General features: G+C 42.9%; 42 protein-coding genes (2 of these 42 cut by a window edge). 36 read left to right on the top strand and 6 right to left on the bottom strand.

Going from position 1 to position 57,671, the window contains the following annotated elements; translation table 11 throughout:
• Window positions 1-115, bottom strand: the start of a protein-coding gene (locus SNE26_RS09550; protein ID WP_321559131.1) for an AraC family transcriptional regulator. Its footprint begins 749 nt before the window's first position; the window shows 115 of its 864 coding nt (coding positions 1-115); the start codon lies at window positions 113-115; its stop codon lies beyond the left edge, outside the window.
• Window positions 116-512: 397 nt separating this feature from the next.
• On the opposite strand from SNE26_RS09550, the gene SNE26_RS09545 reads away from it, so the two are divergent.
• The 19 genes from SNE26_RS09545 to SNE26_RS09455 all read left to right on the top strand — a co-directional run bounded on the left by SNE26_RS09545 (window position 513) and on the right by SNE26_RS09455 (window position 25,736).
• A complete protein-coding gene (locus SNE26_RS09545) occupies window positions 513-3,728 on the top strand; it encodes a TonB-dependent receptor (RefSeq protein ID WP_321559130.1) in 3,216 nt (1,071 codons plus the stop codon).
• Window positions 3,729-3,755: 27 nt separating this feature from the next.
• Entirely contained in the window at window positions 3,756-5,312 is a 1,557-nt protein-coding gene (locus SNE26_RS09540; protein ID WP_321559129.1) for a RagB/SusD family nutrient uptake outer membrane protein, read from the top strand.
• Window positions 5,313-5,396: 84 nt separating this feature from the next.
• On the top strand, window positions 5,397-7,112 hold the full coding sequence (locus tag SNE26_RS09535) for an IlvD/Edd family dehydratase (RefSeq protein ID WP_321559128.1): 1,716 nt from the start codon (window positions 5,397-5,399) through the stop codon (window positions 7,110-7,112).
• A 60-nt stretch (window positions 7,113-7,172) separates the two neighbouring features.
• Window positions 7,173-8,072: an SMP-30/gluconolactonase/LRE family protein gene (locus SNE26_RS09530; RefSeq protein WP_321559127.1), complete on the top strand. Its 900-nt coding sequence runs from the start codon at window positions 7,173-7,175 to the stop codon at window positions 8,070-8,072.
• Between the two features lie 5 nt (window positions 8,073-8,077).
• Window positions 8,078-8,926, top strand: coding sequence for a fumarylacetoacetate hydrolase family protein (locus tag SNE26_RS09525; RefSeq protein WP_321559126.1), 849 nt, complete (start codon window positions 8,078-8,080; stop codon window positions 8,924-8,926).
• A gap of 118 nt (window positions 8,927-9,044) precedes the next feature.
• Window positions 9,045-9,797, top strand: coding sequence for an SDR family NAD(P)-dependent oxidoreductase (locus tag SNE26_RS09520; RefSeq protein WP_321559125.1), 753 nt, complete (start codon window positions 9,045-9,047; stop codon window positions 9,795-9,797).
• Between the two features lie 17 nt (window positions 9,798-9,814).
• Entirely contained in the window at window positions 9,815-10,567 is a 753-nt protein-coding gene (locus SNE26_RS09515) for an SDR family oxidoreductase (RefSeq protein WP_321559124.1), read from the top strand.
• A gap of 344 nt (window positions 10,568-10,911) precedes the next feature.
• The gene (locus tag SNE26_RS09510; RefSeq protein ID WP_321559123.1) at window positions 10,912-11,517 is read left to right on the top strand and encodes a TetR/AcrR family transcriptional regulator; all 606 of its coding nucleotides are present in this window, start codon (window positions 10,912-10,914) and stop codon (window positions 11,515-11,517) included.
• On the top strand, window positions 11,514-13,667 hold the full coding sequence (locus SNE26_RS09505; RefSeq protein ID WP_321559122.1) for a family 20 glycosylhydrolase: 2,154 nt from the start codon (window positions 11,514-11,516) through the stop codon (window positions 13,665-13,667). The genes SNE26_RS09510 and SNE26_RS09505 overlap by 4 nt, the downstream gene beginning before the upstream one ends.
• Before the next feature lie 30 nt (window positions 13,668-13,697).
• Complete coding sequence (locus tag SNE26_RS09500) at window positions 13,698-14,507, top strand: SDR family NAD(P)-dependent oxidoreductase (RefSeq protein WP_321559121.1); 810 nt, start codon at window positions 13,698-13,700, stop codon at window positions 14,505-14,507.
• Between the two features lie 108 nt (window positions 14,508-14,615).
• Complete coding sequence (locus tag SNE26_RS09495; RefSeq protein ID WP_321559120.1) at window positions 14,616-14,987, top strand: hypothetical protein; 372 nt, start codon at window positions 14,616-14,618, stop codon at window positions 14,985-14,987.
• A 75-nt stretch (window positions 14,988-15,062) separates the two neighbouring features.
• Window positions 15,063-16,016, top strand: coding sequence for an alpha/beta hydrolase (locus SNE26_RS09490; RefSeq protein WP_321559119.1), 954 nt, complete (start codon window positions 15,063-15,065; stop codon window positions 16,014-16,016).
• A 46-nt stretch (window positions 16,017-16,062) separates the two neighbouring features.
• Window positions 16,063-18,249 (top strand): hypothetical protein, encoded by a 2,187-nt coding sequence (locus tag SNE26_RS09485; protein WP_321559118.1) that lies wholly within the window; start codon window positions 16,063-16,065, stop codon window positions 18,247-18,249.
• A gap of 123 nt (window positions 18,250-18,372) precedes the next feature.
• A complete protein-coding gene (locus SNE26_RS09480) occupies window positions 18,373-19,434 on the top strand; it encodes a DUF5009 domain-containing protein (protein WP_321559117.1) in 1,062 nt (353 codons plus the stop codon).
• 36 nt (window positions 19,435-19,470) lie between these two features.
• The gene (locus SNE26_RS09475; protein WP_321559116.1) at window positions 19,471-21,963 is read left to right on the top strand and encodes a sugar-binding domain-containing protein; all 2,493 of its coding nucleotides are present in this window, start codon (window positions 19,471-19,473) and stop codon (window positions 21,961-21,963) included.
• A 25-nt stretch (window positions 21,964-21,988) separates the two neighbouring features.
• A complete protein-coding gene (locus tag SNE26_RS09470; RefSeq protein ID WP_321559115.1) occupies window positions 21,989-23,704 on the top strand; it encodes a family 43 glycosylhydrolase in 1,716 nt (571 codons plus the stop codon).
• A gap of 152 nt (window positions 23,705-23,856) precedes the next feature.
• Window positions 23,857-24,324, top strand: a complete 468-nt coding sequence (locus SNE26_RS09465) for an alpha-ketoglutarate-dependent dioxygenase AlkB (RefSeq protein ID WP_321559114.1) — start codon at window positions 23,857-23,859, stop codon at window positions 24,322-24,324.
• 276 nt (window positions 24,325-24,600) lie between these two features.
• Window positions 24,601-25,518 carry an NADP-dependent oxidoreductase gene (locus SNE26_RS09460; protein WP_321559113.1) on the top strand — a complete coding sequence of 306 codons (918 nt, stop codon included), beginning with the start codon at window positions 24,601-24,603 and terminating at the stop codon, window positions 25,516-25,518.
• Between the two features lie 86 nt (window positions 25,519-25,604).
• Complete coding sequence (locus SNE26_RS09455) at window positions 25,605-25,736, top strand: hypothetical protein (RefSeq protein ID WP_321559112.1); 132 nt, start codon at window positions 25,605-25,607, stop codon at window positions 25,734-25,736.
• A gap of 230 nt (window positions 25,737-25,966) precedes the next feature.
• Here the strand turns inward: SNE26_RS09455 and SNE26_RS09450 are convergent, their stop codons facing one another.
• Window positions 25,967-26,329: a helix-turn-helix domain-containing protein gene (locus SNE26_RS09450; RefSeq protein WP_321559111.1), complete on the bottom strand. Its 363-nt coding sequence runs from the start codon at window positions 26,327-26,329 to the stop codon at window positions 25,967-25,969.
• 107 nt (window positions 26,330-26,436) lie between these two features.
• Here SNE26_RS09450 and SNE26_RS09445 point away from each other — a divergent pair, with 107 nt between their 5' ends.
• The 3 genes from SNE26_RS09445 to SNE26_RS09435 are packed head-to-tail and all read left to right on the top strand — an operon-like array spanning window position 26,437 to window position 28,605.
• Window positions 26,437-27,189 carry a glucose 1-dehydrogenase gene (locus SNE26_RS09445; RefSeq protein ID WP_321559110.1) on the top strand — a complete coding sequence of 251 codons (753 nt, stop codon included), beginning with the start codon at window positions 26,437-26,439 and terminating at the stop codon, window positions 27,187-27,189.
• Window positions 27,190-27,204: 15 nt separating this feature from the next.
• A complete protein-coding gene (locus SNE26_RS09440) occupies window positions 27,205-27,828 on the top strand; it encodes an NADPH-dependent F420 reductase (protein ID WP_321559109.1) in 624 nt (207 codons plus the stop codon).
• A gap of 18 nt (window positions 27,829-27,846) precedes the next feature.
• Entirely contained in the window at window positions 27,847-28,605 is a 759-nt protein-coding gene (locus tag SNE26_RS09435) for a glucose 1-dehydrogenase (protein WP_321559108.1), read from the top strand.
• Window positions 28,606-28,877: 272 nt separating this feature from the next.
• Here the strand turns inward: SNE26_RS09435 and SNE26_RS09430 are convergent, their stop codons facing one another.
• On the bottom strand, window positions 28,878-30,773 hold the full coding sequence (locus tag SNE26_RS09430; protein WP_321559107.1) for a hypothetical protein: 1,896 nt from the start codon (window positions 30,771-30,773) through the stop codon (window positions 28,878-28,880).
• Between the two features lie 736 nt (window positions 30,774-31,509).
• Here SNE26_RS09430 and SNE26_RS09425 point away from each other — a divergent pair.
• From SNE26_RS09425 to SNE26_RS09360, 14 genes are all read left to right on the top strand, one after another.
• Window positions 31,510-33,528 carry a hypothetical protein gene (locus SNE26_RS09425; protein WP_321559106.1) on the top strand — a complete coding sequence of 673 codons (2,019 nt, stop codon included), beginning with the start codon at window positions 31,510-31,512 and terminating at the stop codon, window positions 33,526-33,528.
• A 111-nt stretch (window positions 33,529-33,639) separates the two neighbouring features.
• Complete coding sequence (locus SNE26_RS09420; protein ID WP_321559105.1) at window positions 33,640-35,409, top strand: SGNH/GDSL hydrolase family protein; 1,770 nt, start codon at window positions 33,640-33,642, stop codon at window positions 35,407-35,409.
• 160 nt (window positions 35,410-35,569) lie between these two features.
• A complete protein-coding gene (locus SNE26_RS09415; protein WP_321559104.1) occupies window positions 35,570-36,655 on the top strand; it encodes a substrate-binding domain-containing protein in 1,086 nt (361 codons plus the stop codon).
• A 468-nt stretch (window positions 36,656-37,123) separates the two neighbouring features.
• A complete protein-coding gene (locus SNE26_RS09410; protein ID WP_321559103.1) occupies window positions 37,124-38,266 on the top strand; it encodes an aminoglycoside phosphotransferase family protein in 1,143 nt (380 codons plus the stop codon).
• Window positions 38,251-38,898 (top strand): carbohydrate-binding family 9-like protein, encoded by a 648-nt coding sequence (locus SNE26_RS09405; protein WP_321559102.1) that lies wholly within the window; start codon window positions 38,251-38,253, stop codon window positions 38,896-38,898. The genes SNE26_RS09410 and SNE26_RS09405 overlap by 16 nt, the downstream gene beginning before the upstream one ends.
• A 112-nt stretch (window positions 38,899-39,010) precedes the next feature.
• Window positions 39,011-40,753 (top strand): glycoside hydrolase domain-containing protein, encoded by a 1,743-nt coding sequence (locus tag SNE26_RS09400; RefSeq protein WP_321559101.1) that lies wholly within the window; start codon window positions 39,011-39,013, stop codon window positions 40,751-40,753.
• Window positions 40,754-41,089: 336 nt separating this feature from the next.
• Entirely contained in the window at window positions 41,090-41,677 is a 588-nt protein-coding gene (locus tag SNE26_RS09395; RefSeq protein ID WP_321559100.1) for an RNA polymerase sigma-70 factor, read from the top strand.
• Window positions 41,678-42,010: 333 nt separating this feature from the next.
• On the top strand, window positions 42,011-43,192 hold the full coding sequence (locus SNE26_RS09390; protein WP_321559099.1) for a FecR domain-containing protein: 1,182 nt from the start codon (window positions 42,011-42,013) through the stop codon (window positions 43,190-43,192).
• Window positions 43,193-43,388: 196 nt separating this feature from the next.
• Window positions 43,389-46,745: a TonB-dependent receptor gene (locus SNE26_RS09385; RefSeq protein ID WP_321559098.1), complete on the top strand. Its 3,357-nt coding sequence runs from the start codon at window positions 43,389-43,391 to the stop codon at window positions 46,743-46,745.
• A 46-nt stretch (window positions 46,746-46,791) separates the two neighbouring features.
• A complete protein-coding gene (locus SNE26_RS09380; RefSeq protein ID WP_321559097.1) occupies window positions 46,792-48,627 on the top strand; it encodes a RagB/SusD family nutrient uptake outer membrane protein in 1,836 nt (611 codons plus the stop codon).
• Window positions 48,628-48,696: 69 nt separating this feature from the next.
• A complete protein-coding gene (locus SNE26_RS09375) occupies window positions 48,697-50,031 on the top strand; it encodes an IPT/TIG domain-containing protein (protein ID WP_321559096.1) in 1,335 nt (444 codons plus the stop codon).
• A 225-nt stretch (window positions 50,032-50,256) separates the two neighbouring features.
• Window positions 50,257-51,810 (top strand): hypothetical protein, encoded by a 1,554-nt coding sequence (locus tag SNE26_RS09370; RefSeq protein ID WP_321559095.1) that lies wholly within the window; start codon window positions 50,257-50,259, stop codon window positions 51,808-51,810.
• A gap of 25 nt (window positions 51,811-51,835) precedes the next feature.
• Window positions 51,836-53,353 carry a right-handed parallel beta-helix repeat-containing protein gene (locus tag SNE26_RS09365; RefSeq protein WP_321559094.1) on the top strand — a complete coding sequence of 506 codons (1,518 nt, stop codon included), beginning with the start codon at window positions 51,836-51,838 and terminating at the stop codon, window positions 53,351-53,353.
• Window positions 53,354-53,386: 33 nt separating this feature from the next.
• Entirely contained in the window at window positions 53,387-54,424 is a 1,038-nt protein-coding gene (locus tag SNE26_RS09360) for a LacI family DNA-binding transcriptional regulator (protein WP_321559093.1), read from the top strand.
• 11 nt (window positions 54,425-54,435) lie between these two features.
• Here the strand turns inward: SNE26_RS09360 and SNE26_RS09355 are convergent, their stop codons facing one another.
• The 3 genes in view from SNE26_RS09355 to SNE26_RS09345 are tightly spaced (at most 59 nt apart) and all read right to left on the bottom strand, a layout consistent with a single transcriptional unit that may run on beyond the window.
• Window positions 54,436-55,848 carry an alpha-L-fucosidase gene (locus SNE26_RS09355; RefSeq protein ID WP_321559092.1) on the bottom strand — a complete coding sequence of 471 codons (1,413 nt, stop codon included), beginning with the start codon at window positions 55,846-55,848 and terminating at the stop codon, window positions 54,436-54,438.
• Between the two features lie 31 nt (window positions 55,849-55,879).
• A complete protein-coding gene (locus SNE26_RS09350) occupies window positions 55,880-57,241 on the bottom strand; it encodes an alpha-L-fucosidase (protein WP_321559091.1) in 1,362 nt (453 codons plus the stop codon).
• Between the two features lie 59 nt (window positions 57,242-57,300).
• Window positions 57,301-57,671, bottom strand: the 3' portion of a protein-coding gene (locus SNE26_RS09345) for an alpha-N-acetylglucosaminidase (RefSeq protein ID WP_321559090.1). 1,762 nt of this gene lie beyond the right edge of the window; the window shows 371 of its 2,133 coding nt (coding positions 1,763-2,133); its start codon lies beyond the right edge, outside the window — the gene reads right to left on this strand; the stop codon is at window positions 57,301-57,303.

Genomic DNA, 57,671 nt, shown 5'->3' with positions numbered 1-57,671 from the left:
TGACCTCAAAACCATCATGAAAATGGAAAGTGTTGACAAATTTCGTCGTGATTTCCTGCTTTACAATAATACTGGAATCAACGGGATGGGGAAGTTCGCTGAAGATCTTTTTCATTAAAAATGGAACAAAAGTGTTGAGAATGGCTGTGAAAAATTCAGTACCGGGTAAATATAGGTAAATAGTGTATCGGAAATGGCAAGCGGAGTGTTTTTTTTAAGCCTGTTTTGATCACAATTTTGTAATACACAACCAATTAAGCGAGTAACCCAACTTCATACTGATAAGGATTTCATTTCGAAAAGTAGCGATTAAGAACAGAGCGGGGGAGGGTTACCAAAACATAAAGAGTGTCTGAATTTTAAACCATTTGGACATCAAAAAATTCGTGTTACAGCTTTATAAAAGGATAAATACAACAAAACTCCAATCATAAACCTGTGCCGTATTATCTGAATAAATAAATTTTCACCTCTTCAAAAAGAGATTTCACCACCTTAATTATAAACTATTTATGTATAGAAACCTCATCCAAACAACAAAATTGCCCGATAAGTTGGAACAAGAACCAATAAATTATCGGCTATGCCGGGCGTTTGCAAAGAAGACGCTTATTCAAATTATGTTCTTTTTGTTATTAAGTTTTTCTGCACTTGCACAGGTTAGCATTCGCGGGAGAATAGCAGATGAAAAAGGAAGCCCCTTGCCCAATGCAAGTGTTCAGATCAAGGGGACCAGGACCGGAGCACAAACAGATCAACAAGGAAATTTTACAATTAATGCACCTTCCTCTTCCTCCGTATTGGTCATATCCTTTGTAGGATATGAAAAAAAAGAGGTAACTATTGGCGGGCAAAATAACTTAAATATTTCACTTTCTCCGGTGAGCGGAAACATGGCAGAAGTCGTTGTGGTTGGTTATGGCACCCAGCGGAAGTCTGACTTAACTGGAGCAATATCCTCCGTAAGTGCAAAGGACCTTCAAAAGGCTGCACCGATTAACGCAACAGAAGCAATCCAGGGAAGGGCATCCGGCGTCCTGGTAACTACTAATTCCGGGGCTCCCGGCAGTGAGGGCACTATCCGAATCAGGGGTATAGGCACTGTCAATAATAATGATCCACTATACGTGGTGGACGGTATGTTTGTAAACAGTATCAATTTCCTGAACCCTTCAGACATTTCAAGGATTGAGGTGTTGAAGGATGCATCCGCCACGGCGATATATGGTTCAAGAGGCGCTAACGGAGTGGTGTTAATTACTACCCTAAAAGGAGCAAGCGGTAAGCCTGCAATTTCATTAAACGCAAATACTGCTATAAGCAATGTAAGTAATCTTCCGGTGACCTTAAACCGTGATCAGTATCTTGATTATAAAAAGACTGCATATTTAAATGGTTACCTGCGTTCTATCGCTAATCCCAATCCCAATATTGATCCATTTACCACAAGCGACCCTTTTTTTACCTATGTTAAAACTGTTAAAGAGCAGTACGACAAAGGCTACAATACCAATTGGGCAAAGGAACTACTAAAAACGGCCGTCGTTCAGAATTATGGTGTTGCCATACGCGGGGGAACCGATAATGTCCGCTATTCTGCCAGTGCCGGATACTTCGATCAAAAAGGGATAATTGAAAATAGTGGCTATAAGAGATACACGGTTCGCCTGAATACCGACTATACAATTAACAATCGCCTGGTAATAGGGGAAAATTTAAATATCACCCACTCCATTACATCGGGCAGGTACGGCGAAAATGCGCCGGGAGGCATTGTGAATGAAATTTTGAATGACGACCCTTTATCACCGATTCTTAAGCCCAATGCTGACCCAAACGATCTTAATTATCGCTATAACAAATACGCCTACTCGGCTGTTACCGGCAATTTCAATCCGGCGGGCATAATTTCCAGGATGAATGACCGGACCTTTCTGGTACAGCTTGTCGGCAATGTTTATGGTGAGTTAGAAGTTTTAAAGGGATTGAAATTAAGATCAAGTATGGGGTATGATTACAACAACAACAGGAGGTCTGCTTATACTCCTCAATACTATATTGATGCGCTCGAAAAAAACGATTTAAGCACTGTAACGGAGGAAAATGCCAATTTTTTTGGCCAGGTATGGGAAAATACTTTGACTTATAACAACAAATTTGGCGAACATTCTATTACCGGTCTTCTGGGCTATACAGAAGAATTGTATAAAGGCAATTTTGTAAACGTGAGCCGGCAGGGTACTGCTAACAATGACCCCTCGTTACAAGTACTGAACGCAGCAACGGGGGATATTTCATTAACTGGAAATAAGACCAATTATGCACTCAGATCATATTTTGCAAGGGTTAACTATGCCTATGCCGACAAGTACCTGTTGACGGCCACCGTGCGGCGGGATGGATCCTCGAAATTTGCTTCTGATAAACAATGGGGAACATTTCCCTCTGTGTCGGCAGGATGGAAAATAAGCAGTGAAAAATTCTTTCAAAACCTAAATACCCTGTCATTCATTAATATGCTAAAATTAAGGGCCGGCTGGGGACAGATAGGAAACCAAAGCATGCCTGGCGGAACTAATAATCCATATTTATCATTAATTGAGGGTGCTAATGGTTATCGTTATGTTTTTGGCGATGCTGTTACCAACGGATATTATTTAAGCTCCCTGGGTAACCCAAGCATTACCTGGGAAACATCTGAACAAACCAATATCGGATTGGATCTCGGATTATTGAATAATAAATTAACGGTTTCTGCGGATTATTTCATAAAGCATACGAAAAACATGTTATTACAGGTCCAGTTACCTTCGTATGCGGGATTCCCGGGAACTCCTTATACCAACGCCGGGGAGATACAAAACAAGGGGTTTGAAATAGCAGCTGCTTACCAGGGGGCGGTTGGCAAGTTTTCATATGGAATTTCAGCAAACGTATCCAGATTTATCAATAAGGTACAAAGCCTGGGCACCGGCAACAATCCTATTGTTTCCAGTGATTATATAAGCACCCTGACAATTAACCGTACGGCCGTCGGAAGATCTGTAGGCGAGTTTTACGGTTACGTAACCGATGGTATTTTTCAGAATACGGCGGAAGTGAGTGCTTATAGTAAAAATGGTACGAAGATTCAGCCAAACGCTTTGCCGGGCGATTTCCGGTTTAAGGATTTGAATGGTGATGGCGTAATCGATGCAAACGATCAAACCTATATCGGAAACCCTCTGCCAAAGTTTCTTTATGGCTTTAACCTGAACCTTGCTTATAAAAATTTCGACTTGGCTGCACTCTTCCAGGGTTCTTATGGCAATAAACTTTTTAACCTTAATAAATACTACAGAGGTACACTGAACGGGGCCTATACCGGTGATTTAGCAAACTATGAAGCAGCGTGGAGGGGAGAAGGCACGTCAAACTCCCAGCCAATTATATCAACCGTTGACCAGAACCAAAATTTCAGGGTTTCAAACTGGTACGTTGAAGATGGTTCCTATCTGCGATTGAAAAGCATTCAAATTGGCTACAATATTCCTTCTGGCTGGCTAAAAAGAGCGGGTATCAGCAGCAGCCGGATTTATTTGGGTGGTACAGATCTTTTTACCATTACAAAGTATACAGGGATTGATCCTGAGGCTGGTTTAGCAGCAAGCCCAATTCAGGCAGGCTGGGAATTATCAAGTTATCCGAAAATGAAGAGATACATCCTGGGCTTAAATGTGACTTTTTAGTGTTTACAAAAAATATTCAGTAGCGATATGAAAAAGAATTTACTTACAAAAGTGTTCCTGGCGGCACTTGTACTATCCACTATTTCCTGTAAAAAGGATTTACTTAATCAACCGCCATATGGCGTGCAAACTGACGCAAGCTATTTCAGGACATCGGATGATCTGAACAAGACATTAACTGCAGCTTATAATTATTTGCAGCAGCCGGTTTTTCCTCCTTATGAATCAGGCAGATGGGTTTTTGGCGATGTAGGCTCGGATGATGCGCTGAAAGGTGCCGGCGGATCAACCTTCCCGATTGCAGGTATTTCCGAACTTTCTTTAAATCAACAAACATCCGGTAATTACATCATCTCAATATATTGGACAAACCTGTACAATATGATTGCCATTTGCAACCTTGTTTTGGACAAACAATCGATAGTATCAGGTGATGCCGACGAAATTAAAAAAATTGCCAACCAGGCCAGGTTTCTCCGGGCTTATGGTTATTACGAATTGGTGAAATATTTTGGTGATGTCCCGATGCCCTTAACATATTTAGATCCTGCCAAAGTAAACCTGGCAAGAACGCCCAAAGCTGGGGTATGGGCACAGATCGAAAAGGATTTAACAGACGCTTCCGCTCTGCCGACAAAAGCGCAATGGGGAAGTGCCAATGACGGAAGAGCGGCATCTGGTGCAGCGTTTGCGCTATTAGGAAAGGCGTATATGTTCCAGAAAAAATTTGCAGATGCGGAAGCCACCTTAAAAAAGGTTATTGATCAGGGTTCATATTCTTTATTGCCGGATTACGGTGCCATCTTCAGGAAGACCGGTGACAATGACAACGCGGAATCTGTTTTCGATATTAAGCACAAGGCTAATACAGGCACATTTCCTGGTGAAGGTTCGTTCAATTATGCGTTTCTGCAACCATCGGACGCCCCAATTGCAGGATTTGGACAGGACGAACCCAGCCAGGACCTCCAAAACGAATTTGAGCGGGGAGATCCACGGGCTATTTATACGATCCTGTTCAGCGGAGACAGCGTCCCCAATGGTGCATCCCCTTACGTTGTAGCTAATTCGGGAACTGCCGCTGGAAAAGCAAACAGGAAGTTCTTTATCCCTCCAAGTGAGAAAGTAGCTTATATCGGGTCTCTCGATGAAGCTAAAAGCAATCATATTATTCGGTATGCGGAGATATTGCTTTTGTATGCTGAAGCATTGAATGAAAATGGCAAATCTTCAGAAGCGCTTACCTGGATAAACAAGGTGCGGCAGAGGGCCCGGACGACACCTGCAAAAGACCCCCAGCGTATCTCGACCGTATATGATTTAAGTTATACGGGTCCTTTGCTTCCTGACATAACTACTACTGACCAGTCAGCACTAAGAACTGCAATTTGGCATGAGCAAAGAGTAGAACTTGCCATGGAAGGACTTCGCCGCGAATATCTTTCCCGAACCGGGCGTCTATCGCAGAGAATGGCGGCGGCCAAGGGCATCGCAGCGTTTAATGATAAGTACGTTTTATTGCCAATCCCGCAATTAGAAGTTTCTTTATCTAATAATCAAATAACACAAAACCCCGGCTATTAACGGACTGCCCCTTGCCGCCGCAGGGGCAGTCGCTGCCTCTGTTAGCTGATAGAGTTCATTAATACAATGACGTACTAATAAAATATGAAAGAACAAAATTTTCGAAGTAGTGGATGGTTTGGCCGCACAGGAAAGGACGGATTTATTTATCGCGCATGGATGAAGAAAAGTGGCATTCCGGAACATGCATTTGACGGGCGCCCTGTTATTGGCATTTGCAATACATGGTCTGAACTTACACCGTGCAATTCGCATTTTCGGGAATTGGCAGAACACGTGAAGAGGGGTGTATATGAGGCAGGGGGACTGCCGGTTGAATTCCCCGTTCTTTCCCTGGGCGAAACTTTAATGAAACCGACGGCCATGCTTTTTCGCAATCTTGCAAGCATGGATGTGGAAGAGGCTATTCGGGCCAATCCATTAGATGGGGTAGTGTTACTTTGCGGCTGCGACAAGACTACTCCTTCCCTCGTCATGGGGGCCTGTAGTGTGAACCTGCCCACGATTGTTGTTTCTGGCGGGCCTATGCTAACAGGAAAGCACAAAGGGAAAAGTATAAGCACTTCTGATCTCTGGCGTTTTTCTGAAGCTAACCGGGCAGGCCAGATGGACGATATGGAATTGAGCGTGGCGGAAGCAGGTATGTGCAGAAGTGACGGTCACTGTGCAGTAATGGGTACTGCTTCGACGATGGCATGTATGGTAGAATCACTTGGTTTATCTCTTCCGGGGAATGCGGCTATACCTGCGCCCGATGCGGCAAGGAAGGTTCTGGCACAAATGTCGGGACACGAAATAGTCCGGATGGTGAAAGAAGATATAAAGCTTTCTGATATTCTGACAAGAGCTGCCTTTGAGAACGCAATTATGGTCAATGCGGGCATAGGGGGATCCACAAATTTTGTTATTCACCTTTTAGCCATCGCAGGGCGTATGGGGATTGATCTGTCTATAGATGATTTCGATACATTCTCTGCCAATATCCCACTCATTGCGAACCTGCAACCCTCGGGGGATTACTTCATGGAGGACCTTTATTATTCCGGCGGGTTGCCCGTCGTTATAAAAGAATTATTACCTTACTTAAACCAGAATTGTATTGCCGTAAACGGAAAGTCTGTCGCTGAAAACGTGAAGCATGCGGAATGTTACGATGAAAACATTATCACCACGATGGCTAACCCGTTTAATCGCTCGTCTGGATTTATTGTTTTAAAGGGTAACTTATGTGAAAGTGGGGCAATAATTAAGCCCTCTGCTGCTTCTGCGCCGTTGATGAAGCATACAGGTAAAGCAGTGGTGTTCGAAAATATTGATGATTATAAAAAAAGGATAGACGCCCCCGATCTTGATGTGGACGAAAATAGTGTGCTGGTATTGAAGAATGTTGGGCCCAGAGGTTATCCCGGAATGCCTGAAGTGGGTAATATGGGGCTTCCGGCAAAGCTACTGGCCAAAGGTGTCACTGACATGGTTCGGATTTCTGACGGCAGAATGAGCGGTACCGGATTTGGTACAGTTGTGTTGCATGTTTCCCCGGAAACTGCGGACGGCGGTACTTTGGGGGTAGTTCAAAATGGAGATTTGATCACGCTTGACGTTTATGAACGCTCATTGCATCTGCACCTTTCAAACGATGAGATTGCAGAAAGGAAAAAAAACCGGAAGACCGAAATTAAAATTGAAGCACGCGGCTACGTCAGGTTATATCAACAGCACGTGCAGGGGGCCCATTTAGGGGCAGATTTGGATTTTTTGCGCGGTAGTTCGGGTAGTAAAGTAGCTAAAGATTCACATTGATGTTCCCTATATCACAATATAATTTTAACTAACTAAATATATCCAATAGCTGTAATAATAATGACCGGAGATTTAGCATATGAGGTTGTCGTCCCGCATCGATGCCTGCTTGGTGAAGGCCCCGTTTGGGATGCGCAAATGAACACGGTGTGCTGGGTAGACATACCGAACGGCGAGATTCATGAATTTTCGTTAACTGATAATGGCTTTCGGACAATGGCTATTAAAGATAAGATCGGTGCTATCGCCCTCTGTACTGACGGCCGCTTTCTTGCTGCTCTTAAATCCGGGTTCGCTTTTATCGATAGGCAAAACGGGAAAATTAAGCTCATCGATCATCCTGAGGCCCATTTGCCGGGAAACCGGTTTAACGATGGAAAATGTGATGCAGTCGGACGGTTTTGGGCTGGTACAATGGCACTTTCTGAGGAAACCGGGGCCGGCAGTCTTTACATGATTGAGAATGACCTGTCAGCCACTGTCAAGATCAAAGGTGTTAGCATCTCTAATGGCCTGGCCTGGAGCCCGGATAATAAGATAATGTATTACATTGATACCCCGACTTTTGAGGTGGTGGCATACGACTACGATATTCAAACAGGAAATATCGCCAACAAAAGGGTTGCGATACAAATTCCGGAGAAAGAAGGCTTTCCGGATGGTATGACGATAGATATGGACGGTATGCTTTGGATTGCACATTGGGGCGGCTCGCAGGTTGCCCGCTGGGACCCGGATACAGGAGCAAAATTGCTGACAGTTCAATTGCCGGTGGCCCATGTTACATCTTGCACTTTTGGCGGAACGCACTTGAATGATTTATATATCACATCTGCAAGGGTTGGCCTGTCAGAAAAGCAACTCATTGAACAGCCGTTGGCCGGTTCATTATTTGTTGTCAGGAATTGTGGATTCCGGGGAATGGAAACCGCAGCTTTTCATTATAAAAACAATATTTAGATTGTATGAAATTAATACGTTACGGAAATAAAGGATCTGAAAAGCCAGGAGTATTTGTTAACGGAAAGCGATTGGACCTGTCATTATTTTTTAATGATTGGGACAGTGCGTTTTTCAATAAAGACGGGCTTGTGCACCTCCGGGAAATCTTATCTGGTCGTACCGATCTGCTTGAGATAGCGGAAGACGTCCGCTGGGGTGCCCCTGTAGCACGGCCTGGCAAGGTACTTTGTATCGGACTGAATTATTCAGACCATGCCAGGGAGAGCGGGATGGCTATTCCGGATGAGCCCATATTATTTCAAAAAGGATCGAACACTGTAGTCGGGCCATATGACGATATCATTATTCCCAAAAATAGCCGGAAAACAGACTGGGAAGTAGAACTTGGAATCGTAATCGGGAAGGATGCGCGCTATCTTTCTTCGGTAGCTGATGCCGAAGCATATGTTGCAGGTTTTTGCATTTCGCACGATGTGTCAGAGCGGGAGTTTCAGTTGGAAAGGGGAGGACAATGGACTAAAGGAAAGTCCTGTGATAACTTCAATCCTTTAGGGCCTTTTCTGGTTACCAGGGACGAAGTGGAGAATGTCCATAATATAGCAATGTCCCTTAAGGTAAACGGCATGGAAAAGCAACGGGGTAATACGAATACAATGATTTTTGACTGTTATTATTTGGTACACTATTTATCACAGTTTATGACGCTGGAAGCCGGAGACCTCATCAATACCGGGACTCCGCCGGGAGTAGGTCTCGGAATGAAGCCCCAACAATTTTTACTGGCCGGAGATGTTGCGGAGCTTTTCATTGAAGGCCTGGGTACCCAGAAACAACATTGTGTAAATGCCTGATTTCCTGCTTTATCGTGCGGGAAGTTGAAAACGGATAGATTGTTAACTGGGAAAATCCCGGAGATATTGAACTTATACAGTTTGACTGTGAAAAATTCTTAGGTTTAAATAAATACAAATGAAAAGATTTGAAAATCAGGTTGCTGTAATTTCCGGTGGGGCTGAGGGATTGGGTTTTGCAATTGCCGAACGCATAGGATCGGAAGGAGGGAGCCTTGCCTTGTTTGATATCAATGGTACACTATTAAAAAAAGCATTGATGCTGCTTAAAGACAAAGGCTACATTGCAGAGGGCTACCAGGTTGATATATCATTGGAACCAGCTGTTGAACACGCCATTGAACTTGTTAAGGCTACTTTTGGCAAGATCGATATTATGATAAATTCTGCTGGTATTGTTGGCCCCACCAGTACCAGGATCACCGATTATCCGGTTGAGGAATATGACCGGATCTATGCGATAAACCTCAGAGGAGCATTTCTTATGACTAAGTATACCTTGAAGGTGATGGAACAGAATAATTACGGTCGTATATTATTACTGGCTTCAATTGCAGGTAAAGAAGGCAATCCGTTTATGACCGGATATTCGTCTATGAAAGCTGGTGTCATTGGCCTTGTAAAGGGCGTAGGAAAAGAATATGCTCAAACCGGGATCACGGTGAACGGCCTGGCACCAGCTGTAATTAAAACTGCAATGAACGAACATACGGCACCCGAACAATTGGCTTATATGACTTCTAAAATACCGATGAACCGCCTCGGTACGGTTGAAGAAGTCGCATCCATTTCTGCCTGGATCGTATCCAATGAAGCGAGCTTTAATACGGGTTTTGTGTTTGATATCTCAGGTGGCAGGGCTACATATTAAAAAAACTGTCTTTTGCTATGGTCAAAAAAATTATTGTACTGGGTGGATCTTCGGGTATAGGAAAGGCCACTTCACAACGCTTTGCCCGGGAAGGCTGGCGTGTTCTTGTAGCTTCTCATGATTTACAGGAGTGTGTCGAAACTGTAAACGGGCTGGAGGGTAAAGGTCATATAGCTTGTAAGGTAGATGTACGGGACGAAAAGGACCTGATCAGGTTGCAGCAACTCGTTAAAGCAGAGTTTCTGACCTTTGATACCTTAGTGAACACTGTGGGTATTTCTCAAAGTTATCCGGCTATAGATTCTGATTTTTCTGCCTGGGACGAATCTCTGCAAGTCATGCTTTATGGTTCGGTAAAATCCTGCCGCTTATTGATTCCCTTGATTAATGACGGGGGGAGGATCATTCACGTTACCTCCATTCATTTTGAAAGGGTTGCTTTTGGGAGCTCTGCATATGGGATGGCAAAAGCAGCCATCACCCAGTTTACCCGTTCATTGGCAATGGAACTGGCTCCGCGAAATATATTGGCAAATACCATAGCCCCCGGATTTGTAAACACCCCGATGTCTGTTAAAAAAGATGGTAAAAATGAGGTTGAAACGGAATGGTTCAAAGATAATTACATCAAATATGATCACCTGCCACTCAAAAGGGTAGGCAGACCGGAGGAAGTTGCAGGGGTTGCCTGGTTCCTATCAGGGCCAGATGCTTCTTATATGACGGGTTCAGTTGTTGTTGTTGATGGCGGCCTTACAATCACCTTTTAAAAGGTAAATACCCATGAGAAAATGCATATACCTATTTTCATGGTTTACTTCCGCTTTGTCATCACTGATGTTAGTTCGTGTGCCTGTTATGATAAGATACTTTCGCTTTACGGAAAAAAATAAGCCTGGAAAAGTTTTCCATAATGACATGGAACCGCTTACCTAAAGTTGTTTTTTAAAAGCATTTTTTTTGACTGATAATTATTTTTTAAAACAATGTAACAAACTGATATAGAATTATTCTAAAGGAAAAAATAACGTTAATAAAATTTTCCTTGGAAAATTTTTATATTTAATTTTTTTCCAATATGTTTGAATAATATACACAGGAAAATTTCCAGAATATGAAAGAGAAGATAGTAAAAACAGCTTTGAAACAATTCCTGAAAAAGGGCATCCGTGACATAACCGTTCCGAAGTTGATCGCGTCACTAAAAATATCTTCGAAAACGTTGTATAAATATTTTGAGAACAAAGAGCAATTATTACAGGAATGCGTTGACCTTTTATATCGTAAGCTTTTTCAGGATTTCCGTGAGGTTCTCAGTACAAATGCCGATCCTGTGAGCAAAATCAAATCGATATTCACAATTGCGCTGGAAAGGGATTTTGGCGTAAGCAGTAAATTTTATCACGATCTCAATTACTATTACCCCGAAGTACAGAATAATGCAATAAAACATATCGCAAAAGAATCAGGCCTGTTGCTTGTCCCGGTGGTTGTTGAGGGCATAAGGGAAGGATATTTTCTAAACGGCCTGGACCCTGATACGTCCTTGCGGGCCATCAATATCCTATATACATACATCACCCGAAATAAGGAGGAATCCGGAGCTAACCATGATCCGCACCTCATGTTCAAGCAAATGGTAATGATCCATATCCGCGGGATGTGCACCGAAAAGGGATTAAAACATCTTGAATTAGACTTAACGCCAAAATCATTATGAAACGGTTATTGATCATAATTCTCGCTTGTGTTTCATTGAAATCAATAGCGCAGGGCACAGGCGAAAAGCTGAATGTAATGCCCTATCCCATGAACCTTCGGCAAACTGAAGGAAAATTTCGTATTGCAGGCAAATTTACCATAGCGGTTAAAGCTACAGCCGGCGACTCTTTACTTTACCGGGTGGTGAACCGTGCATACCAGGCGCTAAACCGTGAAACCGGATTGGTTTTCCCTCAGCAATATATTTTGCCAAATGACACAATCAGCCAGTATGCTGTTAAGGTTACAGTTTTAAATAAAGCAAAAATGTTTATCGGGGCCGATGAAAGTTATAAGTTACTCATCGAACCTTCTCATATCAAACTTGACGCTAATAATACGATTGGCGCATTGCGGGGACTTCAAACGATGATCCAATTGTGTATGAGGGACCGGGAAGGATACTATTTTCCATGTGTATCAATTAGTGATGCTCCTCGTTTTCAGTGGCGTGGGCTAATGATAGATGTCGCCAGGCATTTCGTTTCTGCTGATGGGATCAAAAGGAACATCGATGCTATGGCAGCAGTCAAAATGAATGTTTTGCACTGGCATCTTTCGGATGATGAAGGCTTTCGCGTAGAATCAAAATTGTTTCCAATGCTCCAGGAAAAAGGCTCGAATGGAGATTTCTATACACAGACACAGCTTAAGGAGATAGTTGCCTATGCTGCCGACCGTGGTATTATCATTATTCCGGAGTTCGATATGCCCGGACATTCTCAAAGCTGGTTCGCGGGATATCCGGAGTTGGCCAGTCAGCCCGGCCCTTACCGGCCTGGTCCACGGCCTCAATGGCAAAATGAACATCCCGATCCGAACCGGCCACACACAGGTGGAATGGCAGATATGGTGGTTAACCTGGAAGCGTCAACATTTGATGCGACCAATGAAAAGGTGTATAAATTTCTCGACAATTTTTTGGGTGAAATGACGACAGTTTTTCCATCACCTTATGTTCATATCGGAGCCGATGAAAATAATGGATTAGCCTGGAAGCTTAATCCGGCAATCGTAAAATGGATGGTAGCTCATAATATGCAAAGTACCGAAGAATTGCAGCGTTACTTCGTAAACCGCGTTCATAAAATCCTTACAAAGCATCATCGGGAAACTATAGGATGGGAGGAACTCTTCAATGAAAACATACCCAAAGATGTGATTGTGCAGAAATGGATACCTGCCACAATGGGTGGTATTATCAAATCGCACGGCAGCCCTGCGGACTTTGCCGCACATGGTAATAAATCTTTGATCTCTGAAGGCTTCTACCTCGATACCTTCATGCCTGCTGTCTATCATTATAACAATCCTGAATTTGAAAATGTGGATTTAACTGGCGTTCTCGGTGGAGAGGCGGCACAATGGACCGAATTAGCTGATAATGCAAATATTGATGCAAGGATTTGGCCGCGTGCGGGAGCAATAGCAGAACGCTTATGGTCGCCAGCTTCTGTTAAGGATGTTGATGATATGTACAGGCGCTTATCCACTTTAAATCTTCAGCTTGATCTGCAAGGCCTATTGCAAATAAGTAACTATGAACGTGCTCTTCGCCGCCTTGCCGGCACGGAAGATATCGCACAGGTAAAAACATTAACTGATGTGCTTAGCCCTGTTCGTGGATACCAGAAAATGATCGCCGGATTTTCAAAAGGACCCGCTGCAGCCTATCAAACCACGCCATTCACTTCTGTGTCGGATATCTTGTTTGTGGACTCCGATACCAAACGCAAATTTCGGGAATCAGTTAAAGCATTTCTCAAAAATCACGACAAAAAAGCAGAGGGAGAGATACGCAATTACCTTGCTGCCTGGCAAATCAATGACAGTCAATTACAACAGCTGTTCCTGGGAAATAAGCGATTGGCGGATGTAAAGGACCAGTCAAAAAATTTGTCTTTAGCTGCTGCTATTGGCCTTCAGGCATTAGACCGGCTTGCTGAGAATACCGCTGCTGATAAGGACTGGGCTGGAAAGCAATTTAACGCCCTCGAATCCTATAGCCGGCCGCGTGCCGAAACCCAGATTGCGGTTTTGCCGGAAATAACAGTTTTAGTAAGTGCAACATTAGGGACCAGCAGTGAGGTTTCATTCGGCGGGTATTAAAAAAAGATCAAACACATAGTTGAAATGTCAATGAATTTTGAAAATAAAACATTTGTAGTGACAGGCGGCGGTGGCGGTCTTGGAAGGGAACTGGTATTAAATTTACTTTCAAAAGGCAGTACAGTTATCGCATTAGACAGGAATGCTGCCGGGCTTGAAGAAACTAAAAAATGCGCAGGTCAGTTATCGAAATTTTTATTCATCCACCAGGTCGATATTACGGATAGGGAAGCCGTGATATCACTAATCCATCAGGTGATTGCCGGGCATGAGCGGATTGACGGTCTTTTTAACAATGCGGGAATTATCCAGCCATTTATTCCGCTAAAGGATTTGGATGAGGGCATAATAGAAAAAATCTTTAATGTCAATTTTTTTGGAACACTTAATCTGACTAAGGTCTTGTTGCCGCATCTGCTTACCCGGCCTGAGGCAGTTATAGTCAATATCGCAAGTATGGGTGGTTTCCTGCCGGTTCCAGGTCAATCTATCTACTGCGCATCCAAGGCGGCTGTCAAATTAATGACGGAAGGACTACAAGCTGAATTGAAAAAAAGTACAGTACAGGCTTCTGTTGTTTTTCCAGGCGCTATGAAAACGGACATCATGACTAATTCGGGTTTGGCAACCGGCAAAGGAGAAGAAAAGGCAAAACAAGCCGGGAAGATATTGTCGCCAAAGGATGCAGCAGCGCAAATATTAAATGGGGTAGCTGCCGGCAAACCAAGAATATTTATAGGCACTGATTCGAAATTGATGGACTTTTTGTATCGGCTGAGCCCAGCGTTGGCAACGAACATGCTTTACAAGAAATTACAAAGCAAGTTGCCGCAAAATTAACATCGATAGTTCAGGAAGATAACCTATACCCCGGGCATGATCGGAGTTAAGAGGTTGACATAAAATAAGTAAATAATTGATAGTAAATAATTAAAAATTTAAAACAACGTGAAAAAATTTAAGATAATTCTCCTGGCCTTTTTTTGCATGGGCGCTGCAATGTGCGTAAGGGCTCAAACAAAAGACTACTACCCCGGCAAATGGAACGTCATAGTATTGGGTACTCCTAACGGTGATGCAAAAATGATATTAGTTATCGATCGGAAAGACGGCAAATTAAGTGGAACTGTTCAGGATTCGACAGGCAAAGAAACCGCGAAGATCACACGGATGGACGAAAAAGATAAAACCGTAGCCATCGCCTTCATATCACAGGGGTATGATGTAAGCCTAACGCTGGAGCCAGTTGACGAAGATCATGTAAAGGGTGCCCTGATGGGGATGTTTGAAGCAAAGGGCATTCGCAAAAAAGAGAATTAGGGGTCGAATGAATAAATCTGCAACTACAAAAATTTAAAAGCAAGAAAGTCTCAAAGCATTATTAAAAGTATTGACATGAAAAGAGTTTTATTAATCATTATCGTCTGCCTGATGGCTATTACGAGTGTATTAGCCCAGTCTTCGATTAAAAAGCAAACCATAGCATATTCTGTAAAAGATACCATTCATTTACGTTTGGATAAATATGTGGACAACAGTGTTCCTTATCAAGGTAAACGCCCGGTATTGGTGTATGTACATGGCGGCGGGTTTGCTACAGGGAGCAGGATTAATGCCCTCCAAATAAAATACCTTAAACATTTCACGGCCCAGGGATTTGTTGCAATTTCAATCGACTACCGTTTGGGACTTGCGAACAATAAGCAGCCGGATCAGGAAACCATAATGAAGGCTGTTTCTTTAGGATATGGTGACCTTATTGATGCTACGGCATTTATACTTTCAAAGGCGAATGAGTGGAACATCGACACAAGCAAAATAATTATTTCTGGTGGCAGTGCGGGAGCGATAGCCTGTTTAACCGCGGAATACGATATCTGCTCGAATGGCGAATTTTCAGCCCGCCTTCCGAAAGGATTTAACTATGCCGGCGTAATATCGCAGGCTGGTAATGTTATAATTCACCAGGATACACTTACATGGAAAAGACAGCCCTGCCCGATGCTCCTGATGCATGGCTCTAAAGATCAGCTTGTGACATTTAATTCAGCCTCTTTTGAAGGAAACCTCTATGCCGGTTCAAATTATATTCATAACCAGTTGGTTAAATTAAATTATCCGCATTGGCTGTATGAAGAGCAGGGTGCAGACCATATTGTCGCGTTAAAACCCCTGCAATACAATTTTGGCGAGATCGACACCTTTATTGACAAGTTTGTAATGAAAGGCTATCAGTCTATTGTACATACCGTTTGGGCAGATTTTAAGCCTGACTCCATGCAAGATATGATGAAAGTAGTACCACTCTATATACAAGGTTGGGACAAGACCGATGTCGAAATAAAGTAAACGAATGCTATCCACACAAAAATTTGTAACAGAAAAATTTAACCCCATGTCAATTCATCGATTCAATTTAATTTTGGCTTGCCTAATTTTCGGCTTGTCAATAAGCCTGCAGGCTCAAAGCAATCTGGTAAAATACAGCGAAGAATTAGCCAATAAATTTGTAGTAAAAGACACGCTATTTAAAAAGCCGTATATCGATATTGACGAGTGGCGGAACGTTCCGGTTAGGCATCGTTACGTGCACGGCGGATTCAAAGGAACCAGCGCACGCTTTTCTTTTTATTTTCCGTCAAAGGAACAGTATCAGGGACACTTTTTCCAATATATCACACCATTTCCGGATAGTGAAAATGGTTCGCAGGGAAGAACCGGCGAGGAAGACAAAATAGGGTTTTGCGTTAGTCACGGTGCTTATTTCGTAGAGACAAACGAAGGTGGAAATTTCAGCTTCACCAATCCAAACCAATCAGATCCATCATTGGCAGCTTACCGTGTAAATGCAGCAACGGCCCAGTTTTCGCGCAGTGTGGCTGAGAAGATCTATGATGGTAAACGCCCATATGGTTACGCTTTTGGCGGAAGCGGCGGTGCATATCGTACAGTAGGCGGTTTCGAAAGCACCGATGGTGTTTGGGAAGGGATTGTTCCTTACGTGATGGGGTCTGATGAAGCCATCCCGAACGTATTCACCGTACGTATGTTTGCGATGCGTGTTTTAAGAAATAAGTTTGCCCAGATTGTAGATGCTTTAGAACCGGGCGGAAGTGGTAACGTGTTTGCGGGTTTAAACGATGAAGAAACAGCAGCCCTTACCGAAGTTACCAGGATGGGATTTCCATTGAGGAGTTGGTTTGGTTATAAAACTATGGATATACAGGGGTTTCCGGTTCTTTACCAGGCGATCGTGGGTATTGACAAGGCTTATTTTGACCATGATTTTTGGAACCTTCCCGGTTACCTTGGCCACGATTCTCCTGCATCAGTAATAAAGGACAGGATTCAGCAACCAAATGTTATCAAGGCTCCTATTAATATGGAGCAGGCGGTTAGCCTGGGGCTTAAAAAACCAATATCTACGGCAGACCGCGGTACAGCCGGAAATGCCTCAAAAACCATTGGCGGGGTGCCGGGTGGTATGCCCGTCGCATTTCAATTGCAGGATATGCTTAACGATGTTTATTTCCTGGGTGGCGATTTGATCATCAAAAGTGGTGCCGCTGCCGGAAAAGTTTTGCTGATAACGAAAATTGAAAACGACAAAGTGGTTCTCGGCCCGGTAGACGAAAGCATACTAACGAAGATAAAACCAGGTGACTCCGTGCAGGTTGATAATTCAAATTTTCTTGCCATACAAACCTATCATCGACATCAGGTGCCTGGGAAAGAATATTACGTATGGGACCACTTCCGCAATGCTGATGGAACTCCTAAATACCCGCAGCGTCCATTTTTGCTCGGACCATTATTCACCAGGGCAACCGCCGGCCTGCTACCAACAGGTAAGTTCAAAGGCAAAATGATCTTACTGGAATCCGCCTGGGATCGTGAGGCTTTTCCATGGCAGGCTGACTGGTACCGCACAAAGGTAAAGGCAAACCTCGGGGATAGCCTCGATAATCATTTTCGGGTATGGTTCACCGACCGGGCTTTACATGGGGACGTTGCAATAGAGGATGATCCTACTGAAACGGTTAGCTACCTCGGCGTTTTACAACAGGCGCTTCTTGATCTGAGCGCCTGGGTAGAAAAAAGTATTGCACCTGCGCCCAGTACTAACTATAAGATTGTTGATGGGCAGGTTGTGCTGCCTCCAGCGGCAAATGAGAGAAAAGGTATTCAGCCGGTAGTTTTCGTAAAGGCAAACGGCGGCACGCGGAGTGAAGTCAGAGTTGGCCAAACGGTAACTTTTACCGCAGTTATCGATGTTCCGGAACATGCAGGGAAAGTGGTTACGGCGGTTTGGAATTTTGAAGGTTTGCCGAAGGGTTTTGAACAAAGGATCAGTGAGTTTCATGGATGGAATTTTGTTACCTCCGGGCTGTTCCCGGTTGCTGCAAAATGGAAGGCGATCGGTAAAAATGGTTCGCGCGTTAAGCTGACCACAACCTATAAGTTTTCTAAACCGGGCACCTATTTCCCAACGTTAAGGGTTGCGTCACAACGACAGGGCGATATAAATACGCCATTTGCGCGTATTCAAAACCTGGGCAAGGTAAGGGTAATAGTTAAATAGCAAAACACCTTACATGTGATAATTATCCGATAACAATCAGCCTGTACTGAATCAAATATGACGACACAGACAAACTCACGGTTTATTGCTCTCGACGTTTTTAGAGGGATGACAGTTTGCCTTATGATAATTGTAAATACCCCTGGAGATTTCGGTAAAGTTTTCGCGCCGTTGAACCATGCAGACTGGAATGGGTGCACACCAACCGATATGGTATTTCCCTCATTCCTTTTCGTGGTTGGTAATGCGATCAGCTTTGTCATCAACCGGTGGAAAGGTGAATCAACAAGCAGGGTTCTTTTTAAGATATTTAAGCGTACGGTTATCATTTTCGTTATTGGGTACTTGCTTATGTATCCGTATGCGGCAATGATGAAACCACAATTTCATTCGTTTTTCATACCCTTTTCGGAAACACGGATATTTGGAGTGCTTCAGCGCATTGCGCTGACATACTGCATTGCGTCGTTAATGTTTTATTTTCTTAAGCCACGAACGATCATCACGGTTTGTATTGCAATTTTGGCGATATATTGGCCGGTTTTGGTTTACTTCGGCAGTGGGCCAGACCCTTTAAGTCCGCATACCAATGCAGTTTTAAAATTAGATACCTTGCTTTGGGGTGCCGGACATCTTTGGAGTGCCGAGGGATTTCCATTTGACCCCGAGGGTTTTTTAAGTACTTTCCCGGCAATTGTCACCGTCGTGGCTGGCTGTTTCGCCGGAAGATATATTCAATCAAAAGGCACCACCTGTGAGGGCCTCTCCAAATTATTTATGGCAGGATTTGTTTGTTTTTTCATAGCGTATTGGTGGAATTTCGGCTTGCCGATCAATAAAAAATTATGGACCAGTTCATTCGTGCTGCATACAGTGGGACTTGATTGCATGATATTAGCCTGCATTATCTACCTGCTCGATTTTCGCCGCCTGAATTATGGCGTCTATTTTTTTCTGGTCTTTGGCCGCAATCCGCTATTTATTTATTTGTTGTCGATGATTGGGGGGTTGCTGTTGCTTATTATTCCGTTTCATCACATGCCAATATCTTTTTGGCTTTATCAGAACCTCTTTATATATGTGGGCGCATATTTCGGATCACTTCTTTTTGCCATCGTATTTATGCTTTTGTGCTGGTTAGCAGGACTTGTTCTCGATCGCAAAAAAATTTATGTGCGGGTATAACTTATAGGATTTTAACATTTTAAAATACATAAAACAATGAAGCAACTTTTTTTACTTGTCGCAATTTGTTGGTTCTGCTTGCCGGCAAGAGCGCAGGATTCGCGGGGGATTCCGTTTGATAAGGATTGGAGATTTAAAAAGGATAGTGTTATAAGGGCAGAAAACCCGTCTTATAACGATGCAGGCTGGCGAAAGTTAGATCTTCCGCACGACTGGAGCATTGAAGACCTTCCAAATCAAAAAATGGGAGAAGTCCAGGGGCCTTTCTCTAAAAATGCCATGAGCAAAGGCGCAACGGGATATACAGAAGGTGGTATCGGTTGGTACCGCAAAACTTTTACCCTGGAAAAAAGTTATTCGGGCAAGCAGATTTATATCACGTTTGACGGCGTGTACATGAATAGTGACGTATGGATCAACGGTCACCATCTTGGTTATCGTCCTAATGGTTACATTTCCTTTTTTTATGATCTTACCCCTTACTTAAATCCCGTTGGGACGTCTAATGTAATCGCTGTACGTGTTAAAAATCGGGGTGTCAATTCCCGCTGGTATTCCGGTTCTGGTATCTATCGGCATGTGTGGCTGACACCTGTGAACCTGGTGCATGCCGAAATATGGGGTAGTTCCATCACAACCTCTGAGGTGTCGGGGAAAACCGCCCTGGTGAAAGTAGAAGGCGTTATAAAGAATGCTTCCTCACAAAATAAAAATGTAAATGTGCGTATTGATTTGATAAACCCCGAGGGCAAACTCATCGCCGCTAAAACGGAAGCAGTTTATCTGGACGCAGGTAATACACACCTTATTTCCCAGCAACTAACGGTTACTAAACCATCTTTGTGGTCGTTAGAAAACCCTTCATTATATAAGGCGAAAGTGACGGTGATGGGTGGTAAATCGATAGATAAAACGATTACTTCTTTCGGGATCCGAAAAATCGAGTTTGATGGAGCAAAAGGTTTTCTATTGAACGGAAAATCGGTCAAATTAAAGGGCGGTTGTATTCATCATGACAATGGACCTCTTGGGGCAACGAGTATCGATAGGGCAGAAGAGCGAAAAATAGAACTGCTGAAAAAAGCAGGTTACAATGCTGTCCGGTTAAGCCATAATCCCTATGCGCCTGCGTTGCTGAACGCCTGCGACCGGTTAGGCATGCTGGTTGTTACCGATTCTTACGACATGTGGGAGCAGGAAAAATCGCCTGTGAAAGATGGGTATAACCTATATTTCAAAAAATGGTGGCAAAAAGATTTACAGGCGTTGATCTTCAGGGACCGGAATCATCCTTCTATCATCATGTGGGGGATTGGTAACGAAATTCCGGAGGCGGCCGATACATCGGGTTACCGGATTGCAAAAGAACTGGCTGACGAGGTACACCGCTTAGACCCTACACGTCCGGTAACAGAAGCAATTGTTTACTTTCCGGGGTATTCATCTGCAAAAAACTGGGAACAATATAAGCCGCATTTAAAGGTATTGGATGTAGATGGATATAACTATGCTATAGCAGGAAAAGCCGGGCCCCTTTCAAACAACAAGGCACCCGACCGTTATGAAACGGAGCATGCCAAACACCCGGAAAAAACCTTTATGGCAACTGAATATTTCCCGGTAGCCGCCCTGGAAAACTGGGATGCAGCGGAAAAGCATCCTTATGTATTAGGCGGGTTTAGCTGGACCGCCATGAATTATATCGGAGAGGCTTTTATAGGGGGAGCATCAAAGGTACCGGATACTGCTAATTATATGAGAGTTATGATGAACGCAACAGTTAACCCATGGCCGGTATATGGGGCCGTTTGTGGAGATCTGGATATCATTGGAAATCGGAGAGCGGCTTCCTATTATCAAAATGTTGTTTGGAGAAATACCCCCGTAGAAGTATTAGTGCACCGTCCAATGGCTGCCGGTATGAAGGAAATAACATCGCCATGGGGGTTCCCGGATTTATTGAAAAGCTGGACGTGGCCGGGAAAAGAAAGCCAAAAAATGCAGGTGCAGGTTTATACGCGAAGCAAACAGGTAAAGCTTGAGTTGAACGGTAAAATTATTGCCGAACAAACAGTTCCTGACGGCTCTATTACCGCCACCTTTGAAGTGGAATATCAGCCAGGAACGCTTACAGCCAAAGGATTTACCAATGGAAAGGAAACAGGGGAAAGCATGCTACATACAACAGGTAGGCCCGTTGCTATCCGTTTAATACCAGATAGAAAAATCATAAAAGCTGATGTAAATGATTTGTCGTTTGTAAATGTGGAGGTAGTTGATGACAAGGGGAATGTTGTGCCGGATGCAGATGATATAGAAATCCGCTATGAGCTTAACGAGGCAGGTAAAATAGCCGGAGTTGGTAATGGTAATCCGGCTGATGTATCCAGTTTTCAGCAAAACCATAAAAAAGTATTTCAAGGACGGGGACTGGTTATTGTAAGGCCAAATGTTAAACCGGGTGCTATAGTACTTCATGCTTCGGCTGACGGGCTGCGATCCGCCAAAGTAATCATCGAAGCACGTTAAACAGAGACTTAATACTTTATAGATCATGAAAAGGTGCAAGATATTATTGATAGCCCTGGCTGTCAGTTTTTCGATAACCGCCGCGGATGCACAAAGCAATGCCAAACAGACTATCATCTGCAATCCGTTGAACTTAAGTTACCGATTTCAATTAGATAAGCCTTCGCGTCGTGAAGCTGCGGACCCGGTCATTATCTTATTCAAGGGAAAATATTACCTGTTTGCATCGAAGTCAGGGGGCTATTGGTCATCCAACGATTTAATTGATTGGAAGTTCATTACGTCTAATGATTTGCCGTGGGAAGATTATGCGCCGACTGCCTTGGTGATGAACGATGCTGTTTACTTTATGGCGCTGGATAAGCGGATTTATAAATCTATCGACCCATCCACAGGTCGTTGGGAAATTGCAAAAGAAGGGTTTTCTATTAAAGCGGAGGATCCTGATTTGTTTTTAGATGACGACGGCAAACTTTATCTGTATTATGGCCTTTCCCCTTCCAAACCTATCTCTGGAGTGCAGTTGGATAAAACGACTTTCAATCCCATTGGTGAGCCGGTGGCATGTTTAAATACAAAAAGCAGCGACTATGGGTGGGAGAGAACGGGCGAATACAATAGTGATAAAGGATGGACATGGTTAGAAGGTGCGTGGATGATGAAACACAATGGTAAATATTACCTGCAATATGCAACACCTGCAACTCAATTTAAGAGCTATAACGACGGCATTTACGTAGCTGATTCGCCATTGGGGCCTTTCGAGCTTGCCAACAACAATCCCTTCTCCTATAAGCCGGAGGGCTTTATCGCCGGCGCCGGGCACGGGTGCACTTTCAAAGACAAATATGGCAATTTCTGGTCTGTGATGACGATGACAATTTCCGTAAAAGAACATTTTGAACGAAGATTAGGATTATTCCCGGCATTTATGGGCAAAGATGGAGAATTCTACACTTATACAGGCTTCGGCGATTTTCCCCATGTTATACCACAACGGCGCATGGGCGGAGAAAACGACTATCAACCGGCGTGGATGCTGCTTTCGCATAACAAACCGGTTCAAGTTTCGTCGGCTTTGGAAAACCATCAAAAGGAAAATATTACGGGCGAAAATATTCGTAAATATTGGAGCGCGGCAACCGGCGAAAAAGGTGAATGGGCTATAATTGACCTTCAACATCCTTGTGAAATAAACGCTCTGCAAATTAATTTCGCGGAGGAAGGTTCTACTATCCTCGGACGTCCCGATTCAATTTATCAGCAATACATAATTGAATATTCGAATAATCAATCCGATTGGAAAAAATTAGCTGATAAAACAAAAAATTATACCGATAGTCCTCATAATTACGTCCAGTTACCGGCGGCAGTTAAGGCTCGTTATGTTAAAATTACCAATTATCATACACCATCCGGAAAGTTCGCTTTGTCAGGACTTAGAGTATTTGGTAAAAGTACGGGTAAGTTTGCTGTGCCCGTCACTGGCTTTAAAGCGGTCCGCGATTCCTCGGATAAAAGAAATGTAACACTAACCTGGGATAAAGTTCCGGGCGCTATCGGTTACAATATTCGCTATGGTAGTTCGCCAGGAAAACTATATGAAAATTACCAGGTGCTTGATAATAGTTCGATCACTATTCATAGTCTTAGCAAACTGCAGAAGTATTATTTCATTATTGATGTTTTTAATGAGAATGGCATTACAAAAGGCGAAGACGTGGTCATGATCGACGAATAGCCTTGAAATGAACAATTACTTATACAATGATTAAGATATAAAATAGAACCAACTAATATTTAGTATCAAAATTTTCCAATAAACTTCGAACACTTTTTGAAAGAACGATAATAATCTGTTATCAGTTTTTTATAAGCAAAAAAAAGAAACACATGCAATATTGTGTTTCCCTGCTTCAAAAGTTCATTGCGGAGGTGCCGTGGAACCAAACCAAAAAGAAGATGTGGGACAAAGTATACCTGACGCCGCGCTTAACTTCGCGGCATGGGGATGTGGGTACAGATTATTCGGTATCCGGCAAAATCTCGAATCCTAATCCCTGGACACCGGAGCTATTGATGCTCAAAGAAAAAGCAGAGGCAGTGGCTGGGATCAAGTTCAATAGCGTGTTGCTGAATTATTACCGCAACGGCAATGATTCTGTTGCCTGGCATAGCGATAGGGAAAGCGTATTGGGCATTAACCCAATCATTGCTTCCGTAAGTTTCGGACAGGTACGCAGCTTTGATATCCGCAATAAAACGGATCATAAAAATTATTATTCGGTCAAACTGGAACACGGCTTTTTTTCTCTTGATGAAAGCCGGCTTACAGGAACATTGGGAGCATCGCATTGCTAAATCCACCAGGCCGATGAGAGCCCGGGTCAATCTTACTTTTCGTGTGGTGATCTAAAAACCGGAACAGTTGTAGTTTGTTAATAAGAAACAAATAATAAACCGGTTATGATCAGGAAATTAAAATTAGGGGAGCACCGCATTTATTCCCGGAAGGTCTCGAGCCCGACACGAAAAAGCGTAAAAACTTAGGGATTTTCGATTCATTGGAGGCTACGAAAAAACATGAAAGAAGATTCAATATTTTAAACACCATTGATTACTGATAAGATTAATTTGATGAAAGCAATTGTTGTAACAGATCAGGATGCGGGATTAGCAGGAATGAAACTCGTAACGTTGCCTGAGCCCGCGGCAGCGATCAACGATGTCATCGTTCAGGTTTACGCATCCAGTATTACCGGAGACGAACTGTCATGGCCGTCGACATGGACCGATCGCGCTCTGCATGACCGGACGCCGTCGATCCCGGGCCACGAACTGGCCGGAGTGGTAACGGCGTTGGGATATGGCACGACGGGGCTGTCGGTGGGCCAACGGGTGTTCGGTCTTCAGGATTGGTATCGCAACGGCTCGCTGGCAGAATATGTGGCGATTGAAGCGCGCAACCTTGCCCCGCTGCCGGACGATGTTGACTTTAATGATGGCAATGCGCTGGTGATGCCGGGTCTGACGGCCTGGCAGGGGCTGTTCATACACGGACAAATCAGGGCGGGACAAAGAGTCCTCGTACATGGCGCGGCTGGTATCGTAGGTTCGATGGCTGTCCAACTCGCACGGGAGGCCGGTGCGCATGTTATCGGCACCGGGCGCACCGCGCACCGTGAGGCCGTGCTCGGCTTTGGTGCAAATGAGTTCGTCGACCTCGATCATGATCCGTTGGAAAATATCGACCAGATCGATCTTGTTTTTGATGTCCTCGGCGGCAACATCGCGAAGCGCTCTTTGGGCATCATTCGTTCTGGAGGAAGGTTTGTGACCATTACCGGCCCAATCGATGGACAGCCTACAGGCGTGCACAACATCGACTTCGTGGTCGAAGCTGACCGCACCCAGTTAATGGAGATCGTGCAGCGGTTCCGCGAGGGACGTCTAAAAACGAACGCCGGAAGCGTTGTTAAACTCGACGATGCGATTGCCTCCTATAATTCGACCCAGCGGATCAAGGGCAAAACCATTGTCCGCGTTCGGCAATAAGGATTTGGTACCCACACCAGGTTTTTATGCTATTGTATTTTATGGCAGAAAAATTGCGGTTACCAAGGAACCCAAAAAGTTAAACGATGGAAACGAAGCAAGCCGTCTTTAATAAAGACATTGAAGGAAAGAAAATTGCGGCGACCCGGTCTTTTGATGCGTCGTTGGATCAGGTCTGGGATGCCTGGACAGATCATATCATACAGGAACAATGGTGAGCGCCGAAACCTTACCGCGCGGAAACGAAAAGCAAACGCAGAGTTGGGTGCACAAACGGCCTTTACGATATCATAAAGGCCGTTCTTTATTTTATCGATTTTTCAATCTGCGTTCTAAGCACCTGGACGCATTTTTCGGTTCGGGCGCAACTGGGTTGCATATCTTAAAATAGCCGTTTACCAGCAAAGAGTTTTCTATTTGCCGTTCATTGTCTAATTTCGATCTTACACTATTGGGCGTAAGTTACTCTATCAGTCTCTTTGGGAGTTAAAGCCACCTCATATTTGCAATTCCATTCCTTTATACTTTCCAGGATTGGTAAAAAAGCTAAGCCTTTTTCAGACAATTTATATTCTACCCTGGGCGGTAGTTCCTTAAAGGCTATTCTTTCCAATAGTCCGTCTTCTTCCAGCTCTTTAAGTTGTTCGGTCAGTACTTTCCTTGAAATGAGCGGTATAATGGAATCCAGCTGACCAAAACGAACGGTGCGGGTGCCAATCACATTAATGATGATCGGTTTCCATTTATTGCCAATAGTGCCGATAGCTCTCGTAAAGGGGCAGTTCGAAGCGCAAAATCTCTCGTCTCTCATATTTTCAAATTTGTAGTTACCTCGCAGTAACCAGAATGATCCATGTTGGTTACAAATATAAACTAATGATAGTAACTTTGCGAAACAAATTTAATATTAGATTAAAAATGAGCAGATTAACAAATAAAGTAGCCGTAATTACAGGGGGTAATAGCGGCATTGGATTGGGTATCGCACTGGAATTCAAGAAAGAAGGTGCAAAGGGAGTTATCGTCGGCAGAAATCAGGAAACGCTGGATAGTGCTGTAGCGAAACTTGGGAATGATTTTATCGCCATCAACGCCGATGTAACCAATCTGGCCGACCTGGAAAGGGTATTTTCAGCAACCGCTGAAAAATTCGGCAAGATTGACGTCATTGTTGCCAATGCGGGTGCCGGAGCGGTAGGAACTGTGACAACTTTTAACGAAGCAGCGTTTGACAAGACCATTGACCTGAACCTGAAAAGTGTTTACTTCACGGTTCAGAAAGCACTGCCCTATATGAATGACGGTGGTTCGATCATTCTGATCGGGTCTAATGCGGCACACCGGGCGTATGCGAATTTTACGCTTTATGGCTCTGCAAAAGCGGCAGTGATCTATTTAGCCAAAGGGTTTTCAAGCGACCTTTTAGAAAGAAAGATCAGGGCAAATGTCATCACGCCAGGCACCACAGATACACCGGCATTTGACAAGTTTGTTCCCGCTGAACAAATGGAAGCGGTAAAAAAACACTTTGCTGATCAAATGCCGATAGGCAGGATCGGGCAACCGGCTGACATTGGTAAAACAGCGGTTTTCCTGGCCTCTGATGATTCCTCGTTTATGTTGGGTGCCGAAATCCTCGTGGATGGCGGCATGACCTATCTATCAAAATAATTTAAAAACTTCAAAATGAATAATTCACAAAACAACGCAGCCAAAAGCTACGCAATAATCGGCTTTGGCAAGATTGGCAAGGCCCTGGCGAAGGCGTTCGCCCGTAAAGGCGTCGAAGTATCTGTTGCCACCACGCGTAACCCGGAAAGCTTTGCATCCGAGACCGCTGCGATCGGAACTGGGATCACTCCCACGACACTGGCGGATGCAGTTAAGGCGGACGTCATCTTTTTGGCGGTGCGTTTTGAGTCGCATCCGGACGTCGCAAAGGCACTGCCCGAATGGCAGGGAAAGATCATCGTCGATGTGACCAATGCCTACGGTGTGCCCCCCGAAAAGTTGGGAGGGCTGCCTTCTGCCAAATTTGTAGCGAAGGCTTTCATCGGTGGGAAACTCGTTAAAGGCTTCAATCATTTGGGCGCTGCTATCCTTGACCAGGATCCGGCTGTACATGGCGGCAGTAGGGTCGTGTTTCTGGCTGGCGACGATGAGGGTGCAACTGTGGAGATCGCGGCGCTTGCGGAAGATCTCGGTTTCGCGGCAGTCAAACTTGGCGGCCTGTCGGAAGGCGGACTGCTGGTACAGGCGCAGGGAAATACCTGGGGACAGCTAATCTTCCAGGACCTGATCAGGTTTTAATGTTAAATAATATAAATAATGAATAAATTAGAAAACAAAGTAGCGGTAGTTACCGGTGCATCGAAAGGAATAGGCGCAGCGATCGCCAAGCACTTTGCCGCAGCCGGCGCGAAGGTAGTGGTGAATTATGCCACCAGTAGAGAAGGCGCAGATAAAGTAGTTAAGGAAATCACGGATAACGGCGGCACGGCCATCGCTGTACAGGCCGATGTTTCGAGCGAAGCCGACGTAACCAGGCTATTTGAAGAAACCAAAACGACTTTCGGCGCATTGGACGTTTTAGTAAATAACGCGGTAGCTCAAGGATACGCGCCTATTGAACAGATTTCGGGGGAGGCATTTCACCAAAGTTTCAATGTCAATGTTTTAGGGCCTATATTGACTATCCAGGCGGCGCTGAAACTTTTCGGCGATAAGGGCGGAAATATTATCAATATCAGTTCCGGTGCGAGTAAGTATCCGCTTGCGAATGCATCATTATACTCTTCAACTAAAGCAGCACTTGATGCCTTCACTATTGCTTTATCTAAGGAGTTGGGTGTTAAAAACGTTCGGATCAATTCTATTTTACCCGGCGCTACGGATACGGAAGGAGCCGCAAGTGCAGGCGTCACTCGGGGCAGCGACTATGAAAAAATGTTTATCGAAAAAACGCCGCTTGGCCGCAGGGGCCAGCCCGCAGATATCGCGAAAGCTGCTGTCTTTCTGGCTTCCGACGATGCTGCCTGGATCACCGGTGAGCTAATTTCCGTTTCTGGCGGTATGTATGGTTTTTAAATTCATAAACCAGAAAAATGAAAGACAATGAAACCCAATAATTTGTTGACGGTGGTTTAACCAACTATTAAATAAAAGAAATGTTTCGAAATATAAGTTTCTTTCAATCCCTGTTTCTTCCAGAACAGGGATTTTTTGTTACTTCAAATGACCTATAGTACCTTACAAGTAAGGAGTAGAGAGTTGAAATTTCTTGTACCATATTTCTACTGCCCCAGTTTTTTGATATATAAATTAACCAATCGACTGTTGCTTAGCTTTGATGCAAATCTTCAGGGCCTGACAGGCGTTACCTTGAGATTATCCAGAACCAATGTATAAGGGTATGTGCCTACACTTCCTGAATTCTTTCCTGTTACCTTGAATGTAAACTCTTTCTTGCTACTGCTATTAACTTTCCAGTAACCTAAATTAAAATCCAGATACTTAGCACTCGTATCATATAAATCAACCGTATCGCCAACGGTTGAGCTGTAGGTACTTCCATAAGCGGATGTACTCAACTGAAACTTTCCGCGTGGCATATATTTTTTGGCGTGTACAGTTACGAAATAAGTTCCGGGTGACAAAACTGTTGGGGTCGTATATTTTACAAAATCACCCACAGCAGTGGCGTCAAGAATACTTAGTTTCCCGTTTACCGCGAGCGGGTCATTATTAACATGCACAGTTCTGCCCGCAGTATGGGTTTCGGCTAACGAATCCAGCTCAAAGGTTTTAGAAGTTCCTTTGCTGCCAAGAGTTATGGCGTAACTGTCTTTGGGATCGAGCCATTCGAAATTAATATCCAGTTGATCGTTGATAACTGTGAAGTTACCTGTACATGAAGCTACGGTATCGGTTTTGCTTACTGCCCCATTGCTGGCATAAGGGATATGCTCTACGATCACAAAAACCTGCTGCCCTTCCATTGCATGGGATGAACTTACATGATTTAAATGAACAGTTATACCTCCGGTAAGCTGCCCTTTATTTCCCAATACAATCTTTGCCAGGCTGCTGTCCCTATCCGCTGTTGCAATCAGGTCTATGTTAGTGCTTGGTGAGGTGGCTACTTTTTTCCCGGTCATATTTCCATATTTTTTCCACCACCACCACTCACCCCGTGTATACCATGTCATAGCTGCGTCCTTAAAGACCATATTATCGAGTTCATTATCAGTACTAAAAACGGCATGTACTGCTCCTTCAATCCCTGAACGCTCCAATTGACTGGCCAACCAGCCCACTCTTCCTGGATTTGCCTCAAAGCTCGGACTGGAATTATCAATGTACTCATTTATAATTACAGGCGGAACCCCGGTTCCATACAGGGCTTTTACCGCAGCTATTTGAGCAGATGGTGTAGTGCCGCCTGTACCTGGAAAATGCCAGGTAAGAAAATCAGGCTTGAGATTGTGTGCCTTTAAGGAATCTATCAGTTGTTTTAATGCAGGATAATCAGGCCCCGAAGTTTCCCATGAATATTTGTAGGCTATGTCAGTCATACTTGGCCCCTCTACAGTGATCTTTTTATGGAGGGTATCACTTAACCGCTTTAAATATCCCACTGCAAACAAAAATGTTTGACAAAATCTTTTCCTGTTAGAGTCTACGGCTGCATGACTCGGTGAGCTTAACGATCCGCCGGCCGGATTCCAGAATTGCGGTGTATTAGGTTCATTCCAGATATCAAAATGAACACTGTCCTCTTTTATTCCTGCGTTGAAAATGCTTACTACTTTGTCATGTAAATACTTCTGGTACTTCGCCCAATCGCTTCCTGATGTTCCGCCAGGCCATGTGGTCGATGAATAGCCCCAGCCTTCTGAAAGTACAACTATTACTTTCATTTTAAACTGTGCGTTTCTGGCTTTTCGCAAAATAGCATTAGTAGCTGATAAACGATGGAACTGCGCTTTTATAGGTTTTATATATACATCCGGAGGGGATGATGATGGCATAAAACCTAAAAGTAAGCCACTTGCATGATAAGCTATAGAATCTCCCTGAGAGCCAAAATCGACACTGACAGTTTCCAGACTTTGAACAGATTGCGAGATAAGTGACCTGCTTTTTACTGAAGCAGTCTGATATTGTTCCGGCGACATCATTTTTTTACATGAAGTTAAGCCAAGCAACAAAAGCGGAAGATACAGCTTTTTTAGGTTTAGGTTAAGGTAATACATAGGCTTGTGGTTTAAAAGAATATCAATTAATGCATTAACAGCTATAGTTCTTTAATTTATTTATAATTAACAACTTACGTAAAATAATGTTTCATTGAACCATAGAGATATTCTCGTCTGGGTAAACAGCATTTGATGAGGGGCTGGCATTAAAGAGTAGGGTGTTCCATTGGCTCATTATCCGGTTCAGCTATACACCTAACAAACTGTTGAAAAAATGCTAATAGCAGGTAAAACAGTAACACCGATCAGTTAATACTTCGATTTATAGTACGGTTTTCGAAATCGGCTGCTAATCTTTCTGGCATGCCGCAAAATTAAAAAATAATGGCGGAATGCCGCCCTAAGGCTCCGCCTGCCGGTCAGGTAGCTGATTTGCTGAACATCTGTATTAAATCGTACATCATTTCAAAAAGCTCTTTTTTCCCCGGGAGCCCGGTACCATAAATCATGTTTTCAAGCATGTCGCGGTAATCCGTCTGAAGGGCAGCAATAAGCTCCTGGGTGGGCGAATAGAAGTTGATATGTGCAGGTTAAAGCGAATCGTTATCTGAAAAAATAGCGCAAACGGTTGCTTTGCCCAATATTATGGCATAAGCATACGATCTTCGTCCTTTTTTTTGTTTAAGAGATAAATATCTTCCCGGGGAAGTTTTCAATTATAAATAATCTTCTATATTTGTGTGTGCGCACACATTTATTTATTGGTCTTATTTTTCCTCCTAATTTATCAACTATGCTAAAAAGACTTTTGTTTTTAATTTGTATCGGCCTAACGAGCGTTGCTAAAGCTCAGGATGTTTTTCTTTCGGGCGTAAAACCGGGGAAGGCATTGGTGTTTGCGACTAAGGGCGCATTAGTTTTAAAAAATAATTGTCTATCTGTAAAGTGGCTTGCCGGTAAATCGATAATTGCTATAAACGAATCTGCCGTTCTGGATAAGAGAGAAATTAACTTAAAAGGCTCCCCTTTATTTGAGTTGGAATTTAAGGATGGTACTGTAATCAATTCTTTCGGTTTTCAATTAAGTGCCACTCCTAAAATTGTTCAGATCAAAGGAGATCCTGAGGCTGTTAAATTTTCTGAAAAAGAAGATGGTGTGGCAATTTCAGCCGAATTTTTGAATGTGAAATATGGTGTTCGTGTAAAGTGGGAGGCTATTTTGAAAGATAATTCCAATTACATCAGACAGGTTTTTGGCGTTTTTGCTTTGAAAGACTCTTTAAAGATCAGGAAATTGAACCTAATCAGTTTTCCGGCAGAAACGGGCATTAAGCCGTTAGGGGTTGTGGATGGATCGCCCATGGTATCGGATGATTTCTTTTTTGCATGTGAAAGTCCGATAAGTAGATACAATAATCAGAATGGCCGGGTCAGCAGTTATATTGAACGGCTGGCGCCAACTCTTGATTTCGAGGTATCTACCGTATGGGGCGTTGCTCCTAAAGGACAGTTACGGAGGGGCTTTCTTTATTATCTGGAGCGGGAGAGAGCGGTGCCGTACCGCCAGATGCTTCATTATAATTCGTGGTATGATCTTTCCTGGGCCGATCGTAAGTTAACTGAAGCTGGTTGTCTTGATCGTATTCAGGCATTCGGTGACAGTCTTACGGCGAAACGTCATATTAGCTTAAACGCATTTTTGTTTGACGATGGCTGGGATGACAACCAAACACTGTGGCAGGTCAGCCAAAAGAACTTTCCTGCGGGTTTTGATAACATTAAAGCACTGGCTAACAAATATGGAAGTTCATTAGGGGTGTGGATGTCGCCCTGGGGGGGCTACGAGCAGGCAAAGGAACAGCGGTTGCAATATGGTCGAAGCCAAAATCCTCCTTTTGAAACCAATTTACATGGGTTTTCGCTTTCCGGACCTGTTTATTCGTCCAGGTTTAAAAGTACTGCAGCTGAGTTTGTTACTAATGATGATATCTCGATGTTTAAATTTGATGGCGTAGGGGCGGGAGATCAGTCGACTGGTGCTACTATTGATTATCAAACAGATATGGAGTCTTTGCTGAATTTGGTAACGGGCCTGCGTAAGGTAAAACCGGATCTGTATTTTAGTCTTACCATAGGTACCTGGCCATCGCCTTTCTGGCTTAAATATGGTGATGCAATTTGGCGGAATGGCTGGGATACAAATATGGAAGGGCAGGGCAACAGCCGTCAGCAGTGGCTCAATTACCGGGATGGTCAGGCTTATAAAAATATCGTAAAGCGCGCTCCTCTTTATCCTCTAAGCTCCCTGATGTATCACGGAATTTGTATTGCAGATAACGGTGCGCCTGCCAAATTTGACATGAATGATAAAGACATCTCTGATGAAATTTGGTCGTTTTTTGGATCTGGAACCAGTTTGCAGGAGTTGTATATCAATCCTCATAAGTTAAACAAGACCAACTGGGACTGCCTTGCCGCTGCTATAGAATGGTCGCGCAAAAATGCAGATATTATGCCGGATGTTCATTGGGTAGGAGGTGATCCATCTAAAGGGGAGGTTTATGGTTTTGCCGCCTGGTCGCCCAAAAAAGCTGTAATTACCTTAAGGAATCCTTCAAATACAGCTAAAACCTATCTGGTTGATACCCGTAAAGTATTTGAATTGCCATTAAATAGCAATGTAAACTACATGTTTTATAATGCTAAAGTTGGTACTAAGGGAACTAAGTCATATGTATTTAAAGGAGCTGTTCATGCTGTTAAGCTTGAGCCGTTTGAAGTGATGGTGTTAAACGCCGCGCCCTCAAAATGACGATTTAAACCGCTTGTTTTCCTTTGATTGTATAAATGAGTTTTGTTGAAAAGTGTGTGCGTAAACGCATGATGTGTTGTATAATAAAATCGTCCTTAAAGTAAATTAAAAATGAAACGTATATCCATAGTAATATTACTAATCATTTGTTTTTTTAATAAAGCATCCTTTTCGCAAAATATACCTTCATATAAATGGTATGATCCGGTTAAGGCTGATTTTCCGGTTATAGAAGGGCAGGGCTGGTCAAAAGAAACGGCAAGCGGTTACGAGCGGTTCCCGGCGCGGGCTGAAAAGACCCTCAATCCCAATGTGTGGAACATCTCGCATAGCAGCGCCGGCTTGTACATTAAGTTTAAAACAGATGCGCAGAACCTGGTTATCCGTTATAAAGTTAAAGGTGATTTTGCTATGTGGCACATGCCGGCCACCGGTGTAAGCGGCGTGGATCTTTATGCTTTGGATCCCAATGGCAAATGGTGTCAGGCTCCGGGTAGTTTCTCGTTTAAGGATACCATTACCTACAAGTTTTCGAATATTAAAGTAAGTGCTGCTTTCCCGGGGAGGAGTTATGAGTACCGGCTTTTCCTGCCTTTGTATAATTCGTTATCATGGCTTGAAATAGGTGTTCCATCAAGTAGTGCATTTAACTTTATGCCTTTATCCAAAGAAAAGCCGGTGCTTGTGTATGGAACATCCATTGCACAGGGCGCTTGCGCTTCAAGGCCGGGTTTGGCCTGGACTTCTATTTTGGAACGTGCATTGGATCGTCCTTTGATCAATCTTGGTTTTTCAGGTTCCGGACTGCTTGAAAAGTCTGTCATCGATTTGATGGCAGAGGTGGATGCAAAAATATATGTGCTTGATTGCATGCCCAATATGGCAAGTTTTTCTGACCAGGAAATCGAAACACGTTTATCAGTATCAATACAAACTTTGAAGGAGAAGCACCCGCTGGTTCCGATATTGCTGGTTGAGCATAGTGGTGGCAATGCCGATGGATTGCTGGATACAGGTAGGAATGCAGGCTATGGTCACGTTAATAAAATACTCGGCCAGGCTTATTCCAAGCTGATGGCAGCCGGAACAAAGGGGCTTTATTTATTAGCCGGCAAAGAAATCGGTTTTGATATCAATTCAACAGTTGATGGCTTGCACCCCAACGATATCGGTATGGAGCAATATGCAGTTGCGTATGAAAAAGCCATCCGAACCATAATTAATGAGCCAACCGGTAGCTATTCAACTACCCGGCCCGTAGTGCAAAGCAGGGATGGCTATTATGATTGGCGAAACAGGCATAATGAAATATTATCGCTCGTTAAAACTGGTGCACCAAAGATTGTATTCCTTGGTAATTCTATCCTGAATTACTGGGGCGGTGAACCTAAGGCGCCTTTAGCACGGGGAGCTGAGTCATGGGATAAATATTTGGGACCCCTGGGGGTAAAAAATTTTGGTTTTGGCTGGGACCAGGTTGAGAATGTTTTATGGCGGGTATATCATGAAGAAATAGACGGCTTTAAGGCTGATAAGGTTATGATTATGATAGGCACCAATAACTTGTCTGCCTGCAATGATCAGGAAATAGCAGAAGGATTAAAAATGCTTGTGCAGGCAGTAAAGAAGCGTCAGCCTGAAGCGGAGATTCTTTTATCGGGTTTGTTGCCCAGGAGGGCAATGGAAAGCCGGATAAAGGTGCTTAATAAAGTTATTGCAAAACTGGCAGCTCAAACTAAAGTTGGTTTTATTGATCCGGGTAAATTATTGCTTGATCATACCGGGAAGATCAATGAATCGCTTTTTGGGGATGGCCTGCACCCCAACGAGGTCGGTTATCAAAAGCTGGCGGTGGCATTGGTGCCGTATCTTAAAAAATAATAAAGATGTCGGTATGAAATGCCCTTAGCACGTGCAGCGCTGAAACAAGTTCAGTATAGCAGAATTGTTTTAAAAGTAATTTTTATCAAATTATAGTCGATATCGATGGGATAGGCTATATTAAATTACTTTTGCTATCTTTTCTACGCTAAAGTTTATTATGAAGAATAAAATTGTTCGCATTAAAGATATTGCTGAAAAAGCGAAGGTTTCGACAGGCACGGTTGACAGAGTACTGCATAAACGCGGGCGGGTATCAAAAAAGGTAGAAGAGAAGGTGCTCAAAATTATTGAAGAGATGGATTATGAGCCCAATCTTATGGCGAGGGCGTTGGGATCCAATAGAATATACCAAATAGCGGCCTTGATACCCGATCATGAAATTGATTCCTATTGGCACGCGCCTAAAGCCGGAATTGAAAAGGCCGAAAAAGACCTGAAGCAATACGGTATTATTGTACAACAGTATGTGTTTGATCCTTATGATGTAGATTCATTTATAAGCAAGGCCAATAAATTAACCAATGATAAACCGGATGGCATAATTTTATCGCCTATATTTTACCGGGAAACACTACCTTTTTTCGAGAAATGGAAAGCTGCCGAAATTCCCTTTGTGTTGTTTAATACACAAATTGCCGAATGTGAGCCCTTAAGTTATATCGGCCAGGATTCATACCAGAGTGGTTTTTTGGCTGGTAAGCTTATTCATTACGGGCAACCCGATTCCTGCTCTGTTTTAATTGCACACATTGATGAAGAGACGAGCAACGCCGCTCACCTCTTAAAAAAGGAACAGGGATTTCGCAATTATTTTTCTCAAAATAACCTTGAGCATCAGTACAAAATTCTGAGGGTTGAGTTAAACAGGTCAAATGCCGCTGTTTTCATGAAACAACTGAGTGATGTTATTGACAGTACCCCTGATTTAGCCAGCATTTTCGTAACAACCTCTAAGGCTCATGAAATTGCGAAGTATCTGGAACAGCGTTATATAAAGCATATCAAAATAATAGGATATGATTTGCTTGCCCCCAATCTGTATTTTCTGAATAAAGGAACAATCAGCTTCCTGATCAATCAAAACCCTAAGGGGCAGGGTTATTGGGGTATATATCAATTAACCGATAGCCTGGTATTCAAAAAGGAAGTACCTGTTATCAAATATCTTCCGCTTGATATCGTTACGAAGGAAAATGTGAACTACTACGCTGATGATGACGATGCCGTTTTTTTAGATATCTGATTACTCTCCAGTCATCTGTATTTCATGCGCAATCTTGCTTTGCTTGTGTTCATTCACCTGATTTAAATTCCTTAGGCTAATCATTTTCCGCTAAAGACCAATATTGTCAGGTTTAGGAAAAAATCTGCAATAAATTATTTTATCCCCCGCAGGAATGCCATGCTTTTGAAGTTTTTACTTCGTGGTTTGGTGCCATTGCGTGCAGGAAAATAGTTAGCAACATTTTTTCGTATGGAGCCGAAGGCAGTTTGGTCCCGCGTCGGCCGGATGAGTTCTCCCTGGCTGATCTGTCCCATTCATATAACTCTCAAATTTTCCGATACATTTTTCCCATTTTAAAAAATATTAACAAAAATTTAAACAAATGTGTGCGAACACACTAATATAATTATATTTGTATCAAGGTGTTTATGATAATTTAATGTGTTCGTAAACATTTTCTTGTTCGCCATGTATAAAAGAAAAGAAATGTCATATAATATCTCTGAAATAGTATCCAGTTTTTGCATCGAAGGAAATGTAGCAGCTATCACTGCTTACGGGTCTGGTCATATCAACGATACCTTTCATGTTAAAAATGCAGATCCCGGATTGCCCGGTTATTTGCTTCAGCGAGTCAATCATAAAGTATTTGAAAATGTTCCGGCACTGATGGGGAATGTGCAGTTGGTAACTGAGCATCTTAAAAAAAAGCTTGCTCAAATCCCCGGCGCAAACCCTGCTAAAGAAGTGCTCACCATAGTGGGGACTAAAGATCAGCAGTGTTTTTTTTGTGACCCAGCGGGGAATTACTGGCGGATGTTCTGCTTTTTGGCGGATACTAAAAATTACGACATGGTACTTACTGAGCAGCAGGCTTATGAGGGCGGTAAGGCATTTGGGAAATTTCAGCTACTGTTGTCGGATCTTGATGCAGGCTTGCTTTACGAAACTATCCCCGGCTTTCATAACATAGCCATGCGGCTTGATCGTTTAAATAATGCGGTATCGGCCGACCCGAAAAACCGGATCAAGGACGTATTGACTGAGTTGTCGTTTGTAATTGAAAGAGCAGGCTCAATGGTTGCAATCATGAATTTGGGAAAAGAAGGGAAGCTACCGCTACGTATTATCCATAACGATACCAAATTCAATAACATATTGCTTGATATGAATGACCGGGCACAGTGCGTAATAGATCTGGATACAGTTATGCCCGGCTACGTTGCTTATGATTTTGGTGATGCTATCCGCACCATTATCAATACCGCGGCCGAGGATGAGAAAGATGTTACAAAGATAGACCTGAACATTCCCTTGTTTAAAGCCTATGCCGAAGGTTATTTTGAATATGCCGGTAGCTTTTTGTCAGAAACGGAGGTCAAATCGCTTTCAATGGGAGTTTTATTAATACCCTATATGCAGGGCGTGCGTTTCCTTACAGATTATATAGAGGGCGATGTTTATTATAAGACCCACTTTCCGGAACATAATTTACAGCGAACCAGGGCCCAGTTCGAGTTGCTCAGCAAGCTTGAGCGAAATTATGATGTTTTAGATCAGATAATTTATAACGCAGCAAAAAAGTACGTACAAATAACAACCGAAATTAAACAATGGCACTTACAGTAGCATTTTTAGAAGATGTGGACAAAGGCAGTCCTATTGAACACATGTCTGTTTTGTTAGACGAACAGGAGAAACATCTTGTTGGAATTGTACCATGGCCCGATTATGAATATAAACCCGATGTTCATTTTGCAATAGCCTATAGTACTGATTGTTTTATGTTGAAGTACTACGTAAAAGAGAAAGCGATAAAAGCTTCCTATTACAGGCCCAATGAGCCCGTTCATCAGGATAGTTGTGTGGAGTTTTTCATTGGTTTTGGCACCGAACTGGAATATTACAATTTTGGATTTAACTGTATCGGTACTTGTTCGCTTGGCTTTGGAAGAGGCAGGGAAAATCGCGAAGTATCGCCGGAAAAACTAATAAGGCTTATAAAGTCTCAAACCCGGTTAACACAGGAAATCAATCATGGAAACGGCGATATAAGTTGGGAGCTTACGCTGATGTTACCGTTAGATGTGTTTTATCATCATTCATTTACATCATTAAAAGGGCAGCAATGCCATGCTAATTTTTATAAATGCGGCGATGAACTGCCGGAGCCGCATTTTTTAACCTGGCATAACATTGAATGTGACGATCCTGACTTTCACCATCCTGAGTTTTTTGGCGAAATAAAACTGGAAGTTTAGCATAGCTATGAATCAATGATGTGTTCTTGAGCCCATTCATACAAAAAAAGGTATTGAGTTTATTGTTTTTATTATTAGTACTGTATATCCGGAAAACTACGAGATTATGAAAATGAAGTTTACATTAATGCTGTTATTGTGCAGTGCCGTTGCTTTGGCGCAGACTAAAGCTGGCGGAGTTTACCAGGAACTTCCAGATCCAAAACCTGTAAATCAGGCAAGCTGGAGTACACTGAAGCCCGGTGTTTACGTAAGTTTTGCCACAGCCGATATGCGTTATGATAAAAATAATGCTCCTGCCATATCTCCTTTGCAGGCTCAATGGAAAACCAAAGCATGGAAAGGAGAAAAGGTGCATACTCAATTCCTGGTATGGACAACCCGAAACCTGAAACAATTGAGCTTTGTATGGAGTAAACTTAAAGATGATAAAGGGCATGAAATTTCCGTAAAAGATATCAATGCAAGCTTTGTGCGCTATGTGATGGCCGATGGACTAAACAATGAAGGCGGTGGCTGCGGTATCCCGCCCGGTCATGATTCCAGTCTTGTTGAGGATGTTATTGACCCTGTAAAAATGCTCCCGGCAGGTAAAAATACCACCCGGCCGGTTTGGTTAAGTGTTAGGGTTCCGGCTAATGCGGTGGAAGGCCTTTATCGGGGGAGCGTAAAAGTAATTGAAGGAAATGATAACCCTCCTTTAATTTTGAATTATTCCGTACAGGTACTTGATCATACTTTGCCGGCACCGGAACACTGGAAGTTTCACCTGGATCTGTGGCAAAATCCTTATTCGGTGGCCCGGGTATATGGTGTAAAGCCCTGGTCAAAGCAACACTTTGATATAATGCGCCCCTACATGACGATGCTGGCAAATGCCGGGCAGAAAGCAATTACGACCACACTTATCCATGACCCCTGGAATAGCCAAACCTATGATATTTATGGGTCGATGATAAAATGGACTAAAAATAAGAATGGCTCATGGCTGTACGATTATTCGGTGTTTGATCATTGGGTGTCTTTTATGATGTCATTGGGGATTAATAAGTTAATCAACTGCTATAGCATGATCCCCTGGAACCTGAAGTTTTACTATTTCGACGAAGCTTTGGGAAAAGACACAATGATTGCAGCTAAGCCAGGCTCGGCAGAGTATGAAGCACATTGGCGACCTATGCTGACTGATTTTGCCCGTCATCTGAAAGAAAAAGGATGGTTTAATAAAACCACCATAGCTATGGACGAAAGATCTATGGCTGATATGCAAAAAGCTATAGCTTTAATAAAAAGCGCAGATAAAGATTTTAAGATTTCATTAGCGGGCAATTACCATCCTGAAATTGAAAAAGACCTGTTTGATTACAGCATAGCCTCTAACCAGGTAATGGATGAAGCGACAATACGTTTGCGCCGGGAATCGGGCTTAAATACTACGTATTATACCTGCTGCACAGAAGGACATCCCAATACATTTACTTTTTCGGCCCCGGCCGAGTCTGTTTGGCTAGCATGGCATGCTGCTTACAAAGGATATGACGGGTACCTGAGGTGGGCGTACAATTGCTGGACCAAAGGTGCTTTACGTGATACCCGATTTGGATCATGGTCATCGGGCGATGCTTATTTGGTTTACCCCGGCCCGCGCTCTTCTATTCGCCTGGAACGATTGATCGAGGGCATCCAGGATTTTGAAAAAATTAATGTTTTAAGAGAGCTTTTTATAAAAAACAACCAGCAGGATAAATTGCTTCAGCTAAAAAACATATTGGAAGGTTTTGACATTGGGGAGTTAAAAAATAAGAATGCCGCCGAAACACTTCAGGCTGCGCAGGAACGACTGAATAGCTTATAAATCAATAAAAAACGTTTTAATTATTTATATTTATTGTTTGCCTGCTTTCGTTTCAGCTTTTTTTTGACTTTATTTACTACCTGCCGATTATTTTGAAAAGCTTAACGTAAATGGCTTATACTAAGCCCAGGAGGAATAGCTTTTTTAATTTTTAACAGTAAAAAATAAATATTGATCATGTGGTAAATTTGGTGGCCGGGGAGATTTGAATAATGCAAATTGCCCGGTGAGAGCGGGTCTTCACCGGCGTTTATGGCCGGTGTGTTGAAAATAAAACCAATAAACAACAATAAGTACATTCTTTGGATGATGCCAATTATAAATTTATAATGCAGAATGAATAGCCTGGAAGTTCAGCTGATGACGGATGAGGATCTTATAGCATTGATCAGGGAGAATGACCTTGGGGCGTTTGAACGTATTTATAATAAATATTGGTCAAAGCTTTATCTTTCAGCATATAACATCATCAGAGATCGCCAGGTAGCTGAAGATGTAACTCAGGAAGTATTGGTAAACTTGTGGATGAAACGGGCCAATCTTAAACTCACTTCTTTAAATGCCTATTTATATACATCTGTTCGTTACCAGGTGTTTAATGTTATCCGTTCAGGTAAGGTAAGGGCCGATCTTTTTAACAGGCTGGAGGAACTTTTTAGTCACAACGGTGGTGAAGATCTCCTTTCTGAAAAAGATATCAACCGTTTGCTGGAGCAAGGTGTTGCCGGGTTGCCTGAAAAATGCCGCCAGATTTTTATTATGAGCCGCAAAGAGCATTTATCAACCAAAGAAATTGCCGAACGGTTGGGTATAGCTCCAAAAACAGTCGAAAATCAATTAACTGTAGCCTTGAACCGCTTGCGTAAAACACTGGGCGATTTTGTTTGCATAACCGCTATTATGTTATGCAAACACTGGTTTTAAGTGCGTAAGCGATTTGCACTCTTTTCTTTACTTGTAGTTTTAAAAATGTTATTATGTAAGTGTTGCAAAGCTGCTTGAAACCTAAGACAGGAGCATTGTAATTTTCCCCATCGATTCTCTGTGGCCTGTCTCAACAACGTCCCTAATACGTTCTTTTAACGCTTATAGATGGCGCTTTTTTGAATGGAAAAAGTGTGTTGCTTCATCTAATCAAATCTGAATATCCCGGTTCAATTACTGAAAATTTAATAATTGCTTAATGATATAGAAATATTTTAAAATTCTTTGGGGGTAGGGCCTGTTCCGCGTTACTTACATACAATAACTACCCAAATGGAAAAAGAAACACTAATAAACTTAATAAACAAATACTTAACAAACCAGGCTACTCCCGAAGAGGAGGCCCGTTTGTTAAGCTATTATGATGCACTCCAAAAAAACAAGCTGCAATGGGACGAGCTTGAAATGGGCAATGAAAATGTAACTAAAAATGAGCTGTACAGCAAGGTACTATCGGAGATAAAAAACCGTGAATCTGCATCGAAAAAAGTTATTTTTCTGAGAAGATGGTTTGTGGCGGCGTCTATTGCAACGTTGCTGATTGCGTCGGCTTTATTGGTTTTTTACATGAAGCGTAACAGCTCATATTTTATCGCTAAAAATAACACTCAACCAGTAAATAAGCACAGTATTGCCCCGGGGGGGAATAAAGCATTGCTGACTTTAGCTGATGGTTCAAAAATAACCCTTGATGACGCCGCATCCGGCGAATTAGCCAAACAATCGGGCACAAAAGTATCCAAGGCGGCAAATGGTCAGTTGGTTTATACGGCAGTAAATTCTGCATCCCATGCAACTGCTCCGGGTTTGCCCGAATATAATACTATTGAAACCCCAAAAGGGGGGCAATACCAGGTTGATTTACCGGATGGTACTAAGGTTTGGTTAAATGCCAGTTCTTCACTCAAGTATCCTACAAATTTTGACGGTAAAGTACGCCGGGTTGAATTAGCGGGAGAAGCCTACTTTGAGGTTGCAAAAAATGCGCATAAGCCATTTAAGGTAATCAGTAACAACCAGGAGGTTGAGGTTTTGGGCACGCACTTTAATATCAGTTCCTATACCGACGAAACCTCTGTTAAAACTACTTTATTAGAAGGCTCGGTTAAAGTATCAGCACTCAAGGCCAATCAATCCAAATTACTGAAACCGGGTCAGCAATCTGATATCAATTACGCAAATAACTCCATTTTGGTGCAGTCGGTTGATACCGAAGAGGTTGTAGCGTGGAAAAATGGCTATTTCCTTTTTATCGACGAAGATTTGAAAAGCATCATGAACAAGTTTGCCCGCTGGTATAATGTTGAGGTTGTATATCAGGGCAACGTGGATAATTTAAGATTTGGGGGGATGGTGTCGCGTTCAAAAGACCTGGCGCAGGCATTGAAGATAATTGAACAGACAGGAAACGTAAAAACCAGGATCGAAGGAAGGAGGGTTATCATTATGCCGTGATCACTACCCAGCATAAGGTAACCTAAAAGGAAAGCCGGAAGTGGTGGAACACTTCCGGCCGGAGAGTTAGGGCTTACCATGAAATTAAATTCGTAGTCCAATTACACCTTAAACCCAAAACAAGTTCAAATGTATGAAATGTTATGAAATAAGTTTATACACACCACCCCGTATAAAAAATAAAGCGTTGTTGATCATGAAATTATCGATCATCTTGTTAGTGGCAACGATACTGCAGGTAAGTGCAAAAAGCTATGCACAAAAAATTACATTGTCAGAAAAAGATGCTCCGTTAGAAAAAGTTCTGAAAGAGATCAGAAAACAAAGCGGTTACGATTTTTTTTATAATTCAAAGCTGATTAAAGAGGCTAATCCGGTTAGTATCAATGTGCAGAATACTGAATTGGAAGAAGTGTTGAAACTGGCACTTTCGGGTCAGCCCTTTATTTATAGCATAGATGATAAAACAATAATTATAAAACCTAAACCTGCGCCTGTTAAGCCACCCGTTGAGGCTGTGCCTGTTATCAAAGTTTCGGGTGTTGTCACTGATTCAAAGGGCGTTACTTTACCCGGCGCAAGTGTGCGTATCAAGGGGACTGATAAGGGGGTAATAACTGATAACCAGGGGCGGTTTACTATTGAAGCTAATAATAACAGCACCCTTGTTATTTCATTTGCCGGTTTCATTGCCAAAGAAATTACAGTTACCGGAGCAACATCTTTCCTGACGGTTCAGCTACTTGATGATACTAAGGGCATAAATGAAGTAGTGGTAGTAGGCTATGGTAAACAAAAGAAGTTGACGATAACTGGTGCTGTTACAACGGTGAATGTAGCCGATATAACAACTCCAAACCGCTCTCTGTCTAATGCACTGGCCGGAAAGGTAGCCGGGGTTATATCGATGCAAAGAAGCGGGGAGCCTGGTTATGATAACGCGTCATTTACCATCAGGGGCATTGGTACCTTTACAGGTAATTCAAACCCGCTTATTATTATAGACGGGGTACAGCGCGATGACGTAAACAGTACCTATGGAGGGGCTTATAATAACATCGACCCGGAGGACATTCAAAGTATTTCCTTGTTAAAAGATGCATCATCAACTGCTGTGTACGGTGCCAAGGGTGCCAACGGGGTTTTGATCATCAACACAAAAAAAGGTGTCGCCGGCAAGCCGAAGATCTCCTTTAAAACGGAAACATCCATGTCGGGCCTTACCCGAACGCCTAAAATGCTGGATGCCGTGTCATGGATGAGGCTACATAACGAGGCAACTACAAATGACGGTAACCCGGCTGCATATTCTGAAGAAACTATCCAGAAAACAGCGAGCGGACTGGACCCATACCTTTATCCAAATGTTAACTGGATAAAGTCTGTATATAAAAATTGGGCCCCCGGCTATAATACAAACTTAAATGTTACCGGCGGTGCTTCAACGGTAAGATATTATGTTTCCGCTTCTTTTTATGACCAGGAAGGGAGTTATAAAGTAACCAAACAAAACGGCTACAATCCCAACCTTAATTTTAAGCGTTACGATTTCAGGTCAAATCTTGATATCGATATCACCAAAACTACTTTATTGACCATGAACCTGGACGCGATGCTGGTGAGCAGCCGCTATCCCGGCATTTCGGCAGGAAATATCTGGTATGAATCGTACTTAACCCCACCCAATGCATTCCCGATAAGATATCCGGATGGTAAATGGGCGGGCCCTTATAACAATGGCGGCTCCAATCCGGTAAATGATATCCAAAACTCAGGTTACAACAGCGAGTTTCGCCCTACCATCCAGTCTGTTTTTTCCCTTAACCAGAAACTGGATGCTATTACCAGCGGACTAAGCGCTATGGCCAGGTTTTCGTTCGACTCATACAGCGAAAATGACAATGGCAGAACAGGCACCAATGATCTTTACTTAGCAACTTCAAGAGACCCGCAGGGTAACCTGGTATTAGGTCAGTCGAGATATGGAAGCCAATTTTTGGGTTATACCCAGTATTCATCTGCCGAAAAAACCATGTACCTGGAAAGCAATATTAATTATGATCAGTCTTTCGGCAAACATCATGTTGGCGGGTTGTTTTTGTACAACATGAGGTCAAGGGTGCAGAGTACAGCAGGTAGTGTTATAAACTCTATTCCTTATAACAACCAAAGTTTGGCCGGCAGGGCAACGTATACATATGCCGATAGGTATTTGCTTGAATTTGATGCCGGTTATACCGGTTCGGAAAACTTTGAGCCGGGCAAAAAATTTGGTTTTTTTCCTGCTGTTTCTGCTGGTTGGGTAATTTCAAGGGAGCCTTTTTTCAAGGGTTTTTCAAAAACGTTTAACCTGCTTAAAATAAGAGGTTCTCATGGTCTTGTAGGTAATGACCAGATTGGCTCAAACTATCAAATCACCAGGTTTCCTTATATCAACCAGTATGGCAGTGGCGGCTCCGTGGGTTTAGGCCTTAACGGAACCATATATGGCGGTACTAAAGAAACTGTTATAGGTGTTGAGAACCTGACATGGGAAAAAGCCAGGAAAGATAATATTGGCCTGGAAATAGGGCTGTTTAATAAGCTGAATATTACTATTGATGCCTATAAAGAGAGGCGGACAAATATTTTAGTTCAGCGAAGCTCATTATCAGGGATACTGGGTGTAAGCGGGGTTGTATTTGCCAATTTGGGCGAAATGAATAACCATGGTGTTGAGGGTAACATTGAATATAATGATAATATAGGCAAGGTGGGCTTGCGTCTTTATGGTAATTTCACTTATAACAATAATAAAATAGTACAGCAGGACGAACCTAAACAGCTGTATGCTTATCAACAGTCAACAGGCCGCAAGTACGGTGATAACCTGATGTACGTTGCGGAAGGGTTATTTACCTCGCAGGAAGATGTTGATAAAAGCCCTACCCAGTTTGGCGCTGTGTTAAGGCCCGGCGATATCAAGTACAAAGATGTAAACGGCGACGGCGTGATCAACAGCTATGACAAGGTTTATACAGGTAAATCCGACATACCTACTATATTGTATGGCGCAGGGTTTACGGTTGGTTATAAAAAGTTTGATCTTTCTCTTTTCTTCCAGGGAACCGGTAATGTAATTATCATGGCAAACGGTTCTTCTATAACCGGTGCGGGTGCAGGCGGCGCGGGTATTGTACCGTTTACAGGCATGGGCACTTACCCGTCGGGTATGCTTGCGATCCTTGAAAACAGGTGGACAGTTGATAACCCGAGTCAGAATGTATACTATCCACGTTTAGGTATTGCTAATCAAAACAGTAATAATTATCAGCCGAGCACATGGTGGTCAAAAGATGCGAGTTTTGTTCGTTTAAAGCAGGCCACATTGGGTTATACTTATAAGCCCCTGTTTCTTACCCAGGCGGGTATAAACTCAGTTTACCTTTATTTAACGGGGCAAAACCTGTTAACCTTCTCCAAATTCAAACTTTGGGACCCTGAACTTGGCTCTAACGGCGCAGGCTATCCACCGGTACGAATACTTGCCTTGGGATTAAGGGTTGCGTTATAGAAATCGTGAATTTAAATCAGTTTCAAAAGAATTTAAAGTGTGCCAAATGAAAAAAAACATACTAATAATGGTAGTTGGGATATGCTTCCTGAGTGCCTGTTTATCGTCCTGTAATTACCTTAATAAAAAACCTGATAACCTGCTGACATCAGATCTGATCTGGAGCACCAGGGCTAATGCCGAATCTTATCTGTATAATATTTACGGTTCTATTGTAGAAACCGACGGGGGGGATTATAGCGCAATGGGAGCAAGTGACGAGTCGTCCGTATCCATTCCGGGCACCAATGTAAGGCAAATGGTTGTTGGCAATTGGAGCCCTGTAAATGCTTATTTTGATTATTGGGGCACGTATTATACCGGCATCCGGTCGTCCTTTATTTTTGAAGCCAATATTGACAAGGTTCCGGCTACCCAATTGAGTGTCAGCTTAAAAAATCAATATAAAGCCGAAGCCCGTTTTTTGCGCGGATGGTTTTACTGGCAGTTAATGAAACAATATGGTCCTGTTGTTAAAATAACAGAAGCGTTAAGCTTAAATGACGACTTCAATAAGTACCCGAGAGCATCTTTTGACGAATGCAAGGATTACGTTAATCAACTGATGGATCAGGCAGCTTCGGGCTTACCTGCCCAGTGGCCTTCAACCAGCAACTATGGCCGTCCAACAAAAGGCGCGTGCCTGGCAGTAAAAGCTCAGCTGGCATTGCTGGCAGCAAGCCCGCTATGGAACGGTAACCCATCATTTGCCTCTTTTAAAAATCAGGATGGTACCCCACTGGCGCCTACAGCATTTGATGCCGGCAAATGGAAAATAGCCGCCGACGCAGCCAAGGCTGTTATTGATTTGAGTGCATACAAGCTATTTACAAACCTTGATAATGGCGGAACCCAGTTTGATCCTTACCTCTCTGTCAGGGACCTTTTCTTAACAAACTGGAACAATGAGATCATCTTTTCAAGAAACTCCTGGAGTTATTGGGGATATACCAAATGTGTATCGCCGGGGCCGGGAGGATATAGCATGTACAATGCCACCCAAAATGTTGTGGATGCGTTTTATATGAATAATGGCCGCACCATTGATGACCCGCTTTCGGGATATACAGCTACCAGTTTTGCTCAAAGTAACGGCACAAAATATTGGGAGCACAGCAAAGGGCAATGGAACATGTATGCCAACCGCGAACCCAGGTTTTACGCCTATATCCAGTATAATGGCCGGCCGGTATTGCCAGCGCCAACTGTTGATGATAAAAACTATTATTCATCAGATGCCAATATCGACGGAACAGGCCGGGTTGAGTTTTATTATAACGGTAAAGCCGGCGCAAAAGCCAGTGGTGCAAGTAATAATATTACCGGATATGATGTATTGAAAAACGTAAGTCCTGCCGATAATATAAGGCAGGATGCTACCAATTACAGGCCTTTTATACTTATGAGATATGCCGAGATCTTGCTGGATTATGTGGAGGCCTTGAATGAATATGATCCCGCTAACTCTAATATCGTGCTTTATCTTGATCAGATCAGGACAAGAGCGGGCTTGCCCGGTATAGAAACTGTTTATCCGGGAGCTGTTGGAAACAAGGATTTAATGCGGAAATATATTTTAAGAGAACGCCAGGTCGAACTTTGTTTTGAAAGCGACAGATACTTTACCCTTGTAAGAAGGCTGTTACTGGGTGCCGATGAAAATCAGACTATCTATGGCCTTAATGTCAACGCTGATGATCAGGGCCAGGGATTTGCGTTTACCGGGCTTTACAACAAAACGCTTTTTCAGAAAAGGGTGTGGAACAATAAAATGTACCTGTTCCCGATATCGCAGTATCAATTAGATCGCGATAGGGCACTGGTACAAAACCCGGGTTGGTAATGCCGGCTCTTATTTGCCCAAGAGGGTGTAGAAGGTCTGGAAATAAATAATTAAATCGTAATTATTCAAATGAAAACATTCATAAATATATTGGCAAAAGGTATCAATCAATACCTGCTTGCCGGGGCGCTTTTTATAATGGTAGCTTTTATGAGCTGTAAAAAAGAAAAAGTTCCTGCACATGATCCTGCATCACCTGTCAGCATCAGTACGTTTATTCCCGCACAGGGTGGCGGCGGTACCGAAGTGCTTATTTCCGGTACTAACTTTTCAACAGATACCTCGCAAATTTCAGTTACCCTGAATGGGTTTAAACTGAAGATCATCGGTGCCAATACCAAACAAATGATGGTAGTGGTGCCTAAAAAAGCAGGTTCGGGACACATTATGGTGGCTATAGGAAACGGAACCGCCACCAGTACAGATATTTTTAATTATCAGTATACACGTACGGTGACGACATTGGCCGGGTCGGGCAAGGCCGGTTTTGCAAACGGACAGGGTACAGATGCCATGTTTGATTTTAGCGGCGAGAATTGGTACAGAAGCTGTGGAGTAACTGTTGATGACAACCTGAATGTTTATGTTGCCGATCCGGGAAATCATTGTATCAGGAAAATTGATACGGCCGGTAATGTATCTACACTCGCCGGTAATCCCCAGGTTTCGGGTTACGCGGATGGTAAAGGAAGCGCGGCAAATTTCTCCATACCTTATGATGTTGCCGTTGATGCCCAGGGAAATGTATATTCCGTTGATCCGGGAAATTATGATATCCGTAAAATAAGCCCCGATGGTACTGCAACCACCTGGGCTTGGGGAAACCAATCGCCATGGAGCGTTGCTGTCGACAGAACAACAGGTTTTGTTTATTACTCCAGTTGCTCCAGCCCCGGAAACATCTACCAGGTATCCGCTCAGTGGACTACTAAGGAGGTTATATCCGGACTTAACTATCCCGCAGGGATCAAATTTGACAAAGCCGGCAACTTATACGTATCGGTTAACGGCGACCAGGTTATCAGGAAATTCAATGCAGGCGACTGGAAGGGTAGTATCATAGCAGGGCAGCTTGGGGTTTCCGGTTATTTAAACGGAGCGGCTACAACTGCAAAATTTGCGTATCCATGGGGTATCGCGGTTGATAACAGCAGTAATATTTATGTAGCAGGCAACGGAACCTGGGACGGTGGGAGCTATAACCCCGACCAAAGCATTCGCTTTATACAGGCCAATACTTTTGATGTAAGCACCTTTGCAGGCAGCGGTACAGCAGGATACGCTGATGCCATAGGAGGATCAGCACTTTTCAGCGCGCCAACGGGTGTTGCTGTTGATAAGAACGGAACTGTGTATGTTCTGGATAAAAACAACAACCGGATAAGAAAAATAGTGTCGGAATAATGAGGGGCCGCATTGAAAATACTATCACAGTTTGGTTTTAACCCTGGCAATGTCCCTTTATTGCCGGGAGGAATTTGAGTAGTAGTTAATAATTGTTTGGTTTATTTAAGAGTACTCCGTAGCAGAAAACATGTTTCTGCTACGGGCAGGTACTGCGCGGTTTTAATTGCCGATAAACTTAATGAACGGCAAACAGCGGGTATGTTAATTTTTAGAATAGATTTAATGAAACATTATATAAATATCTTATTAATACATCTTTTTGCCATTCAGGCTATGGCTTGCAGCAAAAAAACGGTGGGTAATGATGCAATCCCCTCAGCCGGTAATACACATATCTACTATGTATCGGTTAATGGCTCCGATGCTAATTCGGGTAAAATTAATGCACCTTTCCTGACAATCAACACAGCCCTGAGCCATGCTATACCCGGCGATACCGTAATGGTAAGAGGAGGTACTTATTATGATAAAGTGACATTCCCCCAATCGGGCATTATGAACAAGTTAATTACTTTAAAGGCATATCCCGGCGAAAAGCCGGTGATAGACGGGAGCAAAATAATTGTTTCGGGCTGGGTGCCGTTGGTTACGCTGAGCAATGTAAGGTATATAACATTGGATGGCTTTGATATTTGCAACCTTACGAGCTCAACTTTTAATACCGATCCTGAAGGGATCGCTATCAATGGTAATTCGCACGATATCACTATTAAGAACTGCAATATTTATAACATAAAAAACAATGCATCCCTGAACGATTGGCGAAGCGGGCACGCCATCCTGGCAATAGGCAACGGAACAACAGCCATTACTAACCTGGTTGTTACGGGTTGTACTGTGCATGATACGCAAACAGGTACAAGTGAAAATGTAACGCTGGCCGGTAATATTGACGGTTTTGTTTTTAGCCATAATAAAGTATATGATACAGAAAACATCGGGATAATTGTTGCCGGTGGTGATGGTTTAAACCCCAAAGGAGATGTGGTTACCAACTATGCCCGCAATGGTGTGATAAGTGATAATATTTTTCACCATAATACCATGACCAGAACCCCGGAAACCTGGGGCTCCGACAGGTATGGCGCTATCTCCATTTACGTTTGCGGCGGTGCTAATACCATTATTGAACGAAACAAGGTGTACAATAGTGACAGGGGGATAGGATTGGTAAGCGAAAGCAATGTGTATGCAACCAGAACTACTATTGTGCGAAACAACTTTGTGTATAACTGTTATCGCACAGGTATATATATGGGCGATTATTTGAATTACACCTCGGGCGGAACCAAAAACTGTTACATCGTAAACAATACCTTATATCAGAACGACCGTGTACCGGGTGCGTTTGGCGAAATTGAAGGGGAGATAAGACTTACGGGGCATTGCGACGATAACGTGATCAAAAATAACATAGTTTATGCAAGGCCGGTTGATGTGTTTATTCATAAGTATACCACAACAGGCAGCAATAACATTATCGACAATAATTTATACTACACTACAGGTACGCCGCAATGGATCTGGAACAGTACCAACGGCGCACCATATACCGGGTTGAGCGCCTGGAAAGCAGCCTGTGGTAATGATGCCGGTTCAACAAACGGGCAGGACCCACTTTTGCTGAATACCTCTTCGCCTGACCTTCATATACAATCGGGCTCTCCTGCAAAAAACACCGGAAATGTAATCTCTGCCGATATAAATGGAACCAAAGATATTGACGGAAATACACGCATTGTAAATAACAAGATAAGTAAAGGCGCACAGCAGTAAGATGTTTAATTAAAAAAGTAAGCTTATGAAATGTAATGTCAATGTTTTTTTAATGCTTGGTTTTGCTGTACAGGCATTTGGTTGCAGCAAAAAAAGCGATGCGGGTGGTAATGTTACAACTACCGGCAATACTCATATTTATTATGTAGCCGCCAACGGGTTAGAGTCAAATAAAGGAACAATAGATGCGCCTTTTCAAACTATTAATAATGCACTCTCCCACACCATTCCCGGCGATACCGTTATTGTAAGGGGTGGCGTATATAGCGAAAAAGTTGTATTTCCCAGATCGGGGGTAATGGATAAATATATTACCTTAAAAGCATACCATGGTGAAACCCCTGTAATTGACGGGAGTGCTTTTAGCGTTAATGGGAGGGAAGCCCTGATAACCATTGATAAGGCAAAGTTTATAGTGGTAGATGGCTTTGAAATACGTAATCTTAAAACCTCTACCGGCGATCCCAAAGCCATTATGGTTGAAGGCGGATCTGATTATATCACCGTAAAAAACAACACTATATACGGCATTGATTATACTCAACTTCCGCTCAATGGAGGTGGGAATGCCATTCTGATCATAGGGAATACTGCCGACCCCGTAACTAATATTACGGTTACCGGGAATACCATACATGACTGTAAAACCGGTTATGGCGAAAATCTAACCATCAACGGCTATGTCGATGGTTTTACCGTTACCAACAATACCATTTATAATGCCCAAAATATCGGTATCGACGCTGCCGGTGGCTATGCGGCCAACAGCGATCCCACGCTTAACTATGCCCGTAACGGAATTATCAGTGGTAATACCCTCTATAACATTGAAAGCAAAAGGGGGCCGCTTGGTGGGCACGGCGCTATAGGTATTTATGTAGATGGCGGCAGAAATGTGATAGTAGAAAAAAACAGGGTGTCTGTAACAGACAGGGGGATTGGTGCGGTAAGCGAAACCAATGGATTCCCTACCGATCATATTACCATAAGGAATAACCTGGTATATAATTGTTGGTGTTCCGGAATTTATATGGGGGGATATTTAAACTATACAGGAGGCGGCACAAACAGTTCGGCCATTGTGAATAATACCTTGTACAACAATAACCAAGCCCTGGGCGCTTTTGGCGAAATAGAAGGGGAAATCAGCATCAGGGAAGATTGCACTAATAATGTTATAAAAAATAACATCATTTACGGCGGGGCATCAGATATGTTTATTCATAAGTATACCAACCGGGGATCGGGCAATATCATCGATTATAACCTGTATTACACAACCGGCCAAGCGCAGTGGACATGGAACGGCGTTGCCTATACCGACTATAACTTATGGAAGACAGCCTGCGGCGGGGATGCCAGTTCAACATATGGCACAGATCCTTTATTTATAAATACATCCGGCCTCGATTTTCACCTGCAGTCATCCTCAGCAGCAAAAAATAGCGGGCAGGTGATATCTGATGAAGTTAACGGTACGGTTGATTTTGATGGTAACACCCGTATTGTAAATAAGCAGATAAGTAAAGGGGCATATCAATAATCAATACCCGTTGTTTTTAATCTTGATTACAAAATGGAAAAGATTCCCACAATTAAAGAGATAGCTAAACGCTTGAAAGTAAGTCCTTCAACAGTGTCGCGTGCTCTTCATGGCCATCCCAGCATTGGCCTTGTAACCACCATGCGGGTTAATAAGGTAGCAAGCGAATTAAATTATGAGCGAAATCAAACAGCTATATTTTTTAAGCAGCGAAAAACATTAACTATTGGTGTAATTGTTCCGGATTTTTCTGACGCTTTTTTTTCTTCGGCCCTTAGCGGGATAGAAGATTACGCCAGCAAAAAGAATTATAACGTTTTTATTGGGCAATCATTAGAAAACCCCGATAAGGAAAAACGTATCCTGGAAACCATGAAAAACCATCGGTTAGATGGCATTATCATATCCATAAGCAAAAACACCACGGATTATGGAGTGTTTGAACAATTGAAAAAATATAATATTCCTGTTGTGTTTTTTGACCGTATTCCTGGTATGGAAGATATTCATTACTCTGCCTGCAATTTGCAATCGGGGATGTTACAGGCCATTGATTGTTTAATAGATAAAGGCCATCGCAGCATAGGGCTAATTAATGGTCCCCCGCAACTGCTTGCAAGTAAGGATCGCCTGGATGGTTATAAACAAGGGCTCGATAAGCATAAAATAGATATCAATACCGAGCTTGTTGTTTCATCGGACCTGTCATCGGCACAAAATCACTATGCCATGAGAAGACTACTATCTTTAGAGCAAAGGCCTACTGCCATTGTTACTTTTAACGATTATGTGGCACGAGATGCAATGGCAGTAGTTAAAAATAGCAACCTGGTTGTTAATCGCGACATAAGCTTTATCAGTTTTGCAAATTCACCTATCTGGAGCTTTATGGATAATTCACCGCTTGCCTCCATTGAACAGTTCCCTAAAGAGCAGGGAGTGAAAGCAGCTGAAATACTTTTCAAACTAATTGACCATCTCATTGAAGAAACACCATCAACTGCTCCTATTTTCCATCGGGCGGTATTTGATTCCAGTATGGTATCCCACAAGGTGAATTTTATGGCTTAGACGTAATCCCATTAGTATTCCAATACAAAAGCACCACTATACTTTAAAGTGGTGCTTTTTTGTAAAGCCCCGGGGATTTGAATGTTTAACAGTCCGTTTTCGTAATTCCACTTTAGTTTTTGGACGCTGCCCAGCAAACTTATCTTTTTAATTTGTTTGATACTATTTACCGGGAAGGTTACATTGGCCGGAAGGTTTACAAGATCCTTTTCAGACAGCCAAAAAGCGTATAACTTTTTTTCAGTTTTCGATTTAGTAAAATAAATATTACCCGCCGAGTAAGGGGCCACCGGTTCCGAGCCATAAATGCCCTTGCCATTAATTTTTATCCAGTCGGCAATATCCTGTAGTCGTTGATAGGCAACAGGGCTCCAGTCACCATCAGGTCCCGGGGCAATATTAAGCAGCAGGTTACCTCCCCGTGATACTATTTTTATGAGCGTTTGCACCAGCTGCCGGCTGGGTTTAAATTCATCATCAGGTACATAGCTCCAGTATTTACCAATGGTCATACAGGTTTCCCAGGGGTAGGATAGTGGCTTATCCGGTACCTCCTGTTCAGGCGTTGTATAATTTTCAAATTCACCGGCAACTGTGCGGTCTACCATGATTAGACCGGGTTGATAACTGCGGCTCATTTTCGCAATTTTAGCCATATCAAGGTCCTGGTTATAATTACCCTTTTCATGAGATGGCCTTACCCAACCGCCATCGAGCCATAAAATATCTATTTTGCCGTAACCACTCATTAATTCCTCGATCTGGTTATAGGTGAAGTCTTTAAACTTTTGCCAGCGCTCGGGGTAGCGTTGCGGATCGTAGTTAACGTTGTGGTCTTTTGGGGGATAGTAAGGCCACCAATAGTTTTGATTATGCCAGTCGGGCTTGGAAAAATATGCCCCAATCATAAAGTTATCTTTACGAAAGGCGTTAAATATTTCTTTGGTTACATTGCTTCGCGGATTTTTTGAAAAAGGCGTTTTAGGGTCTGTAACTTTATAATCAGTTTGTTTGGTATCAAACATGCTAAAGCCATCATGGTGTTTGGTTGTAAATACCACATAATTCATACCCGCGGCTTTGGCTGCTTTAACCCATTTTTCGGGATTAAAGTTAACAGGGTTGAAGGTGGTTTGGAGATTTTCGTATGCCTTTTTGTAGGTGAAATAATTATCACTATAAGGCCCGGTCCGTGTAACCCAGTCATCAGGGCAAATAGTCCAGCTTTCTGCTACTCCCCACTGGCTGTAAGTGCCCCAGTGCATAAACAAGCCAAACTTTTGGTCTTGCCATTGGGCAAGTTTTTGCCGTACCAGCGAATCTTTAGGTACCTGGTAGGTATTTGACATTTCGTGCTCGTTTTGCGCGAGTGCTACCTGGCTGCATACCAAAAGGTAAAGGCCAAACAGAAGTTTCTGAATCATGATTAATATAAACTATTGATGATGAATAGATTTAGTTCAGTATCAGCTCAATTACAGGGATTTCGCTATCGGGTTTAGCTTCAGGAAGGTTTAACACCAGGTCATTTCCCTGCTCTGTTGCTTTGCTGTTTGCCTGTATCTCTGATGCATCGTGCAAAAACTGAATGTATTTTACCTTATCCTTATAACCGGGTAAAGTGATTGTTTTGCCCGGATACTCCAACAAATGAACATACAGTCGTTTGGTAGTTGCATTATAGGTAAGCATGGTGTGCTCCGGGGCTACAAAGGTTTCCGGCGCTTCTGTACATCCATAAATGGAGCGGCTGTTATATTTCATCCAGGCGGCTATACCATCCAGCCTTTCATTGGCACGTTTATCAAATAAACCACGAGCTGTGGGGCCAACATTCAGCAACAGGTTACCTCGCTTGCTTACGGCCTCTATGAGCATTGTAATTAATTGTTTGGTGCTTTTCCAGCTGTTCTCATCGCGGAAATAGCCCCAGGAACCAGAGAATGTTTGGCAGGTTTCCCAATAAGTTTTGTAATCGTTTTTCTTGACCCACTCAGATAAGTTTACCTGTTCGGGGGTAAGGTAATCCCAACCGTCCTGGTATTCATTTAAATCAAGGCGGTTATCAATTATAATATTGGGTTGTAATTTTCTTATTTCTTTAATCAGTTCAACAGATCCCCAATCTGTAGCCCCTTTGCCGTGCTTGCCATTATCAGGGTACGAAAAATCAAGCCAGAGCATATCAATTTTGCCATAATTAGTAAGCAGCTCTTTAATTTGGTTGTGCATATAGGTGCGGTACCTGGCCATATCGCGGCCTTTGTTCAGCTTATCATAATCTTCATCTTTTTCACTTGCCGGTTGCAGGGGGTGTAAAACATCAACGGTAAAGTCAGGGTGGTGCCAATCCAACAGTGAATAATAAAAACCTATTTTTATACCCTCTGCTCTAAATGCATCAGCAAACTCCCTTACAAGGTCTCTTTTAGCAGCGGTTTTGGTAGCCTTATAGTCAGTATATTTTGAATCAAACAGACAAAACCCCTCGTGATGTTTGGTGGTAAGCACAGCATATTTCATTCCGGCCGCCTTAGCTTTCCTTGCCCACTCTTTAGGGTTAAATAAATCAGGATTAAACTCGTCAAAGTAAGGCTGGTATTGCTCATCTGTCATGCGCTCCCACCTTTTTACCCACTCATGTCTTGCGGCTTGCGAATAAAGACCCCAATGAATAAACATACCAAAACGGTCGTTTGTCCACCAGGCCATACGTTTGGCTTTTTGTTCGGGTGTTTCTGTTCCTATTTTCTTTTGGGCATATAATGGAGAAAATGTAATAAGGATCAATAAAATAGCTAAAGCGTTTTTTTTCATCGGATAGATATAGGGCCGTTATTTTTAAATAAAAAGGATGTTTTGCGGGTAAACTGTTTTTATATCGATAAAATTTCATCAACCACTTCCTGCAGGGGCCTTTGAGGTTTTTCAGGTTGTAGCTTTTGATTATCGTTCACCCATTTACGCTCCCATGAAAAGTAATCGGGTTCCTGAAGATTTTTGCCCTGCAGGCTACCGCGCAGATAGTCAAAATAAATTTCCCAACGGGGCAGATAATAGCCATCCATAAGGTCAGCCCATTCTTTGTAGGCATACTCATGCAGGTTATCTTCAGTACGGACATTTTCGCCCCAATAGGTGATCTGCATTAACTCGTTTTTTAAATTGTTTGCTTTTTCCTCCGCTGTATTGCCATTATCTACAGCTTGTTTGAGATAGGTATTGAGCCTGAAATATTGATCGGTAT

The organism is Mucilaginibacter sp. cycad4 (assembly GCF_034263275.1).
Taxonomy (GTDB): domain Bacteria; phylum Bacteroidota; class Bacteroidia; order Sphingobacteriales; family Sphingobacteriaceae; genus Mucilaginibacter.
This window is presented reverse-complemented; position numbering and strand designations above follow the sequence as displayed.

Coding starts and splice junctions, on each gene's coding strand:
- SNE26_RS09395 (WP_321559100.1), top strand. CDS start 41,090: ATGAATAGCCTGGAAGTTCAGCTGATGACGGATGAGGATCTTATAGCA.
- SNE26_RS09405 (WP_321559102.1), top strand. CDS start 38,251: ATGGCACTTACAGTAGCATTTTTAGAAGATGTGGACAAAGGCAGTCCT.
- SNE26_RS09350 (WP_321559091.1), bottom strand. CDS start 57,241: ATGAAAAAAAACGCTTTAGCTATTTTATTGATCCTTATTACATTTTCT.
- SNE26_RS09365 (WP_321559094.1), top strand. CDS start 51,836: ATGAAATGTAATGTCAATGTTTTTTTAATGCTTGGTTTTGCTGTACAG.
- SNE26_RS09415 (WP_321559104.1), top strand. CDS start 35,570: ATGAAGAATAAAATTGTTCGCATTAAAGATATTGCTGAAAAAGCGAAG.
- SNE26_RS09475 (WP_321559116.1), top strand. CDS start 19,471: ATGAAGCAACTTTTTTTACTTGTCGCAATTTGTTGGTTCTGCTTGCCG.
- SNE26_RS09530 (WP_321559127.1), top strand. CDS start 7,173: ATGACCGGAGATTTAGCATATGAGGTTGTCGTCCCGCATCGATGCCTG.
- SNE26_RS09355 (WP_321559092.1), bottom strand. CDS start 55,848: ATGATTCAGAAACTTCTGTTTGGCCTTTACCTTTTGGTATGCAGCCAG.
- SNE26_RS09425 (WP_321559106.1), top strand. CDS start 31,510: ATGCTAAAAAGACTTTTGTTTTTAATTTGTATCGGCCTAACGAGCGTT.
- SNE26_RS09370 (WP_321559095.1), top strand. CDS start 50,257: ATGAAACATTATATAAATATCTTATTAATACATCTTTTTGCCATTCAG.
- SNE26_RS09470 (WP_321559115.1), top strand. CDS start 21,989: ATGAAAAGGTGCAAGATATTATTGATAGCCCTGGCTGTCAGTTTTTCG.
- SNE26_RS09435 (WP_321559108.1), top strand. CDS start 27,847: ATGAATAAATTAGAAAACAAAGTAGCGGTAGTTACCGGTGCATCGAAA.
- SNE26_RS09515 (WP_321559124.1), top strand. CDS start 9,815: ATGGTCAAAAAAATTATTGTACTGGGTGGATCTTCGGGTATAGGAAAG.
- SNE26_RS09525 (WP_321559126.1), top strand. CDS start 8,078: ATGAAATTAATACGTTACGGAAATAAAGGATCTGAAAAGCCAGGAGTA.
- SNE26_RS09480 (WP_321559117.1), top strand. CDS start 18,373: ATGATAATTGTAAATACCCCTGGAGATTTCGGTAAAGTTTTCGCGCCG.
- SNE26_RS09450 (WP_321559111.1), bottom strand. CDS start 26,329: ATGAGAGACGAGAGATTTTGCGCTTCGAACTGCCCCTTTACGAGAGCT.
- SNE26_RS09400 (WP_321559101.1), top strand. CDS start 39,011: ATGAAGTTTACATTAATGCTGTTATTGTGCAGTGCCGTTGCTTTGGCG.
- SNE26_RS09420 (WP_321559105.1), top strand. CDS start 33,640: ATGAAACGTATATCCATAGTAATATTACTAATCATTTGTTTTTTTAAT.
- SNE26_RS09455 (WP_321559112.1), top strand. CDS start 25,605: ATGGAAACGAAGCAAGCCGTCTTTAATAAAGACATTGAAGGAAAGAAA.
- SNE26_RS09500 (WP_321559121.1), top strand. CDS start 13,698: ATGAATTTTGAAAATAAAACATTTGTAGTGACAGGCGGCGGTGGCGGT.
- SNE26_RS09410 (WP_321559103.1), top strand. CDS start 37,124: ATGTCATATAATATCTCTGAAATAGTATCCAGTTTTTGCATCGAAGGA.
- SNE26_RS09465 (WP_321559114.1), top strand. CDS start 23,857: ATGCAATATTGTGTTTCCCTGCTTCAAAAGTTCATTGCGGAGGTGCCG.
- SNE26_RS09380 (WP_321559097.1), top strand. CDS start 46,792: ATGAAAAAAAACATACTAATAATGGTAGTTGGGATATGCTTCCTGAGT.
- SNE26_RS09445 (WP_321559110.1), top strand. CDS start 26,437: ATGAGCAGATTAACAAATAAAGTAGCCGTAATTACAGGGGGTAATAGC.
- SNE26_RS09360 (WP_321559093.1), top strand. CDS start 53,387: ATGGAAAAGATTCCCACAATTAAAGAGATAGCTAAACGCTTGAAAGTA.
- SNE26_RS09505 (WP_321559122.1), top strand. CDS start 11,514: ATGAAACGGTTATTGATCATAATTCTCGCTTGTGTTTCATTGAAATCA.
- SNE26_RS09390 (WP_321559099.1), top strand. CDS start 42,011: ATGGAAAAAGAAACACTAATAAACTTAATAAACAAATACTTAACAAAC.
- SNE26_RS09545 (WP_321559130.1), top strand. CDS start 513: ATGTATAGAAACCTCATCCAAACAACAAAATTGCCCGATAAGTTGGAA.
- SNE26_RS09440 (WP_321559109.1), top strand. CDS start 27,205: ATGAATAATTCACAAAACAACGCAGCCAAAAGCTACGCAATAATCGGC.
- SNE26_RS09430 (WP_321559107.1), bottom strand. CDS start 30,773: ATGTATTACCTTAACCTAAACCTAAAAAAGCTGTATCTTCCGCTTTTG.
- SNE26_RS09385 (WP_321559098.1), top strand. CDS start 43,389: ATGAAATTATCGATCATCTTGTTAGTGGCAACGATACTGCAGGTAAGT.
- SNE26_RS09520 (WP_321559125.1), top strand. CDS start 9,045: ATGAAAAGATTTGAAAATCAGGTTGCTGTAATTTCCGGTGGGGCTGAG.
- SNE26_RS09485 (WP_321559118.1), top strand. CDS start 16,063: ATGTCAATTCATCGATTCAATTTAATTTTGGCTTGCCTAATTTTCGGC.
- SNE26_RS09510 (WP_321559123.1), top strand. CDS start 10,912: ATGAAAGAGAAGATAGTAAAAACAGCTTTGAAACAATTCCTGAAAAAG.
- SNE26_RS09540 (WP_321559129.1), top strand. CDS start 3,756: ATGAAAAAGAATTTACTTACAAAAGTGTTCCTGGCGGCACTTGTACTA.
- SNE26_RS09460 (WP_321559113.1), top strand. CDS start 24,601: ATGAAAGCAATTGTTGTAACAGATCAGGATGCGGGATTAGCAGGAATG.
- SNE26_RS09535 (WP_321559128.1), top strand. CDS start 5,397: ATGAAAGAACAAAATTTTCGAAGTAGTGGATGGTTTGGCCGCACAGGA.
- SNE26_RS09375 (WP_321559096.1), top strand. CDS start 48,697: ATGAAAACATTCATAAATATATTGGCAAAAGGTATCAATCAATACCTG.
- SNE26_RS09490 (WP_321559119.1), top strand. CDS start 15,063: ATGAAAAGAGTTTTATTAATCATTATCGTCTGCCTGATGGCTATTACG.